Source organism: Caballeronia sp. ATUFL_M2_KS44, from assembly GCF_023630965.1.
GTDB lineage: Bacteria > Pseudomonadota > Gammaproteobacteria > Burkholderiales > Burkholderiaceae > Caballeronia > Caballeronia concitans.
In genome coordinates this window covers 230,687-286,154 of record NZ_JALQEA010000051.1, presented here as the reverse complement: position 1 = coordinate 286,154, position 55,468 = coordinate 230,687, and the positions used below count along the sequence as shown (strand labels likewise).

Genomic DNA, 55,468 nt, shown 5'->3' with positions numbered 1-55,468 from the left:
GATGAGCGCGACCATCTCGCCCTCTTCGATACGCAGGTCGATCGAGTCGAGCGCCTTGCGGCCGTTTCTGAACGTCTTCGAGAGACGCTCGATGCGTATTGCGTCCATGGCTTCCTCGGTTTGCCGCGTGTTGGCCGCCTGGTGGCTGGCGGCTACGTGCGGCAAATTCTAGGAAGCGAACATGACGTGCGAGTGACGAAGGTGAGACGTCTAGATGAATACATCGCTTGCGGGAAGCGCGGCGCTATATGCGCCGGCCCGCAAGATTTACCGCGTGCGCGGGGCCAGCGACTCGCCGCGCACGGCCGGCGTCATGCGCGCGAAGAAGACGATGACTGCCGCCGCCACCGACATCACCGCGAGCGCGGTGAGGCCGCCTTGAATCGATCCCGTCTTCTGTTCGAGAAAGCCGAACGTCGCGGGCGCGACGAAACCGCCGAGATTGCCGATCGAATTGATGAGCGCGAGCACGGGCGCGGCGATGCGTGCATCGAGATAGCCTTGCGGAATCGGCCAGAAAAGCGAGGACGCCGCCTTGAAGCCGATTGCCGCGAAGCAGATCGCGATGAAGGAGAACACCGCGCTGCCCGTGCCCGCCGCATACATGCCGGCCGCCGCGATCAAGAGCACGCATGCGACCCACGCCTGCTGAAACTTGAAGCGCGCCGCCAGCGCCGCGAACAGATACATCGCGACGATGGAGATGAGCCACGGAATCGAGTTGAAGAGACCGACCTGGAAGTCGTTCAGATGCCCCATCTTGCGGATGATGCTCGGCAGCCAGAACGTCGCGCCGTAAATGGTCAGCGACACCGAGAAGTAGATCAGGCAGAAGATGACGATCTGCGGATCGCGCAAGAGACTCAGCATCGACGGCTTCACCATGTGCGCGGCATCGCGCTGGCGCTGCTCCGTCTCGATCTCATCGACGAGCGCATCCTGTTCGGCGCGTGTGAGCCACTTCGCGTCGCGCGGTTTCGAATCGAGCCAGAACCACACGAAGCCCGCGAGCACGACCGACGCCATGCCTTCGATGATGAACATCCACTGCCAGCCGTGCAGCCCGTGGCCGTCGATCAGCAACAGCGCGCCCGATATCGGCCCTGAAAACACCGATGCCAACGCGGAGCCGGAGAGGAAGACGGCCATGGCGCGGCCACGTTGGTCGCGCGGCAGCCATTGCGTGAAGTAGAACACCACGCCGGGAAAGAAGCCTGCTTCCGCTGCGCCGAGCACGAGACGCATGACGTAGAACGAGGTTTCGCCGCGCACGAACGCCATGCCGACCGCAGCCAGCCCCCACGTCACCATGATGCGCGTAAGCCACGCCTTTGCGCCGAAGCGTTGCAACAGCATGTTCGACGGCACTTCGAACACCGCATAGCTCACGAAGAAGAGTCCCGCGCCGAGGCCGTACGCCGCCGCGCCGATGCCGAGATCCGCGCTCAGGTGTTGCCGCACGAAGCCGATGTTCACGCGGTCGATGTAATTGACGATGAACATCACCACGAAAAGCGGCAGCACGTGCCACTTGATCTTTCTGACGGCGCTTTGCAGCGCGTCGGCTCGATTGCTCATGAAACTGTCTCCTTCGTTATGGGGCTTCGAGCGTCGAGCGATCAGAAGCGCGGATTCTTGCCGCTGAAGTCGGGCTGATACTTGCGCATCTGCGTGAGGTCGTCGCGATTGCGCACGCCGCACGCGAGGTACTGCTCGTGCAGCGCGGCGAGTTGCTCGCGGTCCAGTTCGACGCCGAGACCCGGCGTCGTCGGTACGCGAACCGCGCCGTTGTCGAACTTGACGCGGCCGCCCTTGATCACCTCTTCCTCTTGCCACGGATAATGCGTGTCGCAGGCATAGGTGAGGTTAGGGATGCTGGCCGCGACGTGCGTCATCGCCATCAGGCTGATTCCGAGGTGCGAGTTCGAATGCATCGACATGCCGAAGCCCCAGAGCCGGCACATGCGCGCGAGCGTCTGCGTGGCGCGCAGGCCGCCCCAGTAGTGATGATCGGAGAGCAGCACCTTGATCGATCCCATCTCGCAGCCGCGACGGAAGTCGTCCATCGTCGTGATGACCATGTTGGTCGCGAGCGGCAGCTTCGTATGCTTTTGCAACTCGGCCATGCCTTCGAGACCGGGGCACGGATCTTCGTAGTATTCGAGGATTTCGTCGAGTTCGGGCGCAGCTTTAATGCTGGTTTCGAGCGTCCAGTTCGCGTTCGGATCGAGGCGCAGCGGCATGCCGGGGAACGCCTTCGCGAGCGCCTGCATGCACGCGATTTCATGCGACGGTTCGAACACGCCGCCCTTCAGCTTGATACTTTGGAATCCGTACGATTCGATCATGCGGCGCGCCTGCGCCACGATCTGCTCGGGGCTGATGCCTTCGCCCCACGCGTCCGGCGCATAGGGCTTGTCGATATGCTCCGCGTACTTGAAGAACAGATACGCGCTGTACGGCACGGCGTCGCGCACCTTGCCGCCGAGCAGATCCACAACCGGCGCGCCGACGATCTGCCCTTGCAAATCCAGCATCGCCACTTCGAGCGTGCTGATGACCTTCGGCGCATTCTTCGCGGCGTGCGAGCCGGGCGCGAGTTCGAATTCGACCGCGCCGGGCGTCGCCTTGATCGTCGCGCGCACGCGCTCTTCCATCGCGTTCAGATCGAACGGCGAAAGGCCGATGGCCAGCGATTTCGCCTGATCGAGCACGCGCAGCATCGGTTCGTCGCCGTAGGTTTCGGAAATGCCGACGCGGCCATCGCTCGTCTCCAGCTCGACGATCGCGCGCAAAGCCCACGGCTCGTGAATGCCGGCGGCGTTGAGCAGCGGGCCGTCGCGAAAGGCGATCGGCGTGATTCTGACCTGGGTGATGGTGATGTCGCGCGTCATGTCGGAGATCCGGAAAACGAGGAAGTCCGTGCATGTTAAACACTAATATATTAGTGTTTTATCGGTGTAAGTACCGAGCGCGGCGAAAGATTCGGCGGCGGCGCCGGTGTTGGTATGCTAGGGCCGAATCCGGCTTCCATTCGTCTTTCAGCATGAATCTCAACGACGCCCCGCCCGTGGCGCACCGCCTCGACCGTTCCCGCCACGCCGCGCCGCAAGTGTTCGAGCGCCTGCGCGCGATGATCGTCTCGCTCGAACTCGCGCCGGGCAGCGTGCTGTCGCGCGCCGAACTCGCCGCGCAATACGGCTTGAGCCAGACGCCGGTGCGCGACGCGCTCATCAAGCTCGGCGAAGAAGGTCTCGTCGATATCTTTCCGCAGCACGCGACGGTCGTGAGCCGCATCAGCGTGAGCGCGGCGCTGCAGGCGCATTTTCTGCGGCGCTCGATCGAGATCGAAGTGGTCCGCACGCTCGCGGCCGGGCGCGATGCTGCATTGATCGAGCGTCTGCGCGCATGCATCGACGCGCAGTCGCGCCTCCTCGATCCCGCCGACAACGAGCGCTTCGTGCTGCTCGATCAGGACTTTCATCGGCAGATGATGGAAGCGGCCGGTGTGCCGCAGTTGTGGGAACTGGTGCGGCGTCGAAGCGGGCATATCGACCGGCTGCGGCGGCTGACGCTGCCCGTCGAAGGCAAGACGTCGGCAGTGGTGCGCGATCACACGGCCATCGTCGATGCCATCGAAGCGAACGATCCCGACGCCGCGCAAGCCGCGATGCGCACGCATCTGTCGGGCACGTTGAGCCAGATCGACCAGATTCGCGCGGATCATCCCGACTTTCTGACAGACCATTAGCGACGCGGGCCGTCGCTGCTTTTCAACGGCGCACGACATTCTATGAACTGACAATATATTTTCTAATATAATGTCTGAAATCCATTGAATGTCACCATGAGAAAGCCGAAGCCCAAGATTGACCTTGCAGCGATGCACGCCGGCGCTGACGATGCCTGCGCGCTGCTCAAGGTGCTTGCCAACCCGGATCGCCTGTTGCTGATGTGCCAGCTTTCCCAAGGCGAGTTGTCCGTCGGTGAACTGGAAGAAGAGCTTGGCATCCACCAGCCCACGCTCTCGCAGCAGTTGGGCGTTTTGCGCGAAAACGAACTCGTGTCCACGCGGCGTGAAGGCAAAAGCATCTTCTATTCGGTCGTGAGCCCGCAGGCGCTCGCCGTGATGGCGGTCCTTTATAAGCAGTTCTGTCCGGGCCAGTAAGAGAACATCTTTCATGTGGATCGACCTTGTCCATTTCACGCCCGGCCTGTCGCTGGCAGGCGGGCTCATCATCGGTCTCGCCGCCGCTGTGCTCGTGCTGTGCAATGGCCGCATCGCGGGCATCAGCGGCATTCTGGGCGGTCTGCTCTACTTGCCGCGCCGTGACATCGGCTGGCGTCTCGCGTTTCTTGCAGGACTCGTCGGTGCGCCCGTCGTTGCCGGCTGGCTCGGCGAGCCTGCGCGCGTGGATATCGATACGGGCTGGGGAACGATCCTGCTGGCGGGCTTTCTCGTCGGCATCGGCACGCGTTTCGCCAGCGGCTGCACGAGCGGCCACGGCGTATGCGGGCTTTCGCGCGGCTCGGTACGCTCGCTCGTGGCTACCGTCACGTTCATGGCCGCAGGGTTCGTCACCGTCCTCGTGCAACGGCACCTGACGGGAGGCTGACGTGACCACGCTCATTCGCCGCCTTGCCGCGCTCACGACAGCACTCCTTGCCGGCCTGCTCTTCGGTTTCGGATTGATGCTTTCGGGCATGGCCAACCCCGCAAAGGTACTCGGCTTCCTCGACTTGGCGGGCCGATGGGATCCGTCCCTTGCGTTCGTCATGATCGGCGCAATCGCCATTGGCTCGCTGGCCTTTCTGCTCGCAAGGCGCCGCAAGCGTTCGTTGCTCGGCTTGCAGATGCACCTTCCGACGAACACGTCCGTCACGCCGAGATTGATCCTTGGAAGCGCGGTATTCGGCATCGGTTGGGGACTGGCCGGCTTTTGTCCAGGACCCGCGCTGGTTGCGCTTGGCGCGGGATATCCGAAAGCCGTCGGTTTCGTGGCCGCGATGGTCTCTGGCATGGCCGTCTTCGAGTTGATCGAGCGGGCGATGTCGGCCGTGCAGCGTGCGTAACAAGATCAATCGACGGAAAGCACTTCTGCGTGAAGCGCTTCCCGTCTACTCTTGCATATGAACGACGTGCGGAAAGCGGCAAGAGAATTGAAGCGCTTTACTCAACCGTCGGCGCTTCGATGAGCCACGCACGCCTGAGGAGACGAAGTCCATGTCGTATTCATGGTTCGACTACGGGCGCTGGCTCGATGCGTCTTTATTCGCCGGCAGTCACGCGCCCTCCTTCGACATCGCAGCTATCCAGCATGACGGTGTTGAGTATCCCGTCGAAGAAACCGTAGTCGATAGCGTGCCCTTCTGCACACTACGCCGTTTCACGCGACCGCAGGCGCGTGGAGCACCACCGTCAGGCATCTTTCTGTGCGCGCCGCTCGCGGGCCATCATGCAGTGATGCTGCGCGAAACCGTCGAAACGCTGCTGCAAGACGGCGACGTATACATCACGGACTGGCAGGACGCGCGCACCATCCCAATCGATGCAGGCCCGCTGAATCTCGACGATTACGTGACCACGCTCGAACGCTTCGTGACATATGCGCAGCGTGAAGCGGGCGAGCTTCATCTGATCGCCGTGTGTCAGGCGGCGCCACCGGCATTGGCCGCCGCTGCGCTGCTGGCGGACGCGGGCGCGCCATCGCTCGCGAGCGTCACGCTCATTGGCGGACCCGTCGATGCGCGTCTGCAACCCACCGCACTCGAACGCTTCGCGATGAGCCACGACCTGGCCTGGTTTCGCGCGTTCACCATCGATGTGGTTCCCGCGTGCCATGCCGGTGCAATGCGACGCGTCTACCCCGGCTATCTGCAACGCGTTGCGCTTTTCAACGCACATCCCGAACGACTCAGCGCGTTGAGAATGCGCTGCTGGCTCAGCGCGATGCACCTGTCCACCGAACCGCTTCAGCACGCGCGCCGCGCGCTGGAAGAATATTCAGCAGTACTGGATATGCCGGAAGCCTATTTTCTCGACACGATTCGCGTGATCTTTCACGATGCCCTTCTCGCGCGCGGATTATGGCGCATCGGCGATAGAAAGGTGTCGGCGACAGCGCTGGATCGAACGCCGCTCTGCACGATCGAAGGGGATCGTGACGACATCACGGGTCAAGGTCAGACGCACGCCGCGCACGCGCTATGCACAAGCGCCGACGCGCCACGGCGGCGGTTCACTATCGAACACTGCAATCACTACGATCTCTTCACGGGACCGCGCTGGCACGAGGCCGTTCATCCCGCTCTCGTCGACTTCTGGCGTGCGATCGACTCGGGCGAACGCAGCCGCACGACGCATGAGCGCGTCGGGACTCGGGGCGCACAGCTTGGTTGAATGACATGCGCGTCGACGGAAAACGGTGTTGATGCCACGCGTCATTTCCACTATATTAGAAATATGGAAGAAAACGACGTCATCCGCGCCTTGTCTGCGCTCGCTCATGCGCTTCGGCTACGTGTGTTTCGACTGCTCGTCGTGGCGGGGCCTTCGGGCTTGACGCCCGGCGCGCTAGCCGAGCAACTCGATGTTCCGAACGCGACGCTCTCCTTTCACCTGAAGGAGCTGATGCACGCGGGACTCATCACGCAAGAGCGCGACGGGCGCAGTCTCATCTATCGGACATCGTTCGAGCAGATGAACGCCCTGCTCGGCTTTTTGACCGACAACTGCTGCCAGGGCCAGCCTTGCCTCGATCCGAGCGCTGACGCTTGCGATTGCTAGTCTGCGCCGCGCGCTTCCCGATATCACCATTTCCCGCCGAACCGGCCCATGCACACCCCGAACTTTGCCGCTTCGAAACCCGCCATCAGCTTCTTCGAACGATATCTGACCGTCTGGGTCGCGTTGTGCATCGTTAGCGGCATCGTGCTTGGACAGGCGTTGCCGGGCGTCTTCCAGGCGATCGGCCGGATGGAATATGCGCAGGTGAATCTGCCGGTCGGCCTGCTGATCTGGGTGATGATCGTCCCGATGCTCGTCAAGATCGACTTCGGCTCGCTGCATGAACTACGTCAGCACGCGAGAGGCATCGGCGTCACGCTCGTCGTGAACTGGCTCGTGAAGCCCTTCTCCATGGCGTTGCTCGGCTGGCTTTTCATCAAGCATCTCTTCGCGCCGATGCTGCCCGCCGCGCAACTCGACCGCTACGTCGCGGGCCTCATCCTGCTGGCAGCCGCGCCGTGCACCGCGATGGTCTTTGTCTGGAGCCGGCTGACGGGCGGCGATCCGCTATTCACGCTATCGCAAGTGGCCCTCAACGACAGCATCATGGTGGTCGCCTTCGCGCCGCTCGTCGGTCTCCTGCTCGGCATCTCCGCCATTGCCGTGCCCTGGGCGACGCTGCTTGCGTCCGTCGTGCTCTATATCGTGATTCCCGTTCTGCTCGCGCAGCTTCTTCGCAAGGTGCTGCGCGCGAAGGGCCAAGCGTCATTCGATGCGGCGATGGCGAAGATCGGCCCGTGGTCCATCACGGCGCTGCTCGCGACGCTCGTGCTGCTGTTCGCGTTTCAGGGCGAAGCCATTCTGAAGCAGCCGCTGGTCATCGTGCTGCTCGCCGTGCCGATCCTGATTCAGGTGTTCTTCAATTCGGCGCTGGCTTACTGGCTCAATCGCGCGGTCGGTGAAAAGCATGAGATTGCCTGTCCTTCGGCGCTCATTGGCGCGTCGAACTTCTTTGAACTGGCCGTCGCCACCGCAATCGGTCTCTTCGGTTTCGACTCGGGCGCTGCGCTTGCGACCGTCGTGGGCGTGCTGATCGAGGTGCCCGTGATGCTGCTGGTCGTGCGCATCGTCAATGGATCGAAAGACTGGTACGAACGCGCCTGAGGAATACGAATCCATCTATGAGCAAGACATTCACGACTGACCTGCCGCAGGTCGACCCGACGCTCTTTCGCGTTCCCGATATCGCCCGCTTGCAGCCTGCGCGTGCGTCGGATCATGCGCCGCGCATCCTTCTTCTTTATGGTTCGCTGCGAGAGCGATCCTTCAGCCGCCTGCTCACCGAAGAAGCCGCGCGTCTGCTCACGGCCATGGGCGCCGAAGCCCGCACGTTCAATCCGAGCGGACTGCCGCTGCCGGACGATGCGCCGGACAGTCATTCCAAAGTCGCGGAACTTCGAGAACTCGTGCTGTGGTCCGAAGGCATGGTGTGGTGCTCACCGGAGCGGCATGGCGCGATGACCGGCATCATGAAGTCGCAGATCGACTGGATTCCGCTTTCGCTCGGCGCGGTTCGGCCGACGCAGGGCAAGACGCTGGCGGTCATGCAGGTGAGCGGCGGATCGCAGTCGTTCAACGCCGTGAATCAGATGCGCGTGCTCGGACGCTGGATGCGGATGCTGACCATCCCCAACCAGTCCTCGGTGCCCAAGGCATTCATGGAATTCGACGAAGCCGGCCGCATGAAGCCGTCGGCTTATTTCGATCGTGTCGTCGACGTGATGGAGGAACTCGTCAAATTCACGCTGCTGACGCGTGATATTGGTTCGTATCTCGTCGACCGTTATAGCGAGCGAAAGGAAAGTGCCGAGGAACTGACCAAGCGCGTGAATCAGGCGAGTATCTGAGTCGCTCGCCTGTCGCGGTCATGGCGCGTTCCTCTTACTGCCGTTTTACTCTGCTGCCGGCGTCGAAGCGGCAGCCGTCGCGCTGCCATTCGCGGCCGTCTGGTTCACCGCAGCCTGTTTGCCTGCGCTCTTCTTTGCCGCCGCCGTCTTTCGCGCGGGCGCACGCTTCGTGGCGCTAGGCGCTTTCTTCGCAGCCGACTTTTTCGCGGCAGTGGTTTTCTTCGCGCTCGTCTTCTTCGATGCCGATTTCTTCGCGACGGACTTCTTCGCCGGCGCGCCGGATGCGGCTCCATCCGCGATCAGAAAACGAGTGCGATCCTTCACCGAAGCGAGCCAGGCGGGAGCCGGCCCGCGACCGCTCCATGTCGCGCCACTCGCGGGATCGCGATATTTCGGTGCTTGCGGCCCGCGCACATAATTGCCTTGCTTCGACTTTTGAGTTGAAAGCGTCGCGCTCCGAGCGCCTTTTCCATCGATAAGAAACTTGCTGCGATCTTTCACATTGGCGATCCATTCAGGCGCTCGCCCGCGGCCGGTCCATGTCGCTCCGGTTTTCGGATTGGCATACTTCGGCGCAACCTTATAACCCGACGCCTTGGTTGCCACGTTGCCTTTGCGACCAGGCGTGCGCTTGCCGAAATGGGCCGCGATGTCGTCCGGAGTGAGACGGTGCGTTTCCATCAGTTCGCGGATGCGGTCCATTATTGCGGACGACTCTCTCTTCGCAATTGTCTCTGCCTGTGCCTGAAGTTTTGCGATTCGTGCGTGTAGTGCTTTTAACGTAGCCATTGTGGACTCCTCTTTCATTGCCAATGGCTGGACTATGCCACATCGAAGTCGGAAAAACATTCAGAAGCTGTTGTGAAAATTCAGAATAAAGCACTGCCACACCTGTTTCGCGACCTAATGATTCACTATTGGTTGCGGATTCGCCACGTTAGAGACCATTTGCACCGGAAAGGAAATAACTGAAAGTAGAAAATGAATTGGCGTTGACAGCCGCGCGCAAGGCACTTCCCTTGCTCTCAAGCTGCGATCACCCTCAACCACGGAGACGCATCATGAAGCTCTATTACTCACCCGGCGCATGCAGCCTCGCGGATCACATCGCACTTCACGAAGCCAAGATCGAGTTCGATCGCGTGCGCGTCGATCTGAAATCCAAGGTGACCGAGTCAGGCCAGCCATTCAACGAGATCAACTCAAAGAGCTATGTGCCGGTGCTCGAAATGGACGACGGCGCGCGGCTCACGGAGAACATTGCGATTCTCTCGTGGATCGCAGAGCGCGAACCGTCGCTTGCGCCGAAGGGCGATATGGCGAAGACGCGGCTGCTCGAAATGCTCGCGTTCATTTCGACTGAAGTGCACAAGCAGTTCGGCCGCGTGTTCAGGCCCACATCGGATGCGGAAGCGCAGGCTGCGCGAGACAAACTGAATCAGCGGTTCGAGCTACTCAGTCAGATGATGAAAGGCGAGTATCTTTTCGGCGCGGAAGCGAGCGTAGCCGACGCCTATCTCTTCACAATGCTTCTGTGGGCGAAGAAGGTCGGACTCGATGTCCCGCAACGGCTCGCCGATTTCGCGGACCGCATGCGCGCGCGGCCGGCGGTTGCGCTCGCATTGCAGCATGAAGGAATCGAGTAAGTGAAGTAAAGACCGACGGAGGCGGCGAATTACTTCGACGATTACTTCGACGATTCGGCGGGCGGCAGCAAGTCCGCCTTCGCGTTTGCGTGGTTCCTCGCCGCTTCCAGCGCTTCGTCGCTGGAACTCACCGGGCGGTCGCGCATTTCCGTGAAGCCATCGGCGTCGATCGTATAGGACCACGTGCACTGGCCGGTGGCGTCGGAATCGATCGTGACCTGAACGACATGTCCGTTGCGTTCGTACGTCTCGGTAGACATGAAAAGCTCCCACGGAATAGAAATGGCGATGTTCTCGATCCGCCTGTCAGCAATCGCCATTCCAATAGAAACGTAAAGCAGAACGTGAAGCGTTTTATCGGGTACGAAACCTGCGCCTTCGGCAAGAGCGAGCGCGGGAGAAAAGCCGAATGCATCCGATCTGTGTGGCGTGTGGCACTCAGTACCCTGGTGAGACACAGCCTGAACGCTGCATGATTTGCGATGACGCGCGGCAGTTCGTCCCGCCGGGCGGCCAGCAATGGACGACATTGGAAGCCTTGCGCCGAAGCCACGCGAACGCATGGCGCGCATTGCGAGACGACTTGTATGAGATTCGAATGGAACCGGCGTTCGCTATCGGCCAGCGTGCATTGCTCGCGCGCAGTCCCGCCGGCAACGTGTTGTGGGATTGCATTGCGCTGCTCGACGACGCGACCGTCGCAATCATTCGTGCAATGGGTGGGGTGAGCGGCATCGCAATTTCGCATCCTCATTACTATTCGACGATGCAGGATTGGGCGAGCGCGTTCTCTTGTCCCATATGGATTCACGAAGCCGACCGCGAATGGGTCGTATCCGGGAGCGATGCCATACGGTTCTGGACCGGCGATACGCAAGCCATTTCGTCTGATATGACGTTGGTGAGACTCGGCGGCCATTTCCCGGGCGGCACGATCCTTCATTGGCGAAAGGGCGCGGGCGCCTTGCTGTCGGGCGATATTTTGCAGGTCACGCCGGATCGCTCGCATGTTTCGTTTATGTATAGTTATCCGAACTATCTTCCGCTTTCCGCATCGACAGTACGAGCGATGGCGACACGTTTGAACGGCGTGGCTTACCAAAGCGTCTATGGCAGCTTCCGCCACGCCCAGATCGAAGCGAACGCCGAGAAGGCCGTTGCGGATTCCGTGGAACGCTATGTCGCTTTGCTGGAAGACCGCTTCGATGAGAACAACGCTGCGTCGGGCGACTGAAGCATGAGCGCATCGAAATTAAAGCGTCATTCGACCGTCGGCGCGGCATGATATCCGTCCGACGCCATTCAACGTTTCGCATTCAAATGGAGTCGATCATCATGTCCGATCCAACCACGCCTCAAAACCCGCCGACCATTCCGGATGCGCCGTCTCCCAATCAGCCATCCGATCTTCCCGATGTCGGCCAACCCGAGCCCGAGCCGGACCAACAGGGCGGTGCGACCGGCAAGTAGGTTTGCATCGACGATGCAGGCGCGCGCATAGCGAGACGACGCGCGCCGCCTTATTGCGCCACTTGCCACCGCAAGATCGGATGCGTGGCGTTGTGCAGCATCACCCACGTTCCGCCCGCGCCGAAATCCCACGTCGGCCCGAAGCTCGACGGCGTGCTCATTTGCCCCGTCGTCAGTCCGTTCGCCGCGCTGATCGGGTTTCCGCTACCGTATCCCGCTGTTTGTCCGGTCGATTGCCGGTCCCAGAAGACGTTGCTCGCCACCGTGCCCGTGTTATCCGCGACGACGCCGCCTCGATACATCGGCAGGATGAATGTATCGACGGGCCCGCTTGCAAACGACTCTTCGATCGAACCGGTGTTCGACGATACGAGGCCGCCGTTGCTGCTCCCCGCTCTCACCGATGCGGTCGCGTAAGACTGCGCGATGGTGCCCGAGTTGTCTCCGACGAGCCCGCCGCCCGCCGAGCGCGATCCGCCTCCGACAGCGCCGCTCGCAAACGACTGAAGGATGGTTCCGCTGTTGCTTCCGACCAGCCCGCCGACCACCGACGACCCGCCGACGCTGGCCGCGCTATCCGATCGATACACGACGCCCGAGTTGATCGCAATCAGCCCGCCGAAGGGAAGGCTCGTGCTGCCGAGCGTCTGCACGATGCCGTCCGCGTGAACGTACGACACGAGCCCCGACGATCGTTGTGCAAGCGGCGCGGCCGGGCTGTAGTACACGCTCATGTTCACGTTCGCGAGCTTCATGTTGCGCACGACGCCCGAAGCGCCGATGGTTGCGAAGAGTCCAGTCGGTTGCTCGCCGTTCACGTCCTGAAGGGCGATCGACAGATTCTCGATGGTGTGGCCGAGGCCATCGAGTTGTCCGGTGAAGCCGTTCGCGCTGCCGCTGCCGATCGACTGAAACGGGCCGTTGGTCGAACTCGCATCGATGTCGCGGCCCAGCGCGTACGAGCCATTGAGATCCTGCGAGATGCCGGCAAGGTCGTCGAGCGAATTGATCAGCACGTAGTTCGTTATCTGCGCACGAATGCCGCTGTATTGAGGCGCGGCCCATGCAGGGTTGCTTAACGTATGCCCGCTGACGAATTGTCCGTTGCGGTCCCGATAGCTCGATACCAGCCCCAGACTCCTGGACCAATCGATCGTTCCGAGATTGACGATACTGCCTCCGTTGTTCGCTCCGGCCGCGTCCGCGCGCAATGTGAGATTGCCCGCGCCCGCATTGGCGAGCGTCGCGATCGGTCCGACCATGACGGAATGCGCGGCATTGAGCGTGAGCGATGCATTGCCCGACCAACGCAACGGCTGCTCCATCACGATATCGCCTTGCGATGCATCGAGCGTCAGCGACGTGCCCTGATTCAATTGCGCGAGCAGCGCCGCCGTCGTCTTTGGACCGACGTTGAACAGCGGCGCATTGAGATTCCAGTTGGCCGCGTGAATGTCGGCATCGTCGAGATGCAGCGTCGCGCCCGTCGTATCGACAATGCCGCCGCTGCCATCCACATTCTTCGCCTCGATGCGGCCGTGCACATGCGCCGTGCCGTTGTTCGCGACGAGCCATACGTGGCCGTCGCGCGTGGCGGTGCCGGTCGCGCGCAACGCGTCGGTGTGGGCCGCGAGCGCGTACACGTTGCCATCGGCTGCCTGAAGCGCGATCTGCGCTGCCGCGATCGTCCCTTTATCCACGACGTCGTTGCGGCTGCCTGACGTCTGCACGAAAGTTTGCGGCATGCCGGTCGAGTCGCGCACCAGCACCTGATCGCCGGCTGCGAGTTCCGCCGATCCGGCAGGCGCGTTGATCGTCCCGTCGTTCTCCACGAGCTGGCGCGCGATCAGCAACACGTCGCCGCTCGTCGAGCTGATCTTGCCCAGATTCACGACCGCGCCCGCGCCGCTGCCCGCGAACGTCAGCGCGCCGCCCGCCATGAACGTGTCGTTGCTCACGTCGAGCGCCGATGCAACGAATCGCCCGCCCGTCGACACCACGCCGCTCGCACCGATGACCACGCCCTGCGGATTGATCAGATAGAAGCTGCCGCTGGCGCTGAGCGTTCCTTGAATGAGCGATTGTTCCGTGCCCGTCACGCGGCTCAGCGTGGCGCCCGTCCCGTTCTGCACGATGACCGAATGCCCCTTGTCGATCGAGAAGCTGGACCAGTCGACGACCCCGCGCGATGTGGTCTGCGTGATGGTCAGTTGCACGCCGCTCGACGCGATCTGCCCCGCGCCCGCGACGAATTTTCCCCCGTTCGGCAAAGGCCCCGCCGCCCATGCGTTCGATGCAACCGCACTTCCCACAGCAATGACGATGATGCTTGGTCGGACTGTCATCGCACAGAACGAACGCGCTTTTTTCGTTGTTCTATTCATCGACGAGTGATCGGCGTGCATGTCGCGTCTCCGGTAGGCTGCGTCGAACGAGCACTGCTTTCTGGACGACATCATGCGCTTTCGCGTTCAATAATCAAGCGTTTGAAGCGCGCGCTTCGTTCATACTTCAATGTATCGAAGAAAAATGTAAGCAGTGGAATGAGCGCGTGCGCCCGCCTTCCGCGCCGGATCGATGCGGAGGCTTTCGATCAACCTACTGGAGCGAATCATGTCACGCACCGTCACCGAGAAACGCGCGGCCTTCCGTGCATTGCATGCGTCCGGCTGCTTCGTGCTGCCGAACCCTTGGGACGCCGGAAGCGCGCGTTATCTCGCGAGCCTCGGCTTTCAGGCCATCGCGACCACGAGTTCCGGCTTCGCATGGTCCATGGGTCACGCCGACAACAACGTGTCGCGCGATGTCGTGCTCGCGCATCTGCGCACGATGGTCGATGCCACCGATCTCCCCGTCAACGCGGACTTCGAGAACGGCTTCGGCGCGGACCCGCAGACCGTGGCGCACAGCGTGACGCTTGCCATCGCGACGGGCGTTGCGGGCTTGTCCATCGAAGATTCCACCGGCGATGTGTCCGCGCCGCTGTTTCCGATCGACGTCGCGGTGGCGCGTCTGAAGGCGGCACGGCGCGCCATCGATGAGAACGGCGGCGACACGTTGCTCGTCGGCCGCGCGGAGAACTTCTTCGCCGGCGTGCCGGATCTGGACGACACGCTCGCACGCCTGCGCGCCTATGCGGCGGCAGGCGCGGACTGCCTGTACGCGCCGGGCATCAAGACGCGCGAGCAGATCGAAGCGGTCGTCGCGGCCGTGTCGCCGAAGCCCGTGAACGTGCTGATCGGCGGTCCATCCGAGTTCACCTTGCAGGACCTTGCAGCGCTCGGCGTGCGTCGCGTGAGCGTGGGCGGCGCGCTGGCGAGATCGGCGTGGGGCGGATTCATGCGCGCGGCGCAAGGCCTCGTCGATGGACGCTTCGACGGTTTCGAAGGCGCGGCTCCAGGTGCGCAGCTCAACGCGCTCTTTCCTGACGATGCCTGAAAATACTTTCGACGCAGATCGCTTCGTTCACGCCTTCGGCTCCTGAACATGCGCGTCTTCCGCCGGTTCTGCAACCGGCGGTGGCGGCTCGCTCACGGGCAATGTGAACCAGAACCGCGCGCCGATCACGCGGCCCTGTTCCTCACGATTCTCCACGCCGATTTCGCCGCCGTGCGCCTCGACGATCGCGCGGCAAATGGCAAGCCCCAGTCCCACGCCGGGCAGCGCCGATTCCTTCTCGCCGCGCGTGAACTTCTCGAAGAGCCGTGCGGATGCGCCGGGCGGCACGCCCGGTCCGTGATCGTCTATCCACACGCGCACGAGCAGCTTGTCACCGCTTGCTTCCTCTCTCGCGCCAATCTGTATGTCCGTCCTGGCCGGCGTGTACTTGGCGGCGTTCTCCAGCAGATTGACGAATAGCCGATCCATCAGCACGGCATCGAGTTGCAGCAGCGGAAGATCGCGCGGAATGCGAACCTGCACGCGCCGGCCTTCGAGCGTGCGCTTGAGTGTCGCGAGCGCGGCGCCGACCGTTTCCTCCAGCATCGACCATTGACGGTTCAATCGAAGCGCACCCGACTGCAGGCGCGCCATATCGAGCAGATTGGTCACGACACTGCTCATGCGCAGCGCTTCCTCGTGAATGGCATGGACGATTTCCTGCGATCCACCCGCCCATTGCGTATCGCCCGCTTTCTCTTCGAGAATGGACGCGAACCCGACGATCGACGTGAGCGGCGTACGCAGATCATGCGAAATCGCCGACAGCAATGAATTTCTTAATCGTTCGGATTCCATATTGATCAACGCGTCCTGTGCGATCTCGACATAGTGGACGCGTTCGATCGCAAGCGCGATCTGCGCGGCGAAGGTTTCGAGCATGCGGCGTTGCTCGGGCATCGCAGCGTCGGCCCGATCGCTCACGAACGCGAGCACGCCGCGCGTTCGCATCGGCGCTTTCAGCGGAAGATACAGCGCATGCGCGGCGGGCAACGTGTCGGTGCCAGCGCCCGCGGGCTTTTGCTGATCGTAGACCCATTGCGCGACATCGAGATCGACGCCCGTCTTGTCGAGCGATGTGGCCGGATCGGATTCCGTCACCTTCTGCTGAACCTTCTCGCCACTGTCGGGCAGCAGGATGGCGGTGCGCGCCTGGAACACATCGGCGATATGCCGCGTGCCGATCTCGATGATCTGCTCGGTCATCAAGGCAGCCGCGAGTTCCTTCGTCATTGCGTACATTGCGCCGGTGCGCCGCTCGCGCTGTGACGCGATGCGCGCTTCGCGACGCAGGCTCGATGTCAGATGGCTGATCGTGAGCGAGGTCAGCAGCATGACGAAGAACGTGAGCAGGTATTGCGTATCGCTCACCGAAAGCGACATGCGCGGCGGCACGAAGAAGAAGTCGAACGCGGCGACGGACATGAACGACAGCATCACGCCGGGTCCGCGTCCGAGCCGCACCGCCGCGAAAATCACGCCGAGCAGATAAAGCATGACGAGGTTCGTCAACGCAATCTGACTCGCGAACAATGCGCTCGCGATCACCGTGAGCGCCGCGCCGATGCCGAACGCCGCGAGATATGCGCGAAGCGGCGAATGACCCGCCTCGCGCCAGAGCGTGAACCGTTGCGATAGCATGGGCCGTGCGTTGTCCGTTGCATCGAGCGAGCCGGTCGAAACAATGGTCACGTCGATGTCCGACGCCTGTGCGATAAGCCGCTCGCTCACCGCGCGATGCATGAATCGCGCCCATGCCTTCGACGCCGATGCGCCCACGATCAGCTTCGACACGTTGCGCATGTGCGCGTAGTCGATCAGCGTGGCGGCGGCATCCGCGCCGTCGAGCGTGACGGTTTCCGCGCCGAGGTCCGAAGCGAGCTTGAGCGCATCGAGCGTGCGCTTGCGCGCTTCGTCGGAGAGGCGCTGCAGCTTCGGCGTTTCGACATAGACCGCGAGCCAGTCCGCCTTGATCGACGAAGCGAGCCGCGCCGCCGCGCGCACCAGCGAGGCCGCTTCGGGACCAGGCCCGATGCACGCGATAAGCCGCTCACGCGCGCGCCAGATGCGCTCGATAGACTGATCGGCACGATACTCGCGCATCTGCGCATCGACACGATCCGCCGTGCGGCGCAACGCAAGTTCGCGCAACGCAATGAGGTTGCCCTTGCGAAAGAAGTTGCGCACCGCGTGCTCGGCCTGCGCCGGCAAGTAGACCTTTCCTTCGCGCAGACGGTCGAGCAATTCCTCGGGCGGCAGGTCGACGAGCGTGACTTCATCGGCGAGATCGAACACGCGGTCCGGCACCGTCTCCCACACACGAATGCCCGTGATGCGCCCGACGATATCGTTGAGGCTTTCCAGATGCTGCACGTTGACGGTCGTGTACACGTCGATGCCCGCGTCGAGCAATTCGTGCACGTCTTGCCAGCGCTTCATGTGGCGCGAGCCCTGCACGTTGGAATGCGCGAGTTCATCGACGAGAACGAGTTGCGGCTTGCGCGCGAGCGCTGCATCGAGGTCGAACTCGGCGAGCAGCCGCCCGCGATACGCGATGCGCGCGGGCGGCAACGTCTCCAGTCCTTCCAGCAACGCGAGCGTCTCCTTGCGCCCATGCGTTTCGGCGACGCCCACGACAACATCGACGCCTTCTTCATGACGACGCCGCGCCGCCTGCAACATCGCGAACGTCTTGCCGACGCCAGCGGACGCGCCGAAGAACACCTTCAGGCGTCCGCGCTGGCGCTTCTCGTCTTCGCGTTGCAGCCGGTCGAGCAGTTCGTCGGGATTCGGGCGGGTCATTGCTTGTGCTCTGCTGATACCTGTTCGGCGAGCTTCCAGTTTAGCGATGAGCCTGATCGAGCGCGAGATTGAGCTTCAGCACGTTGACTCTCGGTTCGCCGAGAAAGCCCAACTGACGCCCGGTGCTCGCCTGCTCGACGAGCGCTTCGACTTGCGCGATGTTCATGCCGCGCGCCTTCGCCACGCGCGCAACCTGATACGCTGCCGCCGCCGGGCTGATCTCGGGATCGAGGCCGCTGCCCGACGACGTCGCGAGATCGACGGGAACGGGCGCGGTGTCGTGCGGATCGGCGTCGCGCAGGGCGGCGATGCGCGCCTTGATCTCGTCGGCGAGCGCGGGATTGATCGGCCCGAAGTTCGAGCCGCTGGAACTGCCCGCGTTATAGGGGTTCGGCGTCGTTGCGGAGAGACGTCCCCAGAAATAGCCGGGCGCATCGAACTGCTGGCCGATGGTCGCCGAGCCTATGACCTTCCCGTCGCGTTCGATCACACTGCCGTTGGCTTCGCGATGAAACGCGGCCTGCGCGAGCGCCGTCACGATGGCGGGATACACGAGGCCGGTCACGACTGTCAGCGCGACGAACAGCACGAGCGCGGGACGCAGCATGTTTTTCATGATGTCGATACCTTCGTTAGATGCAATGTACTCAATGCCAGCCGAGCGCCGCGATGGCCATGTCGATCAGCTTGATGAACGGGAATGGCAACAGAATGCCGCCCAGCCCGAATACCCACAGATTGCGCCTCAGCAACGCCGCCGCGCCCAACGCGCGGTACTTGACGCCCTTCAACGCGAGCGGAATCAGGAACACGATGATCAGCGCGTTGAAGATGACCGCCGACAGAATGGCCGACGAAGGCGACGCGAGATGCATCACGTCCAGCACGCGCAATTGCGGATACGTCGTCGCGAACGCGGCCGGAATGATCGCGAAGTACTTGGCCACGTCATTGGCGATAGAGAACGTCGTGAGCGATCCGCGCGTCATCAGCATCTGCTTGCCGATCTCGACCACTTCGATGAGCTTCGTCGGGTTCGAATCCAGATCGACCATGTTGCCCGCCTCTTTCGCCGCCTGCGTGCCCGTGTTCATCGCGACGGCCACGTCGGCTTGCGCGAGCGCGGGGGCATCGTTGGTGCCGTCGCCTGTCATCGCCACGAGACGGCCTTCGGCCTGATGCGCGCGGATCGTCGCGAGCTTGGTCTCGGGCGTCGCTTCGGCCAGGAAGTCGTCGACGCCCGCTTCGGCGGCGATCGCGGCGGCCGTCAGACGATTGTCGCCGGTGACCATGATCGTCTTGATGCCCATCTTGCGCAGTTCCGCAAAGCGCTCCTTGATGCCGCCTTTCACGATGTCCTTCAACTCGATCACGCCCAATGCGCGCGCGTTTCCGTGAGCACATTCGGCAACGACGAGCGGCGTGCTGCCGCGACGCGCGATGTCGTCGACTTCGCGCTGCACCTCCTGCGGAAAGCGCCCGCCGCGCTCTTCGACATAGCGCTTCACGGCATCGGCGGCACCCTTGCGAATCTCGCGATCCGGCAGATCGACGCCGCTCATGCGCGTCTGCGCGCTGAACGAAAGGAACGTGGCGGCGAGCGATGCCATGTCGCGCTCGCGCATTTCGAAGCGCTGCTTCGCCAGCACGACGATGCTGCGGCCTTCGGGCGTTTCATCGGCGAGCGATGCAAGTTGCGCCGCATCCGCCAGATCGCGCTCGGCCACGCCCGGCGCGGGCACAAATAAGGAGGCCTGACGATTGCCGAGCGTGATCGTGCCCGTCTTGTCGAGCAGCAGCACATCGACGTCGCCCGCCGCCTCGACTGCGCGGCCGGACGTGGCGATCACGTTCGCCTGCATCATGCGGCTCATGCCCGCCACGCCGATGGCGGAAAGCAGCCCGCCGATGGTCGTCGGAATGAGGCACACGAGCAGCGCGACGAGCGCGGTGATGGTCACCACGTGCCCGGACTTCGCCGCTTCCACCGAGAACATGGAAAACGGCAGCAGCGTGGCGGTGGCGAACAACAGGACGAGCGTGAGCGCGACGAGCAGGATGGTCAACGCAATCTCGTTCGGCGTCTTCTGACGCTTCGCGCCTTCGACCATCGCGATCATGCGGTCGATAAAAGCCTCGCCGGGATTGACCGTCACCTTCACGACGATCCAGTCCGACAACACGCGCGTGCCGCCCGTCACCGATGAAAAGTCGCCGCCCGACTCGCGTATCACCGGCGCGGATTCGCCCGTGATCGCGGATTCGTCGACCGAAGCGACGCCTTCGATCACTTCGCCATCGGCGGGAATGACGTCGCCCGCTTCGATCAGCACGACATCGCCCTTGACGAGATCGGTAGACGCCATGATGCGTATGGGCGACTTCGGGTGCGACTCGTTCAGCTTCTTCGCCATCACGTTGTGCTTGGCGCTGCGCAACGACGCGGCCTGCGCCTTCGACCGCCCTTCCGCGAGCGCCTCCGCGAAGTTCGCAAAGAGCACCGTGAACCAGAGCCACAGCGCGATGGCGAGAATGAAGCCCGCGGGCGCTTCCGCCTGCCCTCCAAGCGCGGCGATCCACAACACGGTGGTCAGAATGCTGCCGACGTACACGCAGAACATCACCGGATTGCGCAGTTGCGTGCGCGGCGCGAGCTTCCTGAACGAATCGATGATGGCGGGCTTCACGAGCGCCGGATCGAGCATCGAACGAACCGCCGTGCGCACCTGCCCGAGATTGTCCGGACGATGCAGCGGCGTCGATTGTGTCCCATGAGTTTGATGAGTCATATAGTCCTCGGCGATCAATGGGCTGCAATCATGGTGAGATGCTCGACGATGGGTCCGAGCGCAAGCGCCGGCACATACGTGAGCGCACCGACGAGCAGCAGCGTGCCGAGCAGAAGCACGACGAAGAGCGGGCCGTGCGTCGGCAGCGTGCCCGCCGTGACGGCGAGGCGTTTCTTCGCGGCGAGCGAACCGGCTATGGCGAGCACCGGCACGATGGAACCGAAGCGGCCGAACCACATCGCAATACCGAGCAGCACGTTATAGAACGGCGTGTTCACCGAAAGGCCCGCAAATGCGCTGCCGTTGTTGTTGCCGGCAGAGCTGAACGCATACAGCACTTCGGAGAAGCCGTGCGCGCCCGGATTGGCGATGCCCGCTGTGCCCGCCGCCGTCAGCACGGCGATGGACGTGCCCGCGAGCACGAGCAGCGGCGTCAGCAGAATGGCGACCGACACCATCTTCATTTCGAACGCTTCTATCTTCTTTCCGATATATTCAGGCGTCCTTCCGATCATGAGTCCGGCCACGAACACCGCCAGCAACGCGAACACGAGCATGCCGTAAAGCCCCGATCCGACGCCGCCGAAGACGACCTCACCGAGCTGGATCAGCAGCATCGGGATGAGACCGCCGAGCGGCGTCAATGAATCGTGCATGCCGTTCACGGCTCCGCATGAAGCCGCTGTCGTCGCGACGGTGAAGATGCCGGACTGCGCAATGCCGAAGCGCGTCTCCTTGCCTTCCATGTTGCCGCCCGCCTGCGCAGCGGACGCTTGCGCATCCACGGCCAGCGACGCGAACAGCGGATTGCCGGCCTGTTCAGCCGAAATCTCGCCGATGCACGCAGCGGAGAACGCGATGGTCATGGCAGCGAGCACGGCATAGCCCTGCCGACGGTCGCCGATCATGCGGCCGAACACGACGCACAACGCGGCCGGAATGACGAGCATCGCGAGCATCTGCACGAAGTTGGAAAGCGGCGTCGGGTTCTCGTACGGATGCGCGGAGTTCGCGTTGAAGAAGCCGCCGCCGTTCGTGCCGAGCATCTTGATCGCTTCCTGCGACGCGACCGGTCCCATCGGCAAGGTCTGCTTGTCGGCTTTGACGTTCTGCGTGGCAGCCTTGCCTTGCGTATCGGTCGTGGCGGTCTGATACGTCGTGACTTGCAGCGTCGGCACTTCCTGATACGCCTTGAAATTCTGAATGACGCCCTGGCTCACGAAGACGAGCGACACGACGAGCGCCAAGGGCGCGAGCACATATAACGTCGTGCGCGTGAGATCGACCCAGAAGTTGCCGATGGTCTGCGCCGAGTGCCGCTTGAAGCCGCGAATCAGCGCGATGACCACCGCGATGCCCGTCGCCGCCGAGAGGAAGTTCTGGACCGTCAGCCCGAGCATCTGAACGAGATAGCCGAGCGCGCTTTCCCCGCCATAGTCCTGCCAGTTCGTGTTGGTCACGAAGCTGACGGCGGTGTTGAACGCGGCATCGGGCGTCATTGCGCTCATGCCTTGCGGATTGGCCGGCAGCACGTGTTGCAGACGCAGCAGCGCGTAGAGAAACACGGTCCCCAACGCGTTGAAGAGCAGCACGGCAAGCGCATAGTGCTTCCACGACATCTCGGCATCGGCATCGATACCGGCAATGCGATAAAGCATCGCTTCGACCGGCCGGCCGATCTTGCGCACGACGACAGCGCTTCCATCCAGCACGTTCGTCATATAGCGCCCGAGCGGAACGGCAAGCGCAATCAACACGACGATGAACGCCGCTGTCTGCAGTATCGTATTGGCGTTCATTCGAAATCCTCCGCGCGCAAGAGCGCGTACACGAGGTACACGAGAAGCAGTAGCGTCGAGGCGGCCGCGAGCCACATCATCCATGCGTTCATGCGCGGCCTCCCGTCACGCGGCGGCGCAGGCGTTCGCAGCCGCGCGTGAGCGCCACGCAAAGCCCCCAGAACAGGGCGATGCCGGCGAGGTAAATGAAGTCCATTGTCTTGCGCTCCCTTATGCGGTTCAGGACAGACTGGAGCGTAAGAGAAGGCGCGTGAAGGACGTGCTAAGAATGGGCGCGGGCGTATAAAAATCCCGTAAAGATTGTGTGGGCGATAACGACTTGCGCTAGAACACGAAAACGGCGGCGTGCATGACACGCCGCCGATCCCGATCCATCCGATCATTGCAAGAAGCGCATCAAACGATTGCAATGGTCACGTCGATGTTGCCGCGCGTCGCTTTCGAATACGGACACGTTTGATGCGCGCCTTCCACGATGGCCGCAGCCACGTCGCGATCGATGCCGGGCAAGCTCACCGCCAGCCGCGCACGCAATTGATAACCGCCATCGTTGGTGCCGAGATCGACTTCGGCATCGACGGCCGTATCGGCGGGCAGCCTGATTTGCAGCTTCGCGGCGGCCTTGCTCATCGCGCCGATGAAGCACGCCGACCAGCCCGCCGCGAACAACTGCTCGGGATTGGTGCCCGCGCCGGTCGATCCCGGCGGCGAGAGCTTCACGTCGAGACGATCGTCGGAGCTGCGTGCGTGGCCATCGCGGCCTCCCGTGACATGCGTCTTGCCGGTGTAGAGAACGGTATCGATTGCCTTGGTCATGGTGTCATCCTTCGAGTGTCGTATTTGAATGGGCGATTCAGCTTCCGCGATACAGGCTCGCGAGCGCGGCGATCTGTCCGCTCTTCTGCGCCTGCACGAGTTCGCTGCGCACTTCCGCGCGCGTCTTGCTCATATCGCGATGCGTCTGCTGCGCGACGGACATGGCGGACATGGCGGCGTTATCGCTGACGGCGGCTTGCGCGGCTCCGGCGAAAGCGCTGGCGGCGAGTACGAAAGCGATGATCGAAGTCTTCATGATGTTCCTCTGCGATTAAGGTTGAAGTAGCGGCTTGCAGTGTCTGCTGCCGTTGACGCATTGGAACGCCGCGGTGTATCCGCCATGTTTCAGGAAAGCGGCCCGTTCGAATCCTTATGTATCGTGCGAAACAGCGGATACACTGCGATACAAAACGCTCGCCGCAAGCGTCGAACGCGCGCGCGTTTCGGGCTATAACGCTTCTATCGTCCATGCTGGAGTCATGTCATGAAGCGTATGCTCGCAATCGTCGCCTTTGTCGCGGGAGGACGCGCGGCGGAACTGGCGCATCCGGTGCAATGCCTGCTTGTCAGCTCGGCCCGGGTGCAAATCAAGCGCAAGAAGTCATGAGCGAGCGATGGAAACCACAGACCACGTGTTGATCGTCGATGACGACCGCGGCATTCGCGAACTCCTCGCGACGTATCTCGAGAAGAACGGCATGCGCGTATCGCTCGCCGCGAACGGGCGGCAAATGCGCGCCGCGCTCGAACAAGGCACGCCCGATCTGATCGTGCTCGACCTCATGCTGCCCGGCGAAGACGGCCTCGTGCTATGCCGCGAACTGCGCGCGGGCAAGTTCCGCTCGGTCCCGGTGCTGATGCTCACCGCGCGCAACGAAGAAGCGGACCGCATTCTCGGCCTCGAAATGGGCGCGGACGACTATCTGCCCAAGCCCTTCGCCGTGCGCGAACTGCTCGCGCGCATGCGCTCCGTGCTGCGGCGCACGCGCATGCTTCCGCCCGGCATGCAGGTGACGGAGACCGCGCAATGGCTTGCCTTCGGCGACTGGCGGCTCGATACCACGGCGCGTCATCTGCTCGATGCCGAAGGCACGATGGTCGCGCTATCCGGTGCTGAATATCGCTTGCTGCGCGTGTTCCTCGATCATCCGCAACGCGTGCTCACGCGCGACCAGTTGCTCAATCTGACGCAAGGACGCCAGGCCGATGCGTTCGATCGCTCCATCGATCTTCTCGTGAGCCGCCTGCGTCAACGCTTGCGGGACGAAGCGCGCGAGCCGCGCTACATCAAGACGCTGCGCAGCGAGGGCTATGTGTTCTCCGCCGCCGTGACGCCGCTTTCCGGCGGAGATTGATCGAACATGGATGCATCGACCAAAGCGCCGTTCGCTGCGGCAACATGGCTGCACTGGCCGCGCACGCTCTTCGCGCGGCTCGCGTTGATTCTGCTGATCGGTCTTGCGCTCGCGCAAGCGGCCGCGTTCTGGCTCACGATGACCGAGCGCGATCAAAGCATGACCAACGTGATGACGGGTTACGTCGAACGCGAAGTGGCAAGCTCCGTCGCGCTGCTCGATCATCTGCCGGCCGACGAGCGCGCCGCGTGGCTGCCACGGCTTGCGCGGCGCAGCTATGCGTTCATGCTCGGTCCGGGCGTGAGCGGCGCGCCGCCCGATGCCGCGTTGTCCGAGCGCTTCGCGCAGTCCATCGCGGAAGGCATCGGCAAGCGCTATCCGCTGACGGTGAACATGGTCCCCGGTCATACGGAGCGCTTTCAGGTGCACTTGCGTCTGAGCGATGGCTCGCCGCTCACCATCGACATGCAGCCGATGCAGGGCACGCCCGTGTCCGGCTGGCTGCCGTTCGTGCTCGCGCTGCAACTCGCGGTGATCGTCGCGTGTTGCTGGATCGCGGTGCGGCTCGCGACGCGCCCGCTCGCGCAACTCGCTCACGCCGCCGATACGCTCGGTCCCGATCTCAAAGGCCAGCGCCTGCCCGAGCAAGGTCCGGAAGAAGTCGTGCGCGCGGCGAAGGCGTTCAATGCCATGCAGGACCGCGTCGCGATGTACATGACGCAGCGCATGCAGATACTCGCGGCCATCACGCATGATCTGCAAACGCCCATCACGCGCATGCGCCTTCGCGTCGACGTGATGGACGACGACGCCACCGGCGCGAAGCTGCAGCAGGATTTGCAGGAGATGGAAACGCTCGTGAAGGAAGGCGTGACCTACGCGCGCACGTTGCACGGCACGCAGGAAGCGGCGGTGCGCATCGATCCGGATGCGCTCGTCGAAAGCATCGTCGATGATTACCACGACGCGCGCAAGGACGTGTCGCTCGAAGGACGCATCGGGCATGCGCTTATCACGCGTCCGCAGGCGTTGCGGCGCATCGTCGGCAATCTCGTCGACAATGCGCTGAAGTTCACGGGCGCTGCCGAGATTCACGTCGAAGCCCTGGCCGATGGCGGCGCGCGCGTCTCGGTGATGGATCGCGGCCCCGGCATTCCCGATGAATCGCTCGAAGCGGTATTCGAGCCGTTCGTGAGGCTCGAAGGCTCGCGCAACAGAAGCACGGGCGGCACGGGTCTGGGGCTCGCCATCGCGCGTCAGCTTGCGCGCGCGATGGATGCGAGCCTCACCTTGCATCACCGCGAAGGCGGCGGCCTCGAAGCGCGGCTCGTGCTGTGATCAGCCGAACGTGAACGCGTAGGCGCGCGCGCCGGCATCGAGAAACTCGATCTCGAACGTGCGATCGTCAACGGGTCCGCTTTGCCGCACGAGCTGATACAGACGCGCAGCGGTCACGACGCCGTTGCCGTCGGCATCGATGTCCGCACCGTGCGATGCGCCCGGCGGCTTCCCATCGACCGTGATGCGAATGCGAACCGGCTTGCCGTCGTCGGCGGGCGCGAGCACGAGATGCAGATCGCGCGCATGAAAACGATAGGCAAGACGCGCATGCGAAGCGCTCGCCACGGCCGCTTCCGCGCGTACGTTCCATTGCCCGCCGATGCCCCAGTCGTTCAACGCAAGACGCTGCGGCAGCGCATAAGCTGCGGACGTATCGCGGATCACGCGTTGCGCCGGCGTCGGGCCTTGCGACTCGCCATAACCCAGATACGTTTCGTTCGATGCGAGATGCGCAGGATCGGCGGCCACTTGTGTGCCGCTTGCCTTTGCTGACGCATCGTCGCTTGCCTCGGCCTTTTCGTTAGCTTTCCAAATCAATTGACGAATCGCGCGTTCGGCGTCTTCATAGTTGCCTTCGCCGAAATGGTGATAGCGCACGCGCCCTTCTGCATCGACGATATAGAAAGCCGGCCAATAACGATTGCCGAACGCTTGCCAGATGCGGTAGTCGTTATCCACGGCCACGGGATACGACACGTTCAGATCGCGCAACGCACGCTTCACGTTGGACGTATCGTGCTCGAAGCCGAACTCCGGCGTATGCACGCCGAGCACGACGAGACCGTCATTGCCGTATCGCTGCGCCCACGTCTTCAGATACGGCAACGTGCGCAGGCAATTGATGCACGAGTACGTCCAGAAGTTCACGATCACGACCTTGCCGCGCAACGCATCGCGCGAGAGCGGCGGTGAATTGAGCCATTGCGTTGCGCCATCGAGCGCGGGCAGCTTGCCTTCGACGGGCAGCGGCGGCATCGGCGTCGAAGCGCGAACGATGCGCGGCTTCTGCGTATCGTCGCGTGCGGAGAGCAAACCGACGAGCCTGCTCTCGATGCCATCGGTCGATACGCCTTTCACGAGCGCGAGCACGCGCGTATCCGCACCCGCTGCGATGGTCGCGACGCTCAGCAGCACGAGCGCGCCCATCGCGCGGCGCACATGTTCGCCGAAGCCCGACGATCGCTTGAGCGCGTCGAGCGCACGCTTGCCGAGCGACGATGCCACCGCGAGCGCGAACGCCGCGCCCGTCGCATACGCGGCGAGTGCGGCGCCGGTCTTCCACGTTGCGCCATCGAGCGCCGCGCCCGAGAGAATCGCGCCGAGAATGGGACCGGCACACGGCGCCCACAGCAGCCCCGTCGCCGCGCCGAGCAACAGCGAAGGCGCGATACTTCGCGATGCGTCCTGCGCCTGCGAACGCGCGACGAGCCTGTCAGCAAGCGCCGAAAGCGGACGGGTGATGCGCGTCGCGACGGCGGGCAACATGAGCGATGCACCGAAGAGCGCGAGCATCGCAAGGGCGATCCATCGGCCATACTGGTTGAACTGCGCCGCACTCGCGAGGCCCGCCGCGCCGAGGCTCGTGACGAGCGCGAACGTGCCGGCGAGACCGGCGAGGAGCGGCAGACGATCGGTCAAAAAGGGCCGGTCCGAACGCGCGAAGATGAACGGCACGACGGGCAGAATGCACGGGCTGAGAATGGTGAATGCGCCGCCAAGAAACGCAATGACGATGAGCAGCATGAGAGCCTCCACGCGAATGAACGATGGCCCTTATTTCAAGGCTCGCATGTATCGCGCGGATGTCCGGAATGCGTGCGTTGTGTATCGCAATGTATCCGGCATGTACCGTGATACACGGCGATGCGATCGCCCGCATGACCCGACATAGAGTGGATACAAGGGCGCGCTTCAATGCGTTCGAACATCAATCATCGAGGAGGTCATCATGTTCGGTCGTCTCAGGATCGCAGCCGTCACCGTGGGCATCGCGGCCACCGCTGCAGTGGCGGCGTTCGCATCGGGCAGCGTCTCGGCGCTTGCGCCCGCGGCTATCGCAGTCGGTGCGGATGCGCCTGATTTTCAGGGCATCGACAACTGGTTCAACAGTGCGCCGCTCGAATTAAGCAAGTTGCGCGGCAAGGTAGTGCTCGTCGATTTCTGGACCTTCGACTGCATCAACTGTGCGCACACGCTCCCGTATATCAAGGAGTGGAACGCGCGTTATCGCGACAAGGGGCTGGTCGTGGTCGGCGTGCATTCGCCGGAATTCGCATTCGAGCGCGATACCGGCAATCTCAAGCAGGCGATTGCGCGCAACGGCATTACGTATCCGGTCGCGCAAGACAACCGCTTTGAGACATGGCGCGCCTACGGCAATCAATATTGGCCCGCGCTTTATCTGATCGATCAGAACGGCAAGCTCGTTTATAGCCACTTCGGCGAAGGTCAGTACGCGCAGACCGAGCAGAAGATTCGCGGCCTGCTTGCGCTCGATGCGAAGTGACGCAAGCGCGAAAACCGCATCGCATCCTTCTTGCTTCAGATGAATCGCGTCGCGCGCATGCATCGGCATCAGGCGACGGATCGTAGCGAATCATCCGGTGCCATGGAGGAGCGATGTACCGCACTGCAATCACGTCCCACATTCGTTCTGCAATTCTTACTGCGCTAATTGCAGTGCTTACCGCATGCGGCGGCGGAAGCGATTCGAACAGCAGCAACCCGTCCGCGCCCGCGGGCGGCGTCCATCTGCAAGTCGTCGCGTTCGGCGACAGCCTCTCCGATGCGGGAACGTATGCGCCGATCGCGAGCGTGGTCGGCGGCGGGCGCTTCACGACGAATCCCGGCCAGGTATGGGCGCAGGACGTGGCGCAGTATTACGGCGATACGCTGACGCCCGCGTACACCATCGACATTGGCCATGAACTGCACGCGCAAGGCGGATTCGATTATGCGCAAGGCGGCTCGACGGTCGCGACGCCCGCTAATCAATATCAGTTTCTGACGGACGTGATCGGCAACATACAGATGCCCGTGACGCAGCAGCTATCGAGCTATCTCGGCACGCATGGCAGCTTCAACGCGAATCAACTGGTGCTGGTCTGGGCCGGTTCGAACGACGTGCTTCGCGCGGGCAGTCCGCCTGCGGCGAATACGACCGTCGAGGCAGCCGCCACGACACTCGCGCAGCTCGTCGCGCAGATCGTGCAGAACGGAGCGACGCATGTGGTGGTGGTCAATCTGCCGAACATCGGCATGTCGCCTCAGGGCCTCAAATCGCCCGATGGCGGCGCGAACTACACGCAGCTCGCGCAACGCTTCAACGCGACGCTGAACGCCGGCCTTCAAAGCAATGGCGTGCAAGGCAAGGTCGTTGTCGTCGATTCATACGCGTGGACGACGCAGACCATCGCGAACTATCAGGCCAATGGCTTCGTGGTGTCGAACACCGGACAGGCCTGCGATCCGTCGAAAACGCCACGCGATACGGCGCTGTTGTGTTCGCCCGCGACCTACACCACGTCGAACGCGGACCAGACTTATATGTTCGCCGACGAGTTGCATCCGACCACCCGCATGCACGCACTCTTTGCGCAATACGTGCAGCAGCAGGTCGCGGCGAGCGGACTCGGGCGTTGAATGTAAGCTGAATGAAGCCGCGCCCGAACGATCAGGCGCGTGAGTTCGTCTTGCGCGTCACGTCGTTCGCGACAGCGGATTTCGAACGCGTAAGCGCGAGCAGGCTTTGCTGCAGGCAATAGAGAACGAGCCGCGAGTGTGCCGTTCCCCTTCCGGATTTCGCTTGTCTTGCGAGGCGCTCGCTTTGCGCCTCGATCATCCGATGGCAGTCTTCGATGCGGACATCGACACATTCCATTATTGATGCTGAGTGCATTTCGTGTGAATCCACGTGCGGGGAATTTGACATGCGGTGCTCGTGCAGGTTACGACACGCGCCAGGGTCCAGCGCATTCCTCGAAGAGTTCAGGGCTAGGTTCATATTAACGCGCTTTTGCATCACTTTCAAAAGCAGGGCTTTAGCGCGCCATTCGTCCGCGTTTTCCCCAGAATTGAATACGAATTAAATGCAAGGAATGCGTTAGAGAATGAAAGCGACTCCGCAGTAACTGTCCAACTTACTTCCAGCGTGAACGCCTTTTGATTTCGATTTATTGGCGACACATCTTCCTTTGCTAAGCTGTCCGCCATGCCTGATATCAAACTGACGCGTCCACTCGACGACACTCCCGCTCTCTCTCGGGCCGACCGCGTCTATTACGCGCTGCGCGACGAAATCTTCGACATGCAGCTCTTGCCCGGCGACCGCCTCACGGAAGGCGCGATCGCCGAGCGCTTCGCGGTCTCGCGCACGCCCGCGCGCGAAGCGCTGCAACGCCTGCAAAGCGACGGCCTCATGCGCGGCTATGTGCGCGGCGGCTGGGAAGTCGCGCCCATCGACAACAAGCGCTTCGACGATCTCTATGAAATGCGCCAGATGATCGAGACCTTCGCCGTGCGCAAGCTCTGCGGCGAAGCGGCTCAATCGGTCGAACTGCATCTGCTGCTCGACGCGCTCGACCGCGTGTGGAAGGTTCGGCGCACGCGACGCATTACTGACGGCGGCACGCTCGTCGGACTCGACGAAGCCTTGCATCACGCGCTCGTCGCCGCTGCCGGCAACGACGAACTCACCGCGACCATGCAGCGCGTGACGGACCGCATACGCGTGGTCCGGCGGCTCGATCTCGTACAGGGCGACGGCATCGCCGATACCTACGACGAACATGCCGCGATTCTCGATGCCATCCGCGCCGGCGATGCAACGACGAGCGTTCGACTCGTATCGCAGCACATAGGCGGAAGCCAGTCGAGCGTGCGCGGCCTCACGATGCAACGGCTGCTCGCCGCGCGCACCGAAACGGGGCCGGACGTCGGCGGCCACGCACCGGCAAGGCTTCGGCGCACCATCTGACGGCGTGCGCGGCGCGCTTGCGTTCATCCATCATGCATCGCTAAGAGCCTTGTGCAGCAAGGCCGCTCAGGGTTTTTACCAACGCATGGCACGAATCTGGCATTGAAGGCTTTCGTTGTATACAAGGAAACGTCATGCCTCTCGAAGTCACTGCAACACACGCGCCGATCAAGGCGAACACGTTGAACCCCACGCGCGGCATGCGCGGCATGGCGGTCGCGCCGCATGCGCTCGCGTCGCAAAGCGCGCTCGCCGTGTTGCGTGAAGGCGGCAATGCGGTCGAAGCGATGATCGCGGCGGCATCGACCATCGCGGTGGTTTATCCGCACATGAACAGCATCGGCGGCGACGGCTTCTGGCTCATCGCGCGGCCGGGGCATGCGCCCATCGGCATCGAGGCATGCGGCGCGGCGGCGATGCGCGCGGACATCGACACGTATCGCGCATTCGGCTTCGATGCGATTCCCACGCGCGGCCCGCTCGCGGCAAACACGGTGGCGGGCACCGTCTCCGGCTGGGACTTCGCGCAGCGCTTCTCGAAGGGCGCGCTCGGCGGAAAGCTGCCTGTCGCGCGCCTGCTCGAAGATGCGATCCACTATGCGAAGCACGGCATTCCGGTGACGCGCAGCCAGGCCGATTGCATCGCGTCCAAGCGCGGCGAACTGCAGCATGTGCCGGGCTTTGCGCAGACCTTCATGCCCGACGATCGCGCGCCGCAAACAGGCGAACGCTTCGTCAACGCGCGCCTTGCCGCGACGCTCCAGCAACTCGCCGATGCGGGTCTCGACGACTTCTATCGCGGCGATCTTGCGCGCAGCATCGCGAAGGATTTGTCGTCGATGGAAACGCTCATCACGCTGGAAGACCTCGAACGTCATCGCGCGCGCGAACGCACGCCGCTCGAACTGAAGCACACGCTCGGCACCGTCTACAACATGCCGCCGCCGACACAAGGTCTCGTTTCGCTGCTGATTCTCGGCGTGCTCGATCGCGTGCTGAAGGACGACATGGACCCGCTCGGTCCCGAGTTCGTGCACGCATGCGTCGAGGCGACGAAGCTCGCGTTCAAGATTCGCGACGAGCATGTCACCGATCCGGACCACATGCGTATCGATCCCGTCACGCAACTCGATCCCGCCGCGCTCGATGCAATGGCGCAACAGGTGTCGATGTCGAAGGCCGCATCGTGGGGCAAGGGACGCGGTCCCGGCGATACGGTCTGGATGGGCGTGATCGATGGCGATGGCGTCGCGGTGAGTTTTATTCAGAGCATCTATCACGAGTTCGGCAGCGGCGTCGTGCTGCCCCAATCGGGCATCAACTGGCAGAACCGCGGATGCAGCTTCTCGCTTGATGCGTCGTCGCTCAATCCGTTGATGCCGGGACGCCGCCCGTTTCATACGCTGAATCCCGCGCTCGCGCAGTTCGCCGATGGCCGCACGATGGTCTACGGAAACATGGGCGGCGATGGCCAGCCGCAATCGCAGAGCGCCGTGTTCTCGCGCATCGCGCGTTTCGGCTGGAACCCGCAGGCCGCGATCGATGCGCCGCGCTGGCTGCTCGGCCGCACATGGGGCCAATCGACCGATTCGCTGAAGCTCGAAGCGCGCTTCCCGGCGCAGACCATCGACGCATTGCGCGCGCTCGGCCACGAAGTCGAAGTGCTCGCCGCCTACGACGAAGCGATGGGTCATGCCGGCGCAATCGTTCGGCATCCTGATGGTTCTTTCGAAGCGGGTCACGATCCGCGAAGCGACGGCGCCTGTGCAGGGTTCTAGCGCTTAAACACCGCATCACGCACGAAGTTGCAAAGTCATCCGGTTCGGCATTCGTCGGGGCCGGAGGGCGGCGCTCATCCATTTTTATCCGAATCATCCGGGGAAAGCACATGAACACACGCACCCAAACGCTGCACGACGATGCCTCGATCTCGCCTGCCGTGGCCGCCCATAACCGCTGGCTGCAACTCGCACTCGGCCTCGTCTGCATGATGGCGATATCGAGCCCGCAATATGTATGGACGCTGTTGACGAAGCCGCTGTCCGCGAAGCTCGGCGTGCCGCTGCCTGAATTGCAAGTGACGTTCTCGTTGCTCATCATTCTCCAGACGTTCTTCTCGCCGTTTCAGGGCAAGCTGATCGACCGCTTCGGCCCGCGCCTTCTGATCTCGCTCGGCACGGTGATGTCGGGCCTGAGTTGGGTGCTCGCATCGATGGCGACGAGCACGTCGATGCTCTATCTCACGTATGGTCTCGTCGGCGGTCTCGGCACGGGCATCGTGTATGTGGGCGTCGTCGGCCTGATGGTGCGCTGGTTTCCCGACCGGCGCGGCTTCGCGGCCGGCGCGGTCGCGGCGGGCTACGGCATGGGCGCGATCGTGACGACGTTCCCCATCACCGCATCGCTGGCGTCGCGCGGCATCGATGCAACGCTGTGGATCTACGGCATCGCGTTCGCGGTCGTCGGCTTCGTGGCGTCGCAGGGCTTGCGCACGCCGAATGCCGTTACGCCGATGAAGGCTGCGACGCTCGCCGCTGCATCGAACGTGCCGAATCTGCGCCCGTCGCAAATGATGAAGTCGCCGCTCTTCTGGCTCATGTTCGCGATGATGACGATGATGTCCACCTCGGGCCTCATGGTCACGTCGCAGATGGCGACGTTTGCCGCCGACTTCGGCATCACGAAGGTGATGGTGTTCGGCATGGCCGCGTTGCCGCTCGCCCTGACCATCGACCGCTTCACGAACGGCCTCACGCGTCCGCTGTTCGGCTGGGTGTCGGACCGTTTCGGCCGCGAAAACACGATGTTTTTCGCATTCGCGCTCGAAGGCGTTGCCATGGCGCTGTGGCTCATGACGCGCGAGAACGCCGTGCTTTTCGTGCTGCTCTCGGGCGTGGTGTTCTTCGGCTGGGGCGAAATCTTCTCGCTGTTTCCGTCGACGTTGACGGATACGTTCGGCACGCGCCACGCCACCGAAAACTACGGCTGGCTGTATATCTCGCAGGGCATCGGCTCGATCTTCGGCGGACCGCTCGCTGCGTTGCTGCATCAACATGCCGGTAGCTGGACGCCGGTGTTCGCATCGGCGATCACGCTGGATATCGTCACCGCCGTGCTCGCCCTGTTCATGCTGAAGCCGATGCGTGCGCGTTTTCTCGCTGCGAATCGCTGAGCTTGACTTTTGACTTCGTGCAAACGGCTTGTGCAGCGTGATCGGCAAGTCGCGCATGGATCGCGGCGCGAGCGGGCGCTTGTCCCAGTTGAAGCGCGCCAGGCGCGTGCATGTCGGCGGGTGTCGGCGGGTGTCGGCGCTGCCTGTGACTGTTTTGCTTGTGTTCGTGTCGGTCTATTAGTGCGCCCCTCCCCGGGGCGGGGGTCACTTTCTTTGCTGCTGCAAAGAAAGTAACCAAAGAAAGCAGCTTTCTAGGCCCAAAGCACGCCATGCGTGACTACCCTGTAGAACCACGTTGGCACTCAACTTGAATCAACCTTGGATCACCTTCCACGCCCACTGAGCGCCACGTCCTCCGAGCCCTACGGCTCGTTAACACCAACTGACACCAACGCACTTTTTCCCCTCCATGCGCCGTCCATGCAATACGCAAGTCAATGCTCACGTCCTAAGAGCGCTGTCGGGTTCCCGACGTCTGTGAACGCACGGAGGCGAGTGAGTCCAGTTGGTGTTGTCGAGCCCGGGGGCTCGCATGGGGTGGCGCTCAGCGGGCGCGGAAGGTGATTCAAGGTTGATTCAAGCTGAGTGCCAACGTGGGTCTACGGAGCGGCCAGAGAGTCAGTGCTTCGGGCCTGAAAAGCTGCTTTCTTTGGTTACTTTCTTTGCAGCAGCAAAGAAAGTAACCCCCGCCCCGGGGAGGGGCGTGCTAATAGACCGACGCGAATAAAAGAAGGAGATATCGCTGAACGAGCAGAACCTCATGAAACGGCCCATGCGTGCGAGCACGCATCAGACCCCGGCACATGCCCATCAAAATCCCGGCGGCTACGCCGCCATCCCGCCGGCGGCATCCCGAACTCCCGCTTGAAAGCGCGATTGAACGCCGCCTCCGATTCATACCCCACCTGCTCCGCGACAGCGGCAATCGACATCGTCCCGTGCCGCAACTCCTGCGCCGCAATCTGCAATCGCCAACGCGCGAGATACTGCATCGGCGGTTGCCCAAGCAATTGCGTAAAGCGCTGCGCCAATCCCGATCGCGATAAACCCACTTCACGCGCCAGCTCATCCACCGTCCAGTCATGCGCCGGACGCGCATGCAGCACCGCAAGCGCACGGCCCACGAAACGATCGCCCACGCCCGCAAGCCATCCCTTGCGATCCGCCGGCAACGCATCGACGCAACGCCGCACCGCCTCCACGAACAACAGCTCCGATAAGCGCGCCAGCACAATCGCACTGCCCACGCGCCACTCGGCCGCCTCGACCGCAGCAAGACTCAACGACGATTCGAGCCACGCCGAACGCGGATCGTTACGCATATCGACCTTGAAAAGACGCGGCAGCACCGATAACACCGGATTGCTCAACGTGTCGTCGCTCGCAAGAAAGCCGCAGATCACACGCGTGCGCGGCTCGCCGCCACCACCGTAACTCAGCTTCATCACGTCGCCCGGCGTGGTCTTGAGATAGTGCGCCATCATCTCTGCCGCCGGCGCAGGCGCTATGTCCAGCGAACTGCCCATCAAATGCGGCTCGCCTTGCGGCACCACGAGCAACTCACCGGCATCGACACGGATCGCGGAAGAAGGATCGTCGATAAGACGCGCCATGCAGCTTCCTTCCGTGATGAGGTGATACGACACGATGCGCTCCGCACGCGGCAGAAACGCCGCGCTCAATTCCTGCGAAGCCTGACCCACGACACACCACGGCGCTGTGAAGTCGCCGTTTAGATACACCGCCCCGCTCAAACGCACGAGACGAAGAACGTTCGATAACGCATCCATGGCGCCGGCCCGCAAATTTGGCGTCCTTCACAAATTTTCTGGACGCACGGTCATTCATTGTTCCGCCTTGCGTGCCGATACTAGCACTCACGCAAAGTCCCAACAACGCACTCGCCAACGCGAGACCGATATGAATCACGCAGACGTTTATCGCAGTCGATGCCTCTGCCGCGCAGTGCTTTTCACGTTGAACGGCGCGAGTGACATCGGCGCTTACAACACGTCGCCGCATGGCTCGCGTCATTGGTGCAAGTCTTGTGGTGGCTGTCTGTACACGGAAGGCATGAGCGATCTTCGCATCGGCCATCGCTTGTCATAACGCATTCGCAATGTGCCCGTTCGCCGCGCGGGCCGTTCGCATCGCAGTGTCGCGGCGCCCCATGAACGTGCACCGTCGCCGTTCGCTCAACGTCCGCTATCAGGAGTGTGTCATGTCCGCTGTCGATTCCGCCCTCTCGCCTTCCATCGATCTCGCCGCCGTCAAGGTCCGCCAGCAAGCCGCCTGGTCGACGGGCAACTATGCCGTCGTCGGCACGACATTGCAGATCGTCGGCGAAAGTCTTTGCGAAGCGCTCGATCTGCGCGCGGGCAGCCGCGTGCTCGATGTCGCGGCGGGCAACGGCAACGCCACGCTCGCCGCCGCGCGCCGCTGGTGCGATGTGACATCCACCGACTACGTGCCCTCGTTGCTCGATGCAGGACGCGCACGCGCCGACGCCGAAGGTCTCGCCGTGCAGTTTCAGGAAGCGGACGCCGAAGCGCTGCCGTTCGCGGATGCATCGTTCGACGTGGTGCTCTCCACGTTCGGCGTCATGTTCACGCCGAATCAGCAGCAAGCCGCCGACGAACTCGCGCGCGTCTGCAAGCGCGGCGGCAAGATCGGCCTCGCGAACTGGACGCCCGAGAGTTTCATCGGCCAGGTGTTCAGGACGATAGGCAAGTACATGCCGCCCGCGCCCGGCATGATGTCGCCCGCACTGTGGGGCACGAAGGCGCGGATCGAAGAACTGTTCGGCGATCGCGCGCGCAGCATGGCCGCGACGAGCCGCGAGTTCGTGTTCCGCTATCGTTCGGCCGCGCATTTCATGGACGTCTTCCGCACCTACTACGGGCCGATGAACAAGGCATTCGCCGCGCTCGAAGGCGAGCGGCAGGCCGCGTTCATCGACGACCTGATGACGTTGATCGAGAGCCGCAACCGGTCGGGCGACGCGACGCTCGTGCTGCCGAGCGAGTACCTCGAAATCGTCGTGGAGCGATCGTGATTACGGTCAGACGCCTGATTGCGACCTGCCCCGAGTGCGCGTTGCGCCTGTGGTCGTCGGCCTGCCTGTTTCGCCTTCGATACGGCTCGGGACTGCTCGCGCTGCCGCTGTGCTCGTCGGTGTGTTTCTTCGGCTTGCGGCTCGTGCTCTCGGCGGTGGGCGTTTCGGTTTAGCGCGCAAATTAATTAATAAATGGGCTTCGCCGAGTTCGCGTGCGAGGCGAAGCCCGGCAAAAAAGACCTTGTCCCGAATACGGTTCTATTCATCATTTAATCAGATTAAATACTTATTATCGTATCAATCAAGGAAATAATTGCTAATGGGGATCGGTAATGTATGCGCATTACGGTCATAAATCACCGAGGGATTACCCGCCACAGCCTCTGAGCGCAACCGCCAAAATTTTTTTTTCATTCATTTGTCTGTCCAGACGCGCATTTATTTCCACGCAAACGTTGACCGTTACATACCGTTACGGGTTTTTTCATACGGTAAGAAGTGGTGAGCGTTTAACATGTTCTTCGTTCAGCCGGTAAAACCGACTGACATACGCGTCCATCAATCAGCGGCGCATTGGCTGATTCGCCTTTCCTCTCCCTGCGGTTCAAATCGTGGGTCCCACTTAATCGGGCACTCGGGGAAACCTTTTTTCGGCGATCAGGAACGGCAGACGTTTATTCAATTCCCAATGAAGAAAAAACATTTCATCGTTTACTCGGTTTTCGCAAGTTCCTTAATCCTTTCCGCATGCGGCGGCGGCGCAGACAACGCCCCGTCCAGCGTCAACAACAGCGCGACCGATCCCGCCGCGGTTGCCAATGCCGCCACGAAGCCAGCGTCGGCAAACGGCACGACGATTCCGTCCGGCACGTCGATCGTCGATTCCTCCGGCGCGACGTGGACGGTGACCAACGGCGTGATTTATCGCGCGGGTCAGAAAGCCGGCTTCTCGGCGTCCGTCACGCTGTTGCTGTGGTACAGCGGCAAGATCTATCAGCAGAACGTGAACAAGCTGTGGTGGGTGTGGGACAACAACACGTGGGCCGTTTCGAGCGATCCGCGCTCGACGACCGCCGCTGCCTCGACCTCGAAGCCCATTCCGTTCTTCGGCGTCAACGCGCACTACATTCAGGGCGGCGTCTATTCGTCGATCCCGCTCGCCACGCAGTCGGCGTCCATGGTCGACCTCGGCCTCACGAGCGTGCGTCAGGACGTGTACAGCAACGCGCAGATCGACATCCTCGCGAACCAGGTCATGCCCAACGTCGGCACGAAGGTCAACGTGATGCCGCTCGTCATTCCGCATCCGTGGATGGACCCGTCGCTGAACGGCCGCACGCCGACCGAATCGTCCGCTTACACGTACGCCTACAACATGGCGGCTTATGCGGCGACGAAGTTCAAGGGCGTGCCGGTCGTGGAGTTCGGCAACGAATACGACATCGACAACCACAACCGCCCGGTCGCGAACGACGGCGTGAACGTCTCCGACTACGACAACACCACGTGGCCGATCTGGCGCGGCGCGATGCGCGGCTCGTACGACGGCTGGCGCTCTGTCGACAAGACCGGCCAGACGAAGATCATCAACACGGCATCGACGGGCTTCCTCTATCTCGGCTGGTACAAGGGCATGCTGACGGGCACGCAGCCGGACGGCTCGACGGGTCACCCGAAGGTGCAGACGGACATCATCCAGTTGCACTGGTACTCGGACGGTCTCGATCCCGAGAACACGTGGGGCAAGGACGGCACGAACTACAACGTGCTCAAGATCTTGCACGACGCGTATAACCTGCCGATCATGTTCACGGAAATCGGCATCAACGCGGACTACTCGACGTCCATGGCGCAGGCATATATCGCGAAGACGATTCCGGAACTGTATGCCGCGCGCAGCACGTATAACGTGATCGGCTTCAACTGGTACGAGCTTTACGATGATCCTAGCGGAACGTACGGTATCCTGACGAATGGCGGCGGAACGAAGCCTGTCTATTCGGCGATCAAGTCGGCAGTGGCGGCATCGCACTAAGGCTTGGAGTCGTTGAGTTGTTAGCTTAGGTGTATCAGGCGGAACGCGATTGCGTTCCGCTTTTTTTTCGTCGTCGCCATCAAGCGATCAGCGCTTCGACCAGTTCGTTGAGCGGCACGGGCTTCACGAAGTGGCGTTCGAATCCGGCGTCGGACGAACGTCGGCGGTCTTCGGCCTGGCCATATCCCGTCAACGCGAAAAGCCGCAGCGCGTCGTCCTTTTGCTGCAGCCGCAGCGCCGCGGCCAACTGATAGCCGTCCATGCCGGGCAAGCCGATGTCGAGCACGGCGAACGCCGGACGAAACTCCGCTGCGACTTCGAGCGCCGTCTGCGGCGCGCTCGCCGTTGCTACATCGAACCCGACTTCCACGAGAAACGCTTCCATCGAGAGAAGGCCGTCTTCGTTGTCGTCGACGAGCAATACGCGGATACCGTTTCCCTCGGGAAGCGATGGCGCGGTCTGCAACGCGTCGGCGGGCATCAGCGTCTGCGGGGCGATGGGCAACTTCACCACGAAGGTCGATCCCTTTCCCGGTCCGTCGCTCGTCGCGGTGACGGTGCCGCCGTGCAGTTGCACAAGATTCTTCACCAGCGCGAGGCCAATGCCCAATCCGCCCTTCGCACGGTCGATGGTGGTCCGCCCCTGCTCGAAGATCGTGAAGAGCCGGGGCATCAGATCGTCGCCGATACCCGCGCCGTTATCCGACACCGAAACGACGATCTCCGTCGCGTTCGTCACCGCTTCCACGCGGATATGGCCGCCCGCATCGGTGTATTTGGCCGCGTTGTTGAGCAAGTTGCCGAAGACTTGCGTGAGCCGCGTGAGATCGGCCGAGATGAGCGCGCCGTCGTCGGTCACGCTCAGCGACAAGGTTTGTCCGCGCTGCTCGACCAGCGGACTCGCGGCCTCGATGGCGCGCGTCAGCACCGAGCCGATCCGCACCGTTTCGAGATGCAGTTCGATGGAACCGCGCGTGATGCGGCTCACGTCGAGCAGATCCTCGACGAGGCGCGACAGATGCGACACCTGCCGCTCGATGATGTCGTGATACTTGTCGGACGCCCCGCCGCGATGCTTGCGCATGAGCCCGAGCGCGGTCGTGATCGGCGCGAGCGGATTGCGAAGCTCATGCCCGAGCATCGCGAGGAATTCGTCCTTTGCGCGGCTGGCCGTCTCGCGTTCGTGCGTGGCGCGCGCCGCCTGCAGACCCGTTGCAGCGAGCGATGTCGCCGCGCGCAGAAACGCGAGGTCCGTCACGGACGGAAACGACGGATCCGCCGAGCCGAACCAGACGCTGCCCTGACCGGCGGTGTATCCCATGCTCATGCGCACCATTCTCTGCGCACCGGCCGGCGTCGCCTGAAGCACGGGACGCGGGCCGATGGGCATGCGCCGCCATGCGTCGATCGCCGGCTCCCATGCAAGACGAACGTCCGCGGTGGCATCGGCTTCGTGCAGACGCAGCGTGTCGAATGCGGGCGCATCGGGAAGCAAGGGCACGTAGGCATAGCAGACATCCAGACGGACGATCCGCTCGACGGCCTGCGTCATCAGTTCGATCACCGTCCGGGCATCGCGCCCGGCCCACAACGCCGGCAGCGCCAGAAGGCCCATGAGGTCGCGCAGGCTGCGTTCGGCCGCTTCCCGCGACAACGCATCGGAGCCAGACTCAGCGGCCATTCTCTTGAACGATTGCGGCCGGCTCGCTCGCGGCTTCATCGCACGGAGCGGCTTCCGATGTTCGCCTGCGCTTGAGTTCCTGCACCATCTCGGACGGCTGCGTGAAGAACGGATTCTCCTGCACGACACCGTTGATGAGCGTCATCGGATGCGTGCGCAGCAGGTCCATCAGCATGGAGCCGGAGAGCTTCGCGATGTCGTACACGCAGACGGCGGGCTGCCGGTTGCGCTCGAGCACTTCGTTCACTTCGGCTTCGTATTCGATGAGCTTCGGCGTGGCCGCCGTGTCCTCGAACACCCAGTCCATGTTGCCCATGATCCGCAGGCGCGAAAAGCCCGCATCGCGGCCGCTTCCCGTCAGGCGTTCGACGGCGGCGAGCATCCGGTCCTTGTCGAACACGCCTTCTTCATCCAGATACGCGTCACGCCACGAAACGAGTTCGAGCTGACCGCACGCCTCGCAATGTGCGGCATCGATGCCCGAAGCCGTCAGCCGCGCGCGGTGATCCGCCAGCAACGCGGGATCCACGATGTGCATGTTCTTTTCGCCGTTATCGATCGCCTCCTTGAAGAAGGGACTCAGCGTTGCGTACTCTTCGTCGCGGCTGTTGAAGAATGCACAGACGTGATAGGCCTCGAGCGGGGTGCCGGCCAGTGTGGGCGGTTGCATGGAATGGTTTCTCTGGAGAGGAGAGGAAGGGGGTCGGCGGCAATGATACGCTAAGCGCCGCCGGCCTTTTGTGCGAACCCGCTTCGACATCGCGACTTCGGGCGTATCGATTGCTCATACCTGTTACGAAAGCAGGACTCAATTGGCGCGGCTCTTGTCGCGCTTGCGTCAAGAAGAAGGCAAGCATGACCGAAGACAACGCGTTCGCCGTCCCTCCGAAATGCGCGATCTGGACGAGCAGAAGGCAGGCCGTGGAATCACCTCGTGTTCTTGTCGTCGATGACTATGTCGATACCGCGGATGCAATCGGCATGGTCCTCGCGATCGAAGACTTTCCGACACGCGTGGTCTATGGCGGCCAGGAAGCGATCGACGTGGCAAGGCAATGGCAGCCGGACATCGTGATGCTCGACATCTGGATGCCCGATGTGTCCGGCATCGAAGTTGCAATACGCCTGCGCGCCGATCCGCTCACATCGAACGCGATCCTCGTCGCGCATTCGGCGGTATCGAGCACGGAAGACGTGAACGCGGTGAGGCTCGCGCACTTCGACGCGTACTGCTCCAAGCCTACCGATCCTTCCATGCTGGGGCCGCTGCTCCGGTATCTTTGCCGCGGCGGCTGAAATAATCATCGTCCATTGCCGATCGACGCACGCGCGAGCGCCGCTGCGTGCCTTTTAGTATGCTTGTGCCTGATGCTCCGGGAAGTTGTTCTTCACCTTCATACGACAAAGGACACTGGAATGACGATCGAAAAAGTCTTGTACCGCGCACATGCGCACGTGACCGGCGGGCGCGATGGACGCGCGACCATCCCTGACAGCAATCTCGATCTCCGTCTGACCACGCCGAAGGAACTCGGCGGCGGAGGCGGCGACGGCACGAACCCCGAGCAACTCTTCGCGGCAGGTTATAGCGCGTGCTTCATCGGCGCGATGAAGTTTGTCGGCGCGCGAGACAAGATCGATGTGCCGAAGGATCTCGCAGTCGATGGCAGCGTCGGCATCGGGCAGATTCCGAATGGCTTCGGCATCGAGGTCGAACTCAAGATTTCACTGCCGGGCATGGATCGCGAAGAGGCGCAGCAGTTGATCGACAAGGCACACGTCGTTTGCCCTTATTCGAATGCAACGCGCAATAACATCGACGTCAAGCTGACGCTCATCTGACGCTGCGTGCAGCGAGTTCTCCGGCGGCTTCAATGCGGTGCATCAAACCGCGAAGCCGCTTAAGCAAAAGCGCGAGCGTCAGAAACTCACGCATCGGATCGTTGCGGGTCCAGCAGTCCGTTCAATGCCAGCCATCCGCAGAGCCAGCTTACCGCCGCCGTCGCCGATGCGCTCTCCGTATCCGACACCGCGATCTGCTCGAAGCGAAACTCCTGACTATCCCGGCTGATCACTGCAATCGCGGTGTATGCGCCACAACGGGGCACGGTCGTGACCTGAAGCGTCCATCCGTGGTAGTCCTCACTTCTGTACATGAATCGTTCCTGTCGATGAATCGGAAGCGCTAACGTGCCTTGGCATAGTGCAGCCGTGCACCGGCTCGCGCAAATTCACCCAGCCAATTATTTCAAATTCAGCTTCGAAGGCCGCCTAACGAACGAACGGACGTTTCTCCTATGCAAGGCAAACGTTTTTTTCTGCTGCGGCTAATGAAAATCCCGACTATGCTACCGCGTAACGCAGGATCGTCCCGTTCTCCTCATTGAATACCCGTTGAATGAAGGGACGCGACGATGCATTTCACCATCGTCCCGCAGCCTGCGAAGCAAATGCGTCACCCCGTTGTTCGATGTGGCTTCAATGTTGCTCCTCTCCCCGGCAGTTGCGTTCCGCTTCAGCGTGCACTCTGCACTGACTGACCGATCGACGTCGATAGCGAATGAAGGAGTGTTTCATGGCGCAAGAGAAACGGGCAGTCATCATTTGTTCACAAGACGCCTTTGCAAATGGCGTGAAGCCCAAAGAGCTCGAAGCGTACCTCGGCCGCAATGGTTATACATCGGTGATCCGCTTCGACTCGAACAAGTTGTCGAGGCTCGCCAAGACCGGCATTCGTCGATTGCTGCCTTCTCCGCAACTCCTGAAGCTGCGACTCTACGTGCATGAAGCGATGCTGGCGATCGCCGTGCACATAGGCGGTGCGACCTGTAAAGCAGCGACCTCTCATCTGCTATGGCGTCTGATGGTCTTGCGCGGCAAGGTGCTGCAGAAGACGTTGCGCGGCCAGGGCCACTTCGACCTGCTTATTTGCGAAAGCAATCTCGACGAAGCCGTGACGCTCGGCGAACGCGTGGCCGACGTGCAGATTCTGGACCTGCCCTCGCCCTTTGCCGAAGAACTGCGCTTCGGCGGCGAATTGAGCGATGCGGGATACACGAAACTACGCGATATCGAAGTCGAATCGTATGCCGCCGCCGACTATCTCTCGTTTCATTGGCATACCTATGCGGACTATGTACGGCAGACAAAGTACAACGGTGCCAACTTTCTGCCGATCACTTACGGCACGCACAAGAAGACGAAGCTGGCTCGCTATAACAAGCAGCCGCGCATTATCTTTCTTGGTTATCTCGGCGGCTATTGGGTGAATCTGCCGCTGCTGTCGCAGCTATGCAAGCTCTACCCGATGCTCGACGTCTACGGCGGCCCGGAGCCCGACGCGTCGCTGGGTATCAATTACAAGGGATACGCGCCTTCGACCGATGTGATCGCGGATTATCAGTTCGGGCTTATCACCATCAGCAACGACGAGTTGCGGCAGCATAGTTTTTCGTCGAAGCATCTGGAATACATCTCGTACGGCGTGCCGGTATTGACGCCCGCCTGGCGAAGAGACGCGGCACTCGACGATAGTTCCATCTACTACACGGCCGAGGATTTCCTTGAACAGGTGGCGCGCGCGAGCACCGAAGAGGCCTGGCAAAGTCTTCACGCCGCTGCGCTCAAAGATGCGGCGCGCTTTAGCTGGGATAACGCGCTGAAGGCGCTGGACGTCAGCCCGAAGCCGAGCGAGGTCAGGCAGGCCGACGTCGAACTCGAACCGCATGGTCAGGGCGCGATGCGGACGTATCCCTGATACATCGCTGCATGCGCGGGCGCTTCGGGCGAGAAGCGAAATGGATATGACGCGCCGTGCCATAGCGTTATGCCGATTGCTACGTTTGCATGGGCGGCGCCGCGCTTTAGCATCTGAAGTCCTTCATATGCCAAAGCGCCCGATCCGCCCATGTCCGAAAACAGAAAGGCCGCCGACCGTCGCGCGTTTCTCTCCTTCTCCGCGCGGGCCGCGATGGCCGCTGCATCGCTCGCCGCCGCGCCCGCTTCGTTCGCGCAGCAGGCCGCATCGGCGCAGCCGCGCGTGCTGCGCGTCGGTAATCAAAAGGGTTATCTGAATCTGCTGAAGGGTCGCGGAACGCTCGAAAAGCGGCTCGCGCCGCTCGGCGTATCGGTGACGTGGACCGAGTTCACCGCCGGGCCGGTGCAGCTCGAAGCGCTCAACGTCGGCTCGATCGACTTCGGCGATGTCGGCGAAGCGCCGCCCATCTTCGCGCAGGCCGCCGGCGCACCGCTCGCCTACGTCGCGGCCACGCCGACGCGCCCGCAATCCGAAGCCGTGCTCGTTCCGGCGCAATCGCCGGTCAGGACGGTCGCGGACCTGAAAGGCAAACGCGTCGCGCTGAACAAGGGCAGCAACGTCCATTACTTTCTCGTGAAACTGCTGGCCCGGCACGGCCTGCAATACAGGGATATCAACGTCGTCTTCCTCCCGCCCGCCGATGCGCGCGCCGCCTTCGAGCGCGGCTCGATCGATGCATGGGTCATCTGGGATCCGTTCTTCGCGGCTGCGCAAAAGACGCTGAATGCGCGCATCGTCGCGGATGCGAGCGGCGTCGTCGGCAATCGGGCGTACTACTTCTCGTCGCAGAACTATGTGGCGAAGAATGCCGATGTGATACGCATCGTCATCGACGAAATCAGGGCGGTCGATCAATGGGGCAAGCAGAATCCCGACGCGCTCGCGAGCGAACTCGCGAAGCTCTGGGGCTTGCCGAAGCCCGTCGTCGATCTCGCGGTGAGCCGGCAGGTGTTCGGCACGGAAGCGATCACGCGCGAGATCATCGGCGAGCAGCAGCAGATTGCCAACACGTTCCTCGATCTCGGGCTGTTGCCGAAACAGGTCGATGTCGCGAAGGCCGCGCCGCCGGGCCTCGCCTGAAGACATCGCACGTAGGCGGCGCGTCCGCCTATGCCGTGGGGTTGCGCGGTAGACAGTTAGTTGCGAACGATAAACAGCGCTAACATCACGGCATCGCTCACTCTTCCCGCTCCCTTCGATGAAGCGCTACGAGGCACTCGCCGCCCGCCTGGCCGACGACATCCGCGCGGGCCGCATCCCGGTCGGCGCGCGCCTGCCCTCGTTGCGGCAGCTCATCGCGCAACATGGCGTCAGCCAGTCGACGGTCTTTCGCGCCTGTTATCTGCTCGAAGAATGGGGACTCGTGCGCGCCGAAGAGCGCTCCGGCTACTACGTCACGCCGGGCGCGAGCGTGAGGCAAACGCCTTCGCGCACGGCATCGTTCGCCGATTCGAGCAAGGTCGAGATCAGCGATCTCGTGTTCTCCGTGCTGCAGGCCGCGAAGCATCCGGATATCGCGCCGCTCGGCTCGGCGTTTCCGTCGCCGCTGCTGTTTCCGTCGGCGCGGCTTTTGAAGTCGCTCACGCAGGGCACGCGATCGCTGAGTCCGTGGAGCACGGTATCGGACCTGCCGCCCGGCAACGACGCGCTGCGCAAGCAAATCGGCCTGCGCTATGTCGGCACCGGCGTGTCCGTTCCCGCCGATGAAATCGTGGTCACGAGCGGCGCGCTCGAAGCGCTCAACCTCTGTCTGATGGCGGTCACGCGCCCCGGCGATGTCGTGGCCGTCGAATCGCCGGGGTTCTATGCGGCGCTACAGGCCATCGAGCGGCTCGACTTGCGCGCGGTCGAGATTCCGGTGCATCCGGCGACCGGCCTCGATCTCGACGCGCTCGCCGCCGCCCTCGACAAGCATCCGATACGCGCCTGCTGGTTCATGACGAACTTTCAGAATCCGACGGGCGCGACGCTCGGCGTCGAGAAGAAGAAGGCGCTCGTCGAGATGCTCGCGCGGCGCGAGATTCCGCTGATCGAGGACGATGTCTATCAGGAACTGCACTTCGGGCGCGAGCGTCCGCTGCCCGCGAAAGCCTTCGATACGCAGGGCCTCGTCATGCATTGCAGCTCGTTTTCGAAGACGCTTGCGCCGGGGTATCGGATAGGCTGGACGTCGGCGGGACGCTTCGCCGACAAGGTGCAGCGCCTCAAGCTGATGACGACGCTTTCCGCGAGCATTCCGGCGCAAGCCGGCATCGCCGATTATTTGCAGTCCGGCGGCTACGACAAACACTTGCGCAAGCTGCGCGCCGCGCTGCGCTCGCAACTGACGACGATGGAAGCCGCCCTCTCGCGCTCGCTGCCCGCCACGGTGCGATGGACGACGCCCGCCGGCGGCTACTTCGTGTGGCTCGAACTGCCCGAAGCGGTCGATGCCATGGCGCTGCACCGGCTGGCGATCGCGCGCGGCATCAGCATTGCGCCGGGCCCGATGTTCTCGGTCACGCATTCGTTCGAGAACTGCATCCGGCTGAACTTCGGGCATCCGTGGGACGCGCGCATGGATCACGCGATCCGCGCGCTGGCCGAGATTCTCGACGATCCCGCCGCGCATTTGACCAACGCGGTGAGAACGGCTGCTTAGTGAGGAGTAGGCGTCAGAAGCCTTGCGTCGGCACGTTCGCGCCGTGCGTGACGAGCATGACGACACCGAAGATGCTCGCGCCGATGCAAAGCGCCAGCACCACCGCGATCACCGGCAGCAGGCTGAAGTTGACCTGCGCGAAATCCGCTTCATGCGACGCGCGCCTGCGCACGCCGAAGAAGCTCCACAGAACGATGCGGATCATCCGTAACAAGGCCATTTTTCTGCTCCCGGCTGGTTTGATGAGAACCATGTTGCGCGGGAATGGCCGGCGAAAAAAGCAGCAGATGCGGTCGATTCGTGCGAAGCAACGACCGCACGCTGCTTCGCTCAATGCGCGATGGAGTCCAGCCCCGTCTTCTGCACGGTCGGCTGCGCGGCCGGCGACGCGAGATATTGCAGGAGCGCGCGCGCTTCATCCGGATGCTTCGAGCTGACCGGAATGCCGGCCGCATAGCGCGTGACCGACTGCATCTCCTCGGGCACCTTGCCGACGAACGTGACGCCCGGCACCGGCAGCAACTCGGCCACCTGTTGGAAGCCGATCTCATAGTCGCCCTTCGCGACCACCGATGCCACCGGAATGCGCGGAATCATCGTCGCCTTCGGGCCGACTTGCTCTTCTATGCCGAGCTTCTTGAACATCTCGTTCTTGATGTACACGCCGCTCGCGCTATCCGAATACGCGACGGACTTCGCGTGCAACAGCGTCTCACGCAACGCATCGACGGTGCCGATGTCGGGCTTCGGCGCGCCATCGCGCACCACCATGCCGATACGCGAATCCGCCAATTCGACGCGCGATCCCGGGATGACCTTGCCTTCCTTGATGAGCCCGTCGAGCGCGTAGCCGACCATGATGACGACATCGGCGGGTTCGCCGCGCGCAAGACGGTTGGGGATGGATTGCGGCGACTGGCCCATCGACGGTCCGAGCACGGTGTCGAGCGTATTGCCGGTCTTCGCGGCGAAGCCGGGGCCGAGCGCGTTGTAAGCGGCCGTGAAGCCGCCGGATGTCAACACGTGAAGCTCTGCTGCGTGAACCGCGACGCCGCCGCATGCCGTGGTAGCGACGAAGGAGAATGCGGCGACCTTGCCTAGTAAGCGTCTTGTCATTTTGCGCGCAATGCGAGAGTGAGGGACGGCCGACATTTGACCGCATCATCCCGCGAGGGCGCAAGGCATTCGGAGCGCCGTGTCCGCAAGTCTCGCCATACGGACAGGCCACGGCTTTTCGTCGCTTCTTAGAATGCGGCGTATCGACCCTTCCGAAACGTTTGCTTCGGGTCGATCCGGTGATTTCTTCACGCACGATCAAGCGCTACATACATCAACCAAGAACTGGGAGAGCCATGATCATCTATCACCACGGAGCCGCATTCGAGCCCTTCGTCACGCGGGTCGGCACCGCGTTCATCGCGAAGGCTTCCATTCTCGAGACGGACGGCCATCTGACATCGCTCGGCGATCTCGGCGTGTTCGCGAGCGAAGAGAGCGCGTTCAAGTTCGCGGTGTATTGCGCGACGGCGTTCATCGAAGGCGACGAGTTGCCGGTCCCGCCATTGCAGGTTTGCGCGCTGTAGCTTCTCCGACCCATCGAGGCTCGCGCGTCGATGCCAGGTCTGCGGTTTGCTCGACGCTTCGTCGAGAAAGTGTCCATCACCGCAGATTGGGAGCGACCGCCGTGACGCCTTCAGGAACCGCCATCCTTGTCCAACGCGAAGACCCGTGGTCGCAAGACGCACGCGCGCTTCTCGACGAACTCAGCGCCATGCTCGCCGTCTTTTCCGGCGATAGCGGCCAGACCCGGTTCTGCCTTCAGGACGTCTGCTCGGCGAGAGGCGCGTTTCTCGTGGCGCGCGACGAGCTAGGCATCGCGCTCGGATGTGGTGCGTTTCGCCGCTTCGATTACGGCGTGGCCGAACTCAAGCGCCTCTATAGCCGACCCAATTCGTGCGGCGTGGGAAGCGCGCTGCTCGCTCAACTCGAAGCCGAAGCCGCCGCGGTCGGGTATCACAAGCTGTTGCTGGAAACGCGCGCCGTGAATCGCAGGGCTATCGCGTTTTATGAACGCAACGGCTTCCAGCCGACGAACCCGTTCGGCATCTACGTGCATCAGCCCGATGCGCGCTGCTTCGAGAAGACCATCGGCATCAAGATGGAGCCGCGTCGAATGGACGAGTGTTGATTGCCTCGAAACCCCGCAAAACGCGGGGTATTTTCGAGCGACGTCGTGTTTCGTGATACCGTACCCCCGTTCTTCGATACGACGAAGAACACGTTCTCGGGGCGGGGTGCGATTCCCCACCGGCGGTAATCGTCGCTATACGTGTCTCACGTTTTCAGCGACGTAGCCCGCGAGCGCTCATCGGTGTGACCGCGACGGCGGTATCGCAGCGAGCGAGGTCAGCAGACCCGGTTGGATTCCGGGGCCGACGGTATAGTCCGGATGAAAGAGAACAGGACAGCCGGTGCTTTTGCGCCCGACGTGTGCGCTTTCTTGCGCGTGCGAAGGCGTTCGGCTGTCCTTCGCCCTGTTCACACAAAACAGGCTGAAGTCCATGAACGCTTCCAACATCATCGAATCACAAGCAGTATCCGCTACAGGCTCCAATCGTCCGCGCATCGCGTTCGTTCAGGCGTGCTGGCATCGCGATATCGTCGATCAATGCAAGACCTCGTTCATCGAAGCCATGCAGCAATACGGCTATACGAAGGACGATATCGATCTCTTCGAAGTCGCCGGCGCATTCGAAATTCCGCTGCACGCGAAGCGTCTCGCGCTCTCCGGTCAATATGCGGGCATCGTCGCGGCGGGGCTCGTCGTCGATGGCGGCATCTATCGGCATGAGTTCGTCGCGCAGGCCGTCATCAACGCCTTGATGCAGGTGCAGCTCGAAACGGGCACGCCGGTATTCTCGGCGGTGCTCACGCCGCATCATTTCCATCATGGCGAAGAGCACATCGGCTTCTTCCGCGAGCATTTCCTCGTGAAGGGCCGCGAAGCAGCGCATGCTTGCGCCGACACGGTGAGCAAGCTGAGCGCGTTACCGGTCGCGTAAAGGCCCGCAGAACCTTTGGCACGTCACGGGCCATCGCGCCCGTGACGTGCTACACGTTACTTCTTGCCATCCACCACCGCCACGACTTCGTCGCGCGTGTATTCCTTGTTCGCGAGCGCACCGGTCGGCGTCTTCGCGAGCACCGCATCCAGCTCTTCGGGCTTCACTTCGAGCACCGGCATGCGAATGTCGTGCGGCATCTTCTTGCCCGCGAGCACTTGCTGCGTCACCCAGAATGCAAACGACGACGCGCCCGGCGGAATGGTCACCGACATCGTTTCATAGCCGCTCTTGCGCTGCTCGGCCCACCACGCAAGTTCTTCCTGCCGGTTGCCGAGAATGATGATCGGCGTCGGCCGTCCTGCCGCCTTGATCGCCTGCGCCGCACCGAAGCCATCGCCGCCTTGCGTGACCACGCCATCGATCTTCGGCAGCGTCGGCAGAATGCCCGCGACCTGCTTTTGCGCGACGGTCTGCGTCCAGTCGCCATGCACGGACCCGACGATCTTCATGCCCGGATACTTCTTCAGTTCATCGACGATGCCCTGGTGAATCTCGTCATCGACGGACACGCCCGCCAGCCCGCGAATCTCGAGCAGATTGCCCTTGCCGTTCAGCCGCTTCGCCAGATAATCGACCTGCATGCGTCCCATGCCCTGAAAGTCCACGGCGATGCGATACGCGCACGGCTCTGTCGCGATGCCGTCGAACGATACGACCGTCACGCCCGCGCCGCACGCCTGCTTGATGACGCCGTTGAGCGCCGTGGGCGAAACGGCATCGACGGCAATCGCCTTGTAGCCTTGCAGAATGAGGTTCTGCATCTGCTGGACCTGCTCGGTCGCCTGGCTCTCGGCCGTGGTGAAGCTCGGCGCGGCGGCGACGACCTTCTGCTTGACCGCCGCGTCCGCGACATTGGACCAGCTCTTGAGCATCTGTTGACGCCAGCTATTGCCCGCGTAGTTGTTCGACAACGCGATCTTCGCCGACGACGTATCGGCGCTCGCGACCTGCGCCATCGCCGCCGATGCAGCCAGCGCAGCACATGCCGCCGCCATGATCTTGATTACCTGCATGCTCCGTCTCCTTTAGTTATTCGATATCAGCGCGCCGCGCCGCGCACGCCCACATGCACCGCATACACGGATGAAGTCGCGGTAATGAAAAGCCGGTTGCACCGCAGCCCGCCAAACGTGAGGTTCGCGACGACTTCGGGAATCAGTATCTTGCCGAGCAGCGTGCCGTCCGGCGCATAGCAATGCACGCCGTCTTCGGCGCTCGTCCACACGTTGCCGTGCTCGTCCACGCGCATGCCGTCGGGCACGCCGCTTTGCATCGCGATGAACACGCGGCCATTGCGCAACGCGCCGTCGTCGGCGACATCGAAGACGCGAATGTGACGCGGCGCGTCGTCATCGTGCGAGGCCGCGGAATCCGCGATATAGAGCTTCGATTCATCCGGCGAGAACGCCAGGCCGTTCGGCTTCACGAAGTCGTCGGAAACGATGCGCACTTGCGCATCGCCGGGCGCGACGCGATACACGTTGCATCGCCCGATCTCGCTGTCCGCGCGATATCCTTCGTAGTCACTAATAATTCCGTAGTCGGGATCGGTGAACCAGATCGCACCGTGCGAATCCACGATCACGTCGTTCGGCGAGTTGAGCTGCTTGCCTTCGTAATGCGACGCGATCACCGTGATGCTGCCGTCATGCTCCGTGCGCGTCACGCGCCGCGCGCCATGCTCGCAACTGACGAGCCGCCCTTCGCGGTCGCGCGTGTTGCCGTTGCTGTAGTTCGACGGCGCGCGATACACGCCGACACCCATCCCCGGCGCCCAGCGCAGCATGCGGTTGTTCGGAATGTCGCTCCAGATGAGCAGATCCGCCGCCGGAAAATACACGGGCCCTTCGGCCCAGAGGCAATCGCCTGCGAGCTTTTCCATCGACGCATTCGGCTGAAGCAGCAGCCGGAAGCGCGCATCGTGCACTTCGAATTCGTTGGCTTTCATGTCTCCTTGTCCTTGTCATGAGCGATGTCAGCGCACGGCCTTGCCGCCCGCCGCCACCGTGACCGCGATGATGAGCACGCCATACACGATGGAGCGCACGCCTGCATCCGCGCCGACCGCGTTGAGCACGGCATTGGTGAGAAAGAGGAACATCGATGCGCCCCACACGCCCGCGATCGTCGCCTTGCCGCCGGCCACGAGCGTGCCGCCGATCACGACGACGGCAATCGAAATCAGCATGTATTCGACGCCCATGTCGAGCGACGCGCCGCCCGATGTCGCCGCGATCAGCAACGCGGTCAGCGACGCGATCATCGCCGACATCACGTAAGCCAGGCATCGCGTGCGATGCACGTTCACGCCCGCGAGCCACGCGGCGCGCGCGTTCTGCCCGATGGCGGAGAGCCTGCGCCCATACACCGCGCGATGCAGCAGCACGGCCAGCGCGATCGACAACGCGAGAGCCACGAGCGCGATATACGGCACGTCGAGCAAGCGCCCCGTCGCGAATGCGCCGAGCGCGGGCGGCGGCGGCGGAAGCTGCCTGCCTTGCGTGATGGCGACCGACTGAATGATGAAGCTCGACGAGAGCGTCGCGATGATCGGCGGAATGCGCAACATGCGGATGAGCGCGTAATTCGCGAGTCCGATCACGATACCCACGCCCAGCGCCGCCGCCACGCCGAGCACGATCCGGCCGTTCGCGCCGCCCATCACGTGCATGCCGACGACGCCGGCAAGCGCAATGGTCGAAGGCACCGACAAGTCGATGTTGCCTACGCCCGATGTGATGACGAGCATCTGCCCGAGACCGACGAGCACCATGAACACGCCATACGTGAGCGCCGTTTGCGCGACGTTGCTCGCAATGCCGAAGCCGAAGATCGCCACGATGGCGAGCCACACCAGCACGGCGCCGATGAAGGACCACGCCCACGGCGCCTGAATGGCCTTGATGCGCGACCACGCGCTTGCTTCGTTGTCGGCGATGCTGTTCATCGGCGTTCTCCGCGTTGCAGCAGCACGCGCAACGACAGGACCACGATCAGGATCGCGCCCTGCATGCCCACTTGCCAGTCGGACGAGATGTTGAGGAACGCGAGAAACGATGCCGCGAGCGTCAGCGTGATCGCGCCGAGCACCGCGCCGATCACCGAGACGCGCCCGCCCATGAACTCGCCGCCGCCGAGGATCACGGCGGCGATAGACAGCAACGTATAGCGCAACGCGAGGTTGGCATCGGCGGATGTGGTGAGGCCGAGCAACGAGAGGCCCGAGAGCACGCCGAACACGCCCGCGACGCCATAGAGCGTCGCCTTGCTGCGCACGAGCGACCAGCCGAAGCGCCGCATCGCGCGCGGATTGCCGCCCGCGCCGCGCACGCGCACGCCCGCCGACGAGCGCATCAACAGCAGATGCCCGACGATCGCGATCAGCACCGACCATACGATGGGCGCCGCGATGAACGGCGTCTGATAGTTCATCGCCGCGCCGAGCCATGCCGGACTCGTGCCGCCCGGCGACGGCAGCAGCACGATGGCGAGACCGCTCCACACGAACGAAAGCCCGAGCGTGACGACGATCGACGGTATCTGCCGCAACTCGATCAGCGCGCCCACGGCCGCGTAAGCGAGCACGCAGCCGGCGAGCGCGAGCACGCCGAGCCACGGCGTCTTCACGAGCAGCGTCGCGCCGATGCAGGCGACGAGACTCACGAACGGCCCGATGGAAAGATCGAGATCGTTGACGGTGATGATCGCGAGTTGCGCGAGCGTCGCGAGCACGATCGGCACGGCGAGATTCAATAGCAGGCTCGAACCGAAGTAGCTCATCACCGCAGGCTGCATGACGAGGATCGGGATCAGCACCGCGACGAGCGATATCGCGGGAAGCATCGCGCGCAAACGCGCCTGCGTGATGGCGAGTGTCATGCCGCCTGCTCCTCGAAACTGGCCGCGAGCAGCGCTTCTTCCGTGCATTCGTCGGCATGCAGCACGCGCGTGACGGCGGCCGAGCGGAACACGTAAGTACGGTCGCAATGCGACAGTTCTTCGTTTTCCGTCGTGTACCAGATGAAGGTACGGCCCTTCGCGGCTTCGTCGTGGACGAGCTGATAGATGTCGCGCTTCGTGCCGACATCGACGCCGCGCGTGGGATCGTCCATGAGGATCAAATCGGCGTCCGACGCGAGCGCCCGCGCGAACAACACCTTCTGCTGATTGCCGCCCGAGAGCGACAGAATGCCCGCGCTCATTGCAGCGCCGCGTATGCCGATCTTCGCGCGCCATGCTTCGACGACAGCACGCGCCGCCGCGAGATCGACGAGACCGCGCTTGCGCGGCGCGCCGCCGACGAGCCATCGCACGTCGAGATTCTGCGCGATGGACCAGATGGGAAACACGCCGTCGCGGCCGCGATCGCCCGCGACGAAGGCCACTTTCGCGCGGCTCGGTCCACGGCTCGTCGCGGCTTCGTAGATCGCGAGCAGCGCTTCGGTCTGCCCCTGGCCCGCGAGTCCCGCGAAGCCGATCACTTCGCCGCGCGATGCGTCGATATGCGTGTGACGCTTCGCGCCGACGTTCCACTCGAACTGCCGCTCGCGGTCGCGTCCGGTCTGCGCGCGCGCCGCGCCCGGCGCGCGCTCCGCTTCGAGATGCTGCCCCATCGCCTGAATGATCGATGCGCGGCTCGACTGCTCACGGCCAAGCACGCTGACGATGCTGCCGTCGCGCATCACCATCACGCGGTCGGCCACGCGTTCGATTTCGCCCAGCATGTGCGTGATGAGCAGGCACGTGATGCCGCCTTGCGCCGCCTTGCGCACGAACGCGAGCAACTGGTCGGCGGTATGCGCATCGAGCGATGAAGTCGGCTCGTCGAGAATCACGAGGCGCACGGGTTGATCGGTGACGGTGAAGCCTCGCGCGAT

General features: G+C 62.8%; 57 protein-coding genes and 1 riboswitch (2 of these 58 cut by a window edge). Of the genes, 31 read left to right on the top strand and 26 right to left on the bottom strand.

Features of this window, described 5'->3' with window-relative positions; all coding sequences use genetic code 11:
• From phnC to NCR39_RS21995, 3 genes are all read right to left on the bottom strand, one after another.
• A protein-coding gene (gene phnC / locus NCR39_RS22005) for a phosphonate ABC transporter ATP-binding protein (RefSeq protein WP_250454185.1) crosses the window boundary here: on the bottom strand, positions 1-108 show its 5' portion. The gene continues 738 nt to the left of window position 1, outside the view; 108 of the gene's 846 nt are visible here — the first part of the coding sequence; the start codon lies at positions 106-108; its stop codon lies beyond the left edge, outside the window.
• A 159-nt stretch (positions 109-267) separates the two neighbouring features.
• Complete coding sequence (locus NCR39_RS22000; protein WP_250454184.1) at positions 268-1,578, bottom strand: MFS transporter; 1,311 nt, start codon at positions 1,576-1,578, stop codon at positions 268-270.
• A 41-nt stretch (positions 1,579-1,619) separates the two neighbouring features.
• The gene (locus tag NCR39_RS21995; protein WP_250454183.1) at positions 1,620-2,894 is read right to left on the bottom strand and encodes a glucarate dehydratase family protein; all 1,275 of its coding nucleotides are present in this window, start codon (positions 2,892-2,894) and stop codon (positions 1,620-1,622) included.
• Positions 2,895-3,046: 152 nt separating this feature from the next.
• On the opposite strand from NCR39_RS21995, the gene NCR39_RS21990 reads away from it, so the two are divergent.
• From NCR39_RS21990 to arsH, 8 genes are all read left to right on the top strand, one after another.
• A complete protein-coding gene (locus NCR39_RS21990) occupies positions 3,047-3,751 on the top strand; it encodes a GntR family transcriptional regulator (protein ID WP_250454182.1) in 705 nt (234 codons plus the stop codon).
• 96 nt (positions 3,752-3,847) lie between these two features.
• Positions 3,848-4,168, top strand: a complete 321-nt coding sequence (locus NCR39_RS21985) for an ArsR/SmtB family transcription factor (protein WP_250454181.1) — start codon at positions 3,848-3,850, stop codon at positions 4,166-4,168.
• Between the two features lie 13 nt (positions 4,169-4,181).
• On the top strand, positions 4,182-4,616 hold the full coding sequence (locus NCR39_RS21980) for a YeeE/YedE family protein (RefSeq protein ID WP_250454180.1): 435 nt from the start codon (positions 4,182-4,184) through the stop codon (positions 4,614-4,616).
• Between the two features lies 1 nt (position 4,617).
• Complete coding sequence (locus NCR39_RS21975; RefSeq protein WP_350029690.1) at positions 4,618-5,073, top strand: DUF6691 family protein; 456 nt, start codon at positions 4,618-4,620, stop codon at positions 5,071-5,073.
• Between the two features lie 151 nt (positions 5,074-5,224).
• Positions 5,225-6,400, top strand: coding sequence for a polyhydroxyalkanoate depolymerase (phaZ, locus tag NCR39_RS21970; protein WP_250454179.1), 1,176 nt, complete (start codon positions 5,225-5,227; stop codon positions 6,398-6,400).
• 63 nt (positions 6,401-6,463) lie between these two features.
• Positions 6,464-6,787: an ArsR/SmtB family transcription factor gene (locus tag NCR39_RS21965; RefSeq protein ID WP_250454178.1), complete on the top strand. Its 324-nt coding sequence runs from the start codon at positions 6,464-6,466 to the stop codon at positions 6,785-6,787.
• A 48-nt stretch (positions 6,788-6,835) separates the two neighbouring features.
• Entirely contained in the window at positions 6,836-7,891 is a 1,056-nt protein-coding gene (gene arsB / locus NCR39_RS21960) for an ACR3 family arsenite efflux transporter (protein WP_250454177.1), read from the top strand.
• Between the two features lie 17 nt (positions 7,892-7,908).
• A complete protein-coding gene (arsH, locus tag NCR39_RS21955; RefSeq protein ID WP_250454176.1) occupies positions 7,909-8,634 on the top strand; it encodes an arsenical resistance protein ArsH in 726 nt (241 codons plus the stop codon).
• Positions 8,635-8,679: 45 nt separating this feature from the next.
• Here arsH and NCR39_RS29690 read toward each other — a convergent pair whose 3' ends face one another.
• Entirely contained in the window at positions 8,680-9,441 is a 762-nt protein-coding gene (locus NCR39_RS29690) for an H-NS histone family protein (protein WP_284507302.1), read from the bottom strand.
• Positions 9,442-9,695: 254 nt separating this feature from the next.
• On the opposite strand from NCR39_RS29690, the gene NCR39_RS21945 reads away from it, so the two are divergent.
• The gene (locus NCR39_RS21945) at positions 9,696-10,280 is read left to right on the top strand and encodes a glutathione binding-like protein (protein WP_250454175.1); all 585 of its coding nucleotides are present in this window, start codon (positions 9,696-9,698) and stop codon (positions 10,278-10,280) included.
• A gap of 41 nt (positions 10,281-10,321) precedes the next feature.
• Here the strand turns inward: NCR39_RS21945 and NCR39_RS21940 are convergent, their stop codons facing one another.
• Positions 10,322-10,540 (bottom strand): hypothetical protein, encoded by a 219-nt coding sequence (locus NCR39_RS21940; RefSeq protein WP_250454174.1) that lies wholly within the window; start codon positions 10,538-10,540, stop codon positions 10,322-10,324.
• Between the two features lie 338 nt (positions 10,541-10,878).
• On the opposite strand from NCR39_RS21940, the gene NCR39_RS21935 reads away from it, so the two are divergent.
• A complete protein-coding gene (locus tag NCR39_RS21935) occupies positions 10,879-11,514 on the top strand; it encodes an MBL fold metallo-hydrolase (RefSeq protein WP_250454173.1) in 636 nt (211 codons plus the stop codon).
• Positions 11,515-11,615: 101 nt separating this feature from the next.
• Complete coding sequence (locus NCR39_RS29685) at positions 11,616-11,750, top strand: hypothetical protein (protein WP_284507301.1); 135 nt, start codon at positions 11,616-11,618, stop codon at positions 11,748-11,750.
• Between the two features lie 50 nt (positions 11,751-11,800).
• On the opposite strand, the gene NCR39_RS21930 is transcribed toward NCR39_RS29685, so the two are convergent.
• A complete protein-coding gene (locus tag NCR39_RS21930) occupies positions 11,801-14,095 on the bottom strand; it encodes a two-partner secretion domain-containing protein (protein ID WP_250454172.1) in 2,295 nt (764 codons plus the stop codon).
• 268 nt (positions 14,096-14,363) lie between these two features.
• Between NCR39_RS21930 and NCR39_RS21925 the strand changes: the two genes are divergently transcribed.
• Positions 14,364-15,188, top strand: coding sequence for an isocitrate lyase/PEP mutase family protein (locus NCR39_RS21925; protein ID WP_250454171.1), 825 nt, complete (start codon positions 14,364-14,366; stop codon positions 15,186-15,188).
• Between the two features lie 27 nt (positions 15,189-15,215).
• On the opposite strand, the gene NCR39_RS21920 is transcribed toward NCR39_RS21925, so the two are convergent.
• The 7 genes from NCR39_RS21920 to NCR39_RS21890 form a co-directional block, all read right to left on the bottom strand.
• Positions 15,216-17,990, bottom strand: coding sequence for a DUF4118 domain-containing protein (locus NCR39_RS21920; protein WP_250454170.1), 2,775 nt, complete (start codon positions 17,988-17,990; stop codon positions 15,216-15,218).
• Positions 17,991-18,030: 40 nt separating this feature from the next.
• The gene (kdpC, locus tag NCR39_RS21915; RefSeq protein WP_250454169.1) at positions 18,031-18,606 is read right to left on the bottom strand and encodes a potassium-transporting ATPase subunit KdpC; all 576 of its coding nucleotides are present in this window, start codon (positions 18,604-18,606) and stop codon (positions 18,031-18,033) included.
• Between the two features lie 31 nt (positions 18,607-18,637).
• Positions 18,638-20,695 (bottom strand): potassium-transporting ATPase subunit KdpB, encoded by a 2,058-nt coding sequence (gene kdpB / locus NCR39_RS21910; protein WP_250454381.1) that lies wholly within the window; start codon positions 20,693-20,695, stop codon positions 18,638-18,640.
• Positions 20,696-20,793: 98 nt separating this feature from the next.
• The gene (gene kdpA, locus NCR39_RS21905) at positions 20,794-22,578 is read right to left on the bottom strand and encodes a potassium-transporting ATPase subunit KdpA (RefSeq protein ID WP_250454168.1); all 1,785 of its coding nucleotides are present in this window, start codon (positions 22,576-22,578) and stop codon (positions 20,794-20,796) included.
• Complete coding sequence (gene kdpF, locus NCR39_RS21900) at positions 22,575-22,670, bottom strand: K(+)-transporting ATPase subunit F (RefSeq protein WP_250454167.1); 96 nt, start codon at positions 22,668-22,670, stop codon at positions 22,575-22,577. Before kdpF ends, kdpA begins: the two co-directional genes overlap by 4 nt.
• Positions 22,671-22,974: 304 nt before the next feature.
• Positions 22,975-23,394 carry an organic hydroperoxide resistance protein gene (locus tag NCR39_RS21895; RefSeq protein WP_250454166.1) on the bottom strand — a complete coding sequence of 140 codons (420 nt, stop codon included), beginning with the start codon at positions 23,392-23,394 and terminating at the stop codon, positions 22,975-22,977.
• Positions 23,395-23,431: 37 nt separating this feature from the next.
• A complete protein-coding gene (locus tag NCR39_RS21890) occupies positions 23,432-23,650 on the bottom strand; it encodes a DUF4148 domain-containing protein (RefSeq protein WP_250454165.1) in 219 nt (72 codons plus the stop codon).
• A 228-nt stretch (positions 23,651-23,878) separates the two neighbouring features.
• On the opposite strand from NCR39_RS21890, the gene NCR39_RS29680 reads away from it, so the two are divergent.
• Genes NCR39_RS29680 through NCR39_RS21880 form a run of 3 tightly spaced genes read left to right on the top strand, consistent with a single transcriptional unit; the run spans position 23,879 to position 26,087 of the window.
• Complete coding sequence (locus NCR39_RS29680; RefSeq protein WP_284507300.1) at positions 23,879-24,001, top strand: hypothetical protein; 123 nt, start codon at positions 23,879-23,881, stop codon at positions 23,999-24,001.
• Positions 24,002-24,008: 7 nt separating this feature from the next.
• The gene (locus tag NCR39_RS21885; protein ID WP_250454164.1) at positions 24,009-24,749 is read left to right on the top strand and encodes a response regulator; all 741 of its coding nucleotides are present in this window, start codon (positions 24,009-24,011) and stop codon (positions 24,747-24,749) included.
• A 6-nt stretch (positions 24,750-24,755) separates the two neighbouring features.
• A complete protein-coding gene (locus NCR39_RS21880; protein ID WP_250454163.1) occupies positions 24,756-26,087 on the top strand; it encodes a sensor histidine kinase in 1,332 nt (443 codons plus the stop codon).
• Here the strand turns inward: NCR39_RS21880 and NCR39_RS21875 are convergent, their stop codons facing one another.
• On the bottom strand, positions 26,088-27,833 hold the full coding sequence (locus NCR39_RS21875; protein WP_250454162.1) for a cytochrome c biogenesis protein DipZ: 1,746 nt from the start codon (positions 27,831-27,833) through the stop codon (positions 26,088-26,090). It abuts the gene before it with no gap.
• A 205-nt stretch (positions 27,834-28,038) separates the two neighbouring features.
• On the opposite strand from NCR39_RS21875, the gene NCR39_RS21870 reads away from it, so the two are divergent.
• The 5 genes from NCR39_RS21870 to oxlT all read left to right on the top strand — a co-directional run bounded on the left by NCR39_RS21870 (position 28,039) and on the right by oxlT (position 34,237).
• Positions 28,039-28,596: a thioredoxin family protein gene (locus NCR39_RS21870; RefSeq protein ID WP_250454161.1), complete on the top strand. Its 558-nt coding sequence runs from the start codon at positions 28,039-28,041 to the stop codon at positions 28,594-28,596.
• Between the two features lie 113 nt (positions 28,597-28,709).
• Positions 28,710-29,732 carry an SGNH/GDSL hydrolase family protein gene (locus NCR39_RS21865; RefSeq protein WP_250454160.1) on the top strand — a complete coding sequence of 341 codons (1,023 nt, stop codon included), beginning with the start codon at positions 28,710-28,712 and terminating at the stop codon, positions 29,730-29,732.
• A gap of 568 nt (positions 29,733-30,300) precedes the next feature.
• A complete protein-coding gene (locus NCR39_RS21860) occupies positions 30,301-31,065 on the top strand; it encodes a GntR family transcriptional regulator (RefSeq protein WP_250454159.1) in 765 nt (254 codons plus the stop codon).
• A 134-nt stretch (positions 31,066-31,199) separates the two neighbouring features.
• The gene (locus NCR39_RS21855) at positions 31,200-32,843 is read left to right on the top strand and encodes a gamma-glutamyltransferase family protein (RefSeq protein ID WP_284507299.1); all 1,644 of its coding nucleotides are present in this window, start codon (positions 31,200-31,202) and stop codon (positions 32,841-32,843) included.
• 110 nt (positions 32,844-32,953) lie between these two features.
• Positions 32,954-34,237, top strand: coding sequence for an oxalate/formate MFS antiporter (gene oxlT, locus NCR39_RS21850; protein ID WP_250454158.1), 1,284 nt, complete (start codon positions 32,954-32,956; stop codon positions 34,235-34,237).
• A 758-nt stretch (positions 34,238-34,995) separates the two neighbouring features.
• Here the strand turns inward: oxlT and NCR39_RS21845 are convergent.
• On the bottom strand, positions 34,996-36,027 hold the full coding sequence (locus tag NCR39_RS21845) for an AraC family transcriptional regulator (RefSeq protein WP_250454157.1): 1,032 nt from the start codon (positions 36,025-36,027) through the stop codon (positions 34,996-34,998).
• Positions 36,028-36,458: 431 nt separating this feature from the next.
• Here NCR39_RS21845 and NCR39_RS21840 point away from each other — a divergent pair, with 431 nt between their 5' ends.
• A complete protein-coding gene (locus NCR39_RS21840) occupies positions 36,459-37,292 on the top strand; it encodes a class I SAM-dependent methyltransferase (RefSeq protein WP_250454156.1) in 834 nt (277 codons plus the stop codon).
• On the top strand, positions 37,289-37,465 hold the full coding sequence (locus NCR39_RS21835) for a hypothetical protein (protein WP_250454155.1): 177 nt from the start codon (positions 37,289-37,291) through the stop codon (positions 37,463-37,465). Before NCR39_RS21840 ends, NCR39_RS21835 begins: the two co-directional genes overlap by 4 nt.
• A 538-nt stretch (positions 37,466-38,003) precedes the next feature.
• Here the strand turns inward: NCR39_RS21835 and NCR39_RS21830 are convergent.
• On the bottom strand, positions 38,004-38,204 hold the full coding sequence (locus NCR39_RS21830; protein WP_250454154.1) for a hypothetical protein: 201 nt from the start codon (positions 38,202-38,204) through the stop codon (positions 38,004-38,006).
• On the opposite strand from NCR39_RS21830, the gene NCR39_RS21825 reads away from it, so the two are divergent.
• Positions 38,197-39,327, top strand: coding sequence for a beta-glucosidase (locus NCR39_RS21825; RefSeq protein WP_250454153.1), 1,131 nt, complete (start codon positions 38,197-38,199; stop codon positions 39,325-39,327). The genes NCR39_RS21830 and NCR39_RS21825 overlap by 8 nt on opposite strands.
• 79 nt (positions 39,328-39,406) lie before the next feature.
• On the opposite strand, the gene NCR39_RS21820 is transcribed toward NCR39_RS21825, so the two are convergent.
• Both NCR39_RS21820 and NCR39_RS21815 read right to left on the bottom strand, forming a co-directional pair.
• Positions 39,407-41,008 carry a hybrid sensor histidine kinase/response regulator gene (locus NCR39_RS21820; protein WP_250454152.1) on the bottom strand — a complete coding sequence of 534 codons (1,602 nt, stop codon included), beginning with the start codon at positions 41,006-41,008 and terminating at the stop codon, positions 39,407-39,409.
• Entirely contained in the window at positions 40,998-41,678 is a 681-nt protein-coding gene (locus NCR39_RS21815; RefSeq protein WP_250454151.1) for an MEDS domain-containing protein, read from the bottom strand. The genes NCR39_RS21820 and NCR39_RS21815 overlap by 11 nt, the downstream gene beginning before the upstream one ends.
• 251 nt (positions 41,679-41,929) lie before the next feature.
• On the opposite strand from NCR39_RS21815, the gene NCR39_RS21810 reads away from it, so the two are divergent.
• Together NCR39_RS21810 and NCR39_RS21805 are read left to right on the top strand one after the other, a co-directional pair.
• Positions 41,930-42,304, top strand: coding sequence for a response regulator (locus NCR39_RS21810; protein ID WP_250454150.1), 375 nt, complete (start codon positions 41,930-41,932; stop codon positions 42,302-42,304).
• A gap of 120 nt (positions 42,305-42,424) precedes the next feature.
• Entirely contained in the window at positions 42,425-42,850 is a 426-nt protein-coding gene (locus NCR39_RS21805) for an organic hydroperoxide resistance protein (protein ID WP_250454149.1), read from the top strand.
• 86 nt (positions 42,851-42,936) lie between these two features.
• Here NCR39_RS21805 and NCR39_RS21800 read toward each other — a convergent pair whose 3' ends face one another.
• On the bottom strand, positions 42,937-43,164 hold the full coding sequence (locus tag NCR39_RS21800; protein WP_250454148.1) for a hypothetical protein: 228 nt from the start codon (positions 43,162-43,164) through the stop codon (positions 42,937-42,939).
• A gap of 476 nt (positions 43,165-43,640) precedes the next feature.
• Here NCR39_RS21800 and NCR39_RS21795 point away from each other — a divergent pair, with 476 nt between their 5' ends.
• The 3 genes from NCR39_RS21795 to NCR39_RS21785 all read left to right on the top strand — a co-directional run bounded on the left by NCR39_RS21795 (position 43,641) and on the right by NCR39_RS21785 (position 47,466).
• Positions 43,641-44,765, top strand: coding sequence for a glycosyltransferase (locus NCR39_RS21795; protein WP_250454147.1), 1,125 nt, complete (start codon positions 43,641-43,643; stop codon positions 44,763-44,765).
• A 150-nt stretch (positions 44,766-44,915) separates the two neighbouring features.
• Complete coding sequence (locus NCR39_RS21790; protein ID WP_250454146.1) at positions 44,916-45,905, top strand: sulfonate ABC transporter substrate-binding protein; 990 nt, start codon at positions 44,916-44,918, stop codon at positions 45,903-45,905.
• Positions 45,906-46,023: 118 nt separating this feature from the next.
• Positions 46,024-47,466 (top strand): aminotransferase-like domain-containing protein, encoded by a 1,443-nt coding sequence (locus NCR39_RS21785; RefSeq protein ID WP_250454145.1) that lies wholly within the window; start codon positions 46,024-46,026, stop codon positions 47,464-47,466.
• Between the two features lie 13 nt (positions 47,467-47,479).
• Here the strand turns inward: NCR39_RS21785 and NCR39_RS21780 are convergent, their stop codons facing one another.
• Positions 47,480-47,686: a DUF2970 domain-containing protein gene (locus tag NCR39_RS21780; RefSeq protein WP_040050096.1), complete on the bottom strand. Its 207-nt coding sequence runs from the start codon at positions 47,684-47,686 to the stop codon at positions 47,480-47,482.
• A gap of 110 nt (positions 47,687-47,796) precedes the next feature.
• On the bottom strand, positions 47,797-48,582 hold the full coding sequence (locus NCR39_RS21775) for a substrate-binding domain-containing protein (protein ID WP_250454144.1): 786 nt from the start codon (positions 48,580-48,582) through the stop codon (positions 47,797-47,799).
• Between the two features lie 236 nt (positions 48,583-48,818).
• Here NCR39_RS21775 and NCR39_RS21770 point away from each other — a divergent pair, with 236 nt between their 5' ends.
• The 3 genes from NCR39_RS21770 to NCR39_RS21760 all read left to right on the top strand — a co-directional run bounded on the left by NCR39_RS21770 (position 48,819) and on the right by NCR39_RS21760 (position 50,528).
• Positions 48,819-49,049: a hypothetical protein gene (locus tag NCR39_RS21770; protein ID WP_250454143.1), complete on the top strand. Its 231-nt coding sequence runs from the start codon at positions 48,819-48,821 to the stop codon at positions 49,047-49,049.
• Positions 49,050-49,150: 101 nt separating this feature from the next.
• Complete coding sequence (locus tag NCR39_RS21765; RefSeq protein WP_250454142.1) at positions 49,151-49,654, top strand: GNAT family N-acetyltransferase; 504 nt, start codon at positions 49,151-49,153, stop codon at positions 49,652-49,654.
• 88 nt (positions 49,655-49,742) lie between these two features.
• A riboswitch (FMN riboswitch) is annotated at positions 49,743-49,931 on the top strand.
• Positions 49,932-50,027: 96 nt separating this feature from the next.
• Complete coding sequence (locus NCR39_RS21760; RefSeq protein WP_250454141.1) at positions 50,028-50,528, top strand: 6,7-dimethyl-8-ribityllumazine synthase; 501 nt, start codon at positions 50,028-50,030, stop codon at positions 50,526-50,528.
• Between the two features lie 56 nt (positions 50,529-50,584).
• On the opposite strand, the gene NCR39_RS21755 is transcribed toward NCR39_RS21760, so the two are convergent.
• The 5 genes in view from NCR39_RS21755 to NCR39_RS21735 are tightly spaced (at most 27 nt apart) and all read right to left on the bottom strand, a layout consistent with a single transcriptional unit that may run on beyond the window.
• Entirely contained in the window at positions 50,585-51,604 is a 1,020-nt protein-coding gene (locus NCR39_RS21755) for an ABC transporter substrate-binding protein (protein WP_250454140.1), read from the bottom strand.
• A 26-nt stretch (positions 51,605-51,630) separates the two neighbouring features.
• A complete protein-coding gene (locus NCR39_RS21750; RefSeq protein WP_250454139.1) occupies positions 51,631-52,539 on the bottom strand; it encodes an SMP-30/gluconolactonase/LRE family protein in 909 nt (302 codons plus the stop codon).
• 27 nt (positions 52,540-52,566) lie between these two features.
• Positions 52,567-53,538: an ABC transporter permease gene (locus NCR39_RS21745; protein WP_250454138.1), complete on the bottom strand. Its 972-nt coding sequence runs from the start codon at positions 53,536-53,538 to the stop codon at positions 52,567-52,569.
• Positions 53,535-54,470: an ABC transporter permease gene (locus NCR39_RS21740; RefSeq protein WP_250454137.1), complete on the bottom strand. Its 936-nt coding sequence runs from the start codon at positions 54,468-54,470 to the stop codon at positions 53,535-53,537. The genes NCR39_RS21745 and NCR39_RS21740 overlap by 4 nt, the downstream gene beginning before the upstream one ends.
• Positions 54,467-55,468, bottom strand: the 3' portion of a protein-coding gene (locus NCR39_RS21735; protein WP_250454136.1) for a sugar ABC transporter ATP-binding protein. 483 nt of this gene lie beyond the right edge of the window; 1,002 of the gene's 1,485 nt are visible here — the last part of the coding sequence; the start codon falls outside the window, past its right edge; its stop codon occupies positions 54,467-54,469. The genes NCR39_RS21740 and NCR39_RS21735 overlap by 4 nt, the downstream gene beginning before the upstream one ends.

What these genes read in the sequence shown, in the direction of transcription:
- NCR39_RS22000 (WP_250454184.1), bottom strand. Translation starts at nt 1,578, where the DNA reads ATGAGCAATCGAGCCGACGCGCTGCAAAGCGCCGTCAGAAAGATCAAG.
- NCR39_RS21995 (WP_250454183.1), bottom strand. Translation starts at nt 2,894, where the DNA reads ATGACGCGCGACATCACCATCACCCAGGTCAGAATCACGCCGATCGCC.
- NCR39_RS21990 (WP_250454182.1), top strand. Translation starts at nt 3,047, where the DNA reads ATGAATCTCAACGACGCCCCGCCCGTGGCGCACCGCCTCGACCGTTCC.
- NCR39_RS21985 (WP_250454181.1), top strand. Translation starts at nt 3,848, where the DNA reads ATGAGAAAGCCGAAGCCCAAGATTGACCTTGCAGCGATGCACGCCGGC.
- NCR39_RS21980 (WP_250454180.1), top strand. Translation starts at nt 4,182, where the DNA reads ATGTGGATCGACCTTGTCCATTTCACGCCCGGCCTGTCGCTGGCAGGC.
- phaZ (WP_250454179.1), top strand. Translation starts at nt 5,225, where the DNA reads ATGTCGTATTCATGGTTCGACTACGGGCGCTGGCTCGATGCGTCTTTA.
- NCR39_RS21965 (WP_250454178.1), top strand. Translation starts at nt 6,464, where the DNA reads ATGGAAGAAAACGACGTCATCCGCGCCTTGTCTGCGCTCGCTCATGCG.
- arsB (WP_250454177.1), top strand. Translation starts at nt 6,836, where the DNA reads ATGCACACCCCGAACTTTGCCGCTTCGAAACCCGCCATCAGCTTCTTC.
- arsH (WP_250454176.1), top strand. Translation starts at nt 7,909, where the DNA reads ATGAGCAAGACATTCACGACTGACCTGCCGCAGGTCGACCCGACGCTC.
- NCR39_RS29690 (WP_284507302.1), bottom strand. Translation starts at nt 9,441, where the DNA reads ATGAAAGAGGAGTCCACAATGGCTACGTTAAAAGCACTACACGCACGA.
- NCR39_RS21945 (WP_250454175.1), top strand. Translation starts at nt 9,696, where the DNA reads ATGAAGCTCTATTACTCACCCGGCGCATGCAGCCTCGCGGATCACATC.
- NCR39_RS21940 (WP_250454174.1), bottom strand. Translation starts at nt 10,540, where the DNA reads ATGTCTACCGAGACGTACGAACGCAACGGACATGTCGTTCAGGTCACG.
- NCR39_RS21935 (WP_250454173.1), top strand. Translation starts at nt 10,879, where the DNA reads ATGGAACCGGCGTTCGCTATCGGCCAGCGTGCATTGCTCGCGCGCAGT.
- NCR39_RS29685 (WP_284507301.1), top strand. Translation starts at nt 11,616, where the DNA reads ATGTCCGATCCAACCACGCCTCAAAACCCGCCGACCATTCCGGATGCG.
- NCR39_RS21930 (WP_250454172.1), bottom strand. Translation starts at nt 14,095, where the DNA reads ATGACAGTCCGACCAAGCATCATCGTCATTGCTGTGGGAAGTGCGGTT.
- NCR39_RS21925 (WP_250454171.1), top strand. Translation starts at nt 14,364, where the DNA reads ATGTCACGCACCGTCACCGAGAAACGCGCGGCCTTCCGTGCATTGCAT.
- NCR39_RS21920 (WP_250454170.1), bottom strand. Translation starts at nt 17,990, where the DNA reads ATGACCCGCCCGAATCCCGACGAACTGCTCGACCGGCTGCAACGCGAA.
- kdpC (WP_250454169.1), bottom strand. Translation starts at nt 18,606, where the DNA reads ATGAAAAACATGCTGCGTCCCGCGCTCGTGCTGTTCGTCGCGCTGACA.
- kdpB (WP_250454381.1), bottom strand. Translation starts at nt 20,695, where the DNA reads ATGCTCGATCCGGCGCTCGTGAAGCCCGCCATCATCGATTCGTTCAGG.
- kdpA (WP_250454168.1), bottom strand. Translation starts at nt 22,578, where the DNA reads ATGAACGCCAATACGATACTGCAGACAGCGGCGTTCATCGTCGTGTTG.
- kdpF (WP_250454167.1), bottom strand. Translation starts at nt 22,670, where the DNA reads ATGAACGCATGGATGATGTGGCTCGCGGCCGCCTCGACGCTACTGCTT.
- NCR39_RS21895 (WP_250454166.1), bottom strand. Translation starts at nt 23,394, where the DNA reads ATGACCAAGGCAATCGATACCGTTCTCTACACCGGCAAGACGCATGTC.
- NCR39_RS21890 (WP_250454165.1), bottom strand. Translation starts at nt 23,650, where the DNA reads ATGAAGACTTCGATCATCGCTTTCGTACTCGCCGCCAGCGCTTTCGCC.
- NCR39_RS29680 (WP_284507300.1), top strand. Translation starts at nt 23,879, where the DNA reads ATGAAGCGTATGCTCGCAATCGTCGCCTTTGTCGCGGGAGGACGCGCG.
- NCR39_RS21885 (WP_250454164.1), top strand. Translation starts at nt 24,009, where the DNA reads ATGGAAACCACAGACCACGTGTTGATCGTCGATGACGACCGCGGCATT.
- NCR39_RS21880 (WP_250454163.1), top strand. Translation starts at nt 24,756, where the DNA reads ATGGATGCATCGACCAAAGCGCCGTTCGCTGCGGCAACATGGCTGCAC.
- NCR39_RS21875 (WP_250454162.1), bottom strand. Translation starts at nt 27,833, where the DNA reads ATGCTGCTCATCGTCATTGCGTTTCTTGGCGGCGCATTCACCATTCTC.
- NCR39_RS21870 (WP_250454161.1), top strand. Translation starts at nt 28,039, where the DNA reads ATGTTCGGTCGTCTCAGGATCGCAGCCGTCACCGTGGGCATCGCGGCC.
- NCR39_RS21865 (WP_250454160.1), top strand. Translation starts at nt 28,710, where the DNA reads ATGTACCGCACTGCAATCACGTCCCACATTCGTTCTGCAATTCTTACT.
- NCR39_RS21860 (WP_250454159.1), top strand. Translation starts at nt 30,301, where the DNA reads ATGCCTGATATCAAACTGACGCGTCCACTCGACGACACTCCCGCTCTC.
- NCR39_RS21855 (WP_284507299.1), top strand. Translation starts at nt 31,200, where the DNA reads ATGCCTCTCGAAGTCACTGCAACACACGCGCCGATCAAGGCGAACACG.
- oxlT (WP_250454158.1), top strand. Translation starts at nt 32,954, where the DNA reads ATGAACACACGCACCCAAACGCTGCACGACGATGCCTCGATCTCGCCT.
- NCR39_RS21845 (WP_250454157.1), bottom strand. Translation starts at nt 36,027, where the DNA reads ATGGATGCGTTATCGAACGTTCTTCGTCTCGTGCGTTTGAGCGGGGCG.
- NCR39_RS21840 (WP_250454156.1), top strand. Translation starts at nt 36,459, where the DNA reads ATGTCCGCTGTCGATTCCGCCCTCTCGCCTTCCATCGATCTCGCCGCC.
- NCR39_RS21820 (WP_250454152.1), bottom strand. Translation starts at nt 41,008, where the DNA reads ATGGCCGCTGAGTCTGGCTCCGATGCGTTGTCGCGGGAAGCGGCCGAA.
- NCR39_RS21815 (WP_250454151.1), bottom strand. Translation starts at nt 41,678, where the DNA reads ATGCAACCGCCCACACTGGCCGGCACCCCGCTCGAGGCCTATCACGTC.
- NCR39_RS21805 (WP_250454149.1), top strand. Translation starts at nt 42,425, where the DNA reads ATGACGATCGAAAAAGTCTTGTACCGCGCACATGCGCACGTGACCGGC.
- NCR39_RS21800 (WP_250454148.1), bottom strand. Translation starts at nt 43,164, where the DNA reads ATGTACAGAAGTGAGGACTACCACGGATGGACGCTTCAGGTCACGACC.
- NCR39_RS21790 (WP_250454146.1), top strand. Translation starts at nt 44,916, where the DNA reads ATGTCCGAAAACAGAAAGGCCGCCGACCGTCGCGCGTTTCTCTCCTTC.
- NCR39_RS21785 (WP_250454145.1), top strand. Translation starts at nt 46,024, where the DNA reads ATGAAGCGCTACGAGGCACTCGCCGCCCGCCTGGCCGACGACATCCGC.
- NCR39_RS21780 (WP_040050096.1), bottom strand. Translation starts at nt 47,686, where the DNA reads ATGGCCTTGTTACGGATGATCCGCATCGTTCTGTGGAGCTTCTTCGGC.
- NCR39_RS21775 (WP_250454144.1), bottom strand. Translation starts at nt 48,582, where the DNA reads ATGACAAGACGCTTACTAGGCAAGGTCGCCGCATTCTCCTTCGTCGCT.
- NCR39_RS21770 (WP_250454143.1), top strand. Translation starts at nt 48,819, where the DNA reads ATGATCATCTATCACCACGGAGCCGCATTCGAGCCCTTCGTCACGCGG.
- NCR39_RS21760 (WP_250454141.1), top strand. Translation starts at nt 50,028, where the DNA reads ATGAACGCTTCCAACATCATCGAATCACAAGCAGTATCCGCTACAGGC.
- NCR39_RS21755 (WP_250454140.1), bottom strand. Translation starts at nt 51,604, where the DNA reads ATGCAGGTAATCAAGATCATGGCGGCGGCATGTGCTGCGCTGGCTGCA.
- NCR39_RS21750 (WP_250454139.1), bottom strand. Translation starts at nt 52,539, where the DNA reads ATGAAAGCCAACGAATTCGAAGTGCACGATGCGCGCTTCCGGCTGCTG.
- NCR39_RS21745 (WP_250454138.1), bottom strand. Translation starts at nt 53,538, where the DNA reads ATGAACAGCATCGCCGACAACGAAGCAAGCGCGTGGTCGCGCATCAAG.
- NCR39_RS21740 (WP_250454137.1), bottom strand. Translation starts at nt 54,470, where the DNA reads ATGACACTCGCCATCACGCAGGCGCGTTTGCGCGCGATGCTTCCCGCG.